General features: G+C 43.1%; 52 protein-coding genes (2 of these 52 cut by a window edge). 7 read left to right on the top strand and 45 right to left on the bottom strand.

Going from position 1 to position 57,671, the window contains the following annotated elements; translation table 11 throughout:
• The 11 genes from galE to lepA form a co-directional block, all read right to left on the bottom strand.
• On the bottom strand, nucleotides 1-690 hold the 5' portion of the coding sequence (gene galE / locus BACPLE_RS09905) for a UDP-glucose 4-epimerase GalE (protein ID WP_007561426.1). It extends 345 nt beyond the left edge of the window; 690 of the gene's 1,035 nt are visible here — the first part of the coding sequence; it begins with the start codon at nucleotides 688-690; its stop codon lies beyond the left edge, outside the window.
• 175 nt (nucleotides 691-865) lie between these two features.
• Entirely contained in the window at nucleotides 866-1,468 is a 603-nt protein-coding gene (gene rsxA, locus BACPLE_RS09900; RefSeq protein ID WP_007561423.1) for an electron transport complex subunit RsxA, read from the bottom strand.
• A 19-nt stretch (nucleotides 1,469-1,487) separates the two neighbouring features.
• Nucleotides 1,488-2,072, bottom strand: coding sequence for an electron transport complex subunit RsxE (gene rsxE, locus BACPLE_RS09895; protein ID WP_007561420.1), 585 nt, complete (start codon nucleotides 2,070-2,072; stop codon nucleotides 1,488-1,490).
• A 12-nt stretch (nucleotides 2,073-2,084) separates the two neighbouring features.
• A complete protein-coding gene (locus BACPLE_RS09890; RefSeq protein ID WP_007561417.1) occupies nucleotides 2,085-2,741 on the bottom strand; it encodes an RnfABCDGE type electron transport complex subunit G in 657 nt (218 codons plus the stop codon).
• The gene (locus BACPLE_RS09885) at nucleotides 2,738-3,727 is read right to left on the bottom strand and encodes an RnfABCDGE type electron transport complex subunit D (RefSeq protein ID WP_007561416.1); all 990 of its coding nucleotides are present in this window, start codon (nucleotides 3,725-3,727) and stop codon (nucleotides 2,738-2,740) included. Before BACPLE_RS09885 ends, BACPLE_RS09890 begins: the two co-directional genes overlap by 4 nt.
• A 12-nt stretch (nucleotides 3,728-3,739) precedes the next feature.
• Nucleotides 3,740-5,077 (bottom strand): electron transport complex subunit RsxC, encoded by a 1,338-nt coding sequence (gene rsxC, locus BACPLE_RS09880; RefSeq protein ID WP_007561414.1) that lies wholly within the window; start codon nucleotides 5,075-5,077, stop codon nucleotides 3,740-3,742.
• Nucleotides 5,078-5,110: 33 nt separating this feature from the next.
• Nucleotides 5,111-6,076: a Fe-S cluster domain-containing protein gene (locus BACPLE_RS09875; RefSeq protein WP_007561412.1), complete on the bottom strand. Its 966-nt coding sequence runs from the start codon at nucleotides 6,074-6,076 to the stop codon at nucleotides 5,111-5,113.
• 17 nt (nucleotides 6,077-6,093) lie between these two features.
• A complete protein-coding gene (locus BACPLE_RS09870) occupies nucleotides 6,094-6,519 on the bottom strand; it encodes a SoxR reducing system RseC family protein (protein WP_007561410.1) in 426 nt (141 codons plus the stop codon).
• A 143-nt stretch (nucleotides 6,520-6,662) separates the two neighbouring features.
• The gene (ilvA, locus tag BACPLE_RS09865; RefSeq protein ID WP_007561408.1) at nucleotides 6,663-7,859 is read right to left on the bottom strand and encodes a threonine ammonia-lyase; all 1,197 of its coding nucleotides are present in this window, start codon (nucleotides 7,857-7,859) and stop codon (nucleotides 6,663-6,665) included.
• A gap of 115 nt (nucleotides 7,860-7,974) precedes the next feature.
• Nucleotides 7,975-8,577 (bottom strand): sigma-70 family RNA polymerase sigma factor, encoded by a 603-nt coding sequence (locus BACPLE_RS09860; protein WP_007561406.1) that lies wholly within the window; start codon nucleotides 8,575-8,577, stop codon nucleotides 7,975-7,977.
• 284 nt (nucleotides 8,578-8,861) lie between these two features.
• Nucleotides 8,862-10,643 carry a translation elongation factor 4 gene (gene lepA / locus BACPLE_RS09855; RefSeq protein WP_007561405.1) on the bottom strand — a complete coding sequence of 594 codons (1,782 nt, stop codon included), beginning with the start codon at nucleotides 10,641-10,643 and terminating at the stop codon, nucleotides 8,862-8,864.
• A gap of 105 nt (nucleotides 10,644-10,748) precedes the next feature.
• Here lepA and BACPLE_RS09850 point away from each other — a divergent pair, with 105 nt between their 5' ends.
• Genes BACPLE_RS09850 through BACPLE_RS09835 form a run of 4 tightly spaced genes read left to right on the top strand, consistent with a single transcriptional unit; the run spans nucleotide 10,749 to nucleotide 14,738 of the window.
• Nucleotides 10,749-11,330 (top strand): LemA family protein, encoded by a 582-nt coding sequence (locus tag BACPLE_RS09850; protein ID WP_007561404.1) that lies wholly within the window; start codon nucleotides 10,749-10,751, stop codon nucleotides 11,328-11,330.
• A 15-nt stretch (nucleotides 11,331-11,345) separates the two neighbouring features.
• Nucleotides 11,346-12,266 carry a TPM domain-containing protein gene (locus tag BACPLE_RS09845; RefSeq protein ID WP_007561403.1) on the top strand — a complete coding sequence of 307 codons (921 nt, stop codon included), beginning with the start codon at nucleotides 11,346-11,348 and terminating at the stop codon, nucleotides 12,264-12,266.
• A 25-nt stretch (nucleotides 12,267-12,291) separates the two neighbouring features.
• Nucleotides 12,292-13,371 (top strand): chorismate synthase, encoded by a 1,080-nt coding sequence (aroC, locus tag BACPLE_RS09840; protein WP_007561401.1) that lies wholly within the window; start codon nucleotides 12,292-12,294, stop codon nucleotides 13,369-13,371.
• An 11-nt stretch (nucleotides 13,372-13,382) separates the two neighbouring features.
• Nucleotides 13,383-14,738, top strand: a complete 1,356-nt coding sequence (locus tag BACPLE_RS09835; RefSeq protein WP_007561399.1) for a dipeptidase — start codon at nucleotides 13,383-13,385, stop codon at nucleotides 14,736-14,738.
• A gap of 95 nt (nucleotides 14,739-14,833) precedes the next feature.
• On the opposite strand, the gene BACPLE_RS09830 is transcribed toward BACPLE_RS09835, so the two are convergent.
• The 3 genes from BACPLE_RS09830 to BACPLE_RS09815 all read right to left on the bottom strand — a co-directional run bounded on the left by BACPLE_RS09830 (nucleotide 14,834) and on the right by BACPLE_RS09815 (nucleotide 18,749).
• Nucleotides 14,834-15,811 carry a hypothetical protein gene (locus tag BACPLE_RS09830; protein WP_148374583.1) on the bottom strand — a complete coding sequence of 326 codons (978 nt, stop codon included), beginning with the start codon at nucleotides 15,809-15,811 and terminating at the stop codon, nucleotides 14,834-14,836.
• Between the two features lie 464 nt (nucleotides 15,812-16,275).
• Nucleotides 16,276-17,295: an endonuclease/exonuclease/phosphatase family protein gene (locus tag BACPLE_RS09820; RefSeq protein ID WP_007561392.1), complete on the bottom strand. Its 1,020-nt coding sequence runs from the start codon at nucleotides 17,293-17,295 to the stop codon at nucleotides 16,276-16,278.
• The gene (locus BACPLE_RS09815; RefSeq protein WP_007561390.1) at nucleotides 17,292-18,749 is read right to left on the bottom strand and encodes an aminoacyl-histidine dipeptidase; all 1,458 of its coding nucleotides are present in this window, start codon (nucleotides 18,747-18,749) and stop codon (nucleotides 17,292-17,294) included. The genes BACPLE_RS09820 and BACPLE_RS09815 overlap by 4 nt, the downstream gene beginning before the upstream one ends.
• 144 nt (nucleotides 18,750-18,893) lie before the next feature.
• Between BACPLE_RS09815 and BACPLE_RS09810 the strand changes: the two genes are divergently transcribed.
• Nucleotides 18,894-19,121 (top strand): hypothetical protein, encoded by a 228-nt coding sequence (locus BACPLE_RS09810; protein WP_007561388.1) that lies wholly within the window; start codon nucleotides 18,894-18,896, stop codon nucleotides 19,119-19,121.
• Between the two features lie 37 nt (nucleotides 19,122-19,158).
• Nucleotides 19,159-19,755, top strand: a complete 597-nt coding sequence (locus BACPLE_RS09805) for an OmpH/Skp family outer membrane protein (RefSeq protein ID WP_007561387.1) — start codon at nucleotides 19,159-19,161, stop codon at nucleotides 19,753-19,755.
• A gap of 77 nt (nucleotides 19,756-19,832) precedes the next feature.
• Here the strand turns inward: BACPLE_RS09805 and BACPLE_RS09800 are convergent, their stop codons facing one another.
• The 3 genes from BACPLE_RS09800 to BACPLE_RS09790 all read right to left on the bottom strand — a co-directional run bounded on the left by BACPLE_RS09800 (nucleotide 19,833) and on the right by BACPLE_RS09790 (nucleotide 23,730).
• A complete protein-coding gene (locus BACPLE_RS09800) occupies nucleotides 19,833-21,611 on the bottom strand; it encodes a DUF4091 domain-containing protein (protein ID WP_007561385.1) in 1,779 nt (592 codons plus the stop codon).
• Between the two features lie 109 nt (nucleotides 21,612-21,720).
• On the bottom strand, nucleotides 21,721-22,836 hold the full coding sequence (locus BACPLE_RS09795) for a Fic family protein (RefSeq protein WP_007561383.1): 1,116 nt from the start codon (nucleotides 22,834-22,836) through the stop codon (nucleotides 21,721-21,723).
• 129 nt (nucleotides 22,837-22,965) lie between these two features.
• Entirely contained in the window at nucleotides 22,966-23,730 is a 765-nt protein-coding gene (locus BACPLE_RS09790; protein WP_040312956.1) for a response regulator transcription factor, read from the bottom strand.
• Between the two features lie 120 nt (nucleotides 23,731-23,850).
• Between BACPLE_RS09790 and BACPLE_RS09785 the strand changes: the two genes are divergently transcribed.
• Complete coding sequence (locus tag BACPLE_RS09785; RefSeq protein ID WP_007561379.1) at nucleotides 23,851-24,504, top strand: DUF1349 domain-containing protein; 654 nt, start codon at nucleotides 23,851-23,853, stop codon at nucleotides 24,502-24,504.
• 193 nt (nucleotides 24,505-24,697) lie between these two features.
• Here the strand turns inward: BACPLE_RS09785 and BACPLE_RS09780 are convergent, their stop codons facing one another.
• From BACPLE_RS09780 to BACPLE_RS09650, 28 genes are all read right to left on the bottom strand, one after another.
• A complete protein-coding gene (locus BACPLE_RS09780; RefSeq protein WP_007561377.1) occupies nucleotides 24,698-25,762 on the bottom strand; it encodes an OmpA family protein in 1,065 nt (354 codons plus the stop codon).
• 27 nt (nucleotides 25,763-25,789) lie between these two features.
• On the bottom strand, nucleotides 25,790-27,139 hold the full coding sequence (locus BACPLE_RS09775) for a GldM family protein (protein ID WP_007561375.1): 1,350 nt from the start codon (nucleotides 27,137-27,139) through the stop codon (nucleotides 25,790-25,792).
• 7 nt (nucleotides 27,140-27,146) lie between these two features.
• Nucleotides 27,147-27,653, bottom strand: a complete 507-nt coding sequence (porL, locus tag BACPLE_RS09770; protein WP_007561373.1) for a type IX secretion system motor protein PorL/GldL — start codon at nucleotides 27,651-27,653, stop codon at nucleotides 27,147-27,149.
• Nucleotides 27,654-27,714: 61 nt separating this feature from the next.
• Nucleotides 27,715-28,791: an OmpA family protein gene (locus BACPLE_RS09765; protein ID WP_007561370.1), complete on the bottom strand. Its 1,077-nt coding sequence runs from the start codon at nucleotides 28,789-28,791 to the stop codon at nucleotides 27,715-27,717.
• Nucleotides 28,792-28,902: 111 nt separating this feature from the next.
• The gene (locus BACPLE_RS09760) at nucleotides 28,903-30,174 is read right to left on the bottom strand and encodes a hypothetical protein (RefSeq protein ID WP_148374582.1); all 1,272 of its coding nucleotides are present in this window, start codon (nucleotides 30,172-30,174) and stop codon (nucleotides 28,903-28,905) included.
• Between the two features lie 38 nt (nucleotides 30,175-30,212).
• On the bottom strand, nucleotides 30,213-31,442 hold the full coding sequence (locus tag BACPLE_RS09755; protein WP_040312954.1) for a YjbH domain-containing protein: 1,230 nt from the start codon (nucleotides 31,440-31,442) through the stop codon (nucleotides 30,213-30,215).
• Between the two features lie 14 nt (nucleotides 31,443-31,456).
• Nucleotides 31,457-32,140, bottom strand: a complete 684-nt coding sequence (locus tag BACPLE_RS09750; protein ID WP_050792078.1) for a YjbH domain-containing protein — start codon at nucleotides 32,138-32,140, stop codon at nucleotides 31,457-31,459.
• A gap of 75 nt (nucleotides 32,141-32,215) precedes the next feature.
• On the bottom strand, nucleotides 32,216-33,625 hold the full coding sequence (locus BACPLE_RS09745; RefSeq protein WP_007561361.1) for an undecaprenyl-phosphate glucose phosphotransferase: 1,410 nt from the start codon (nucleotides 33,623-33,625) through the stop codon (nucleotides 32,216-32,218).
• Between the two features lie 43 nt (nucleotides 33,626-33,668).
• The gene (locus BACPLE_RS09740) at nucleotides 33,669-34,784 is read right to left on the bottom strand and encodes a glycosyltransferase (RefSeq protein WP_007561359.1); all 1,116 of its coding nucleotides are present in this window, start codon (nucleotides 34,782-34,784) and stop codon (nucleotides 33,669-33,671) included.
• A 21-nt stretch (nucleotides 34,785-34,805) separates the two neighbouring features.
• Nucleotides 34,806-35,939 carry a glycosyltransferase gene (locus BACPLE_RS09735; RefSeq protein WP_007561358.1) on the bottom strand — a complete coding sequence of 378 codons (1,134 nt, stop codon included), beginning with the start codon at nucleotides 35,937-35,939 and terminating at the stop codon, nucleotides 34,806-34,808.
• A gap of 137 nt (nucleotides 35,940-36,076) precedes the next feature.
• Nucleotides 36,077-37,183: a glycosyltransferase family 2 protein gene (locus BACPLE_RS09730; RefSeq protein WP_007561355.1), complete on the bottom strand. Its 1,107-nt coding sequence runs from the start codon at nucleotides 37,181-37,183 to the stop codon at nucleotides 36,077-36,079.
• 27 nt (nucleotides 37,184-37,210) lie between these two features.
• A complete protein-coding gene (locus BACPLE_RS09725) occupies nucleotides 37,211-38,335 on the bottom strand; it encodes a hypothetical protein (RefSeq protein ID WP_007561352.1) in 1,125 nt (374 codons plus the stop codon).
• A 32-nt stretch (nucleotides 38,336-38,367) separates the two neighbouring features.
• On the bottom strand, nucleotides 38,368-39,528 hold the full coding sequence (locus BACPLE_RS09720) for a polysaccharide pyruvyl transferase family protein (RefSeq protein WP_007561351.1): 1,161 nt from the start codon (nucleotides 39,526-39,528) through the stop codon (nucleotides 38,368-38,370).
• Nucleotides 39,525-40,742: a glycosyltransferase gene (locus tag BACPLE_RS18605; RefSeq protein WP_007561349.1), complete on the bottom strand. Its 1,218-nt coding sequence runs from the start codon at nucleotides 40,740-40,742 to the stop codon at nucleotides 39,525-39,527. The genes BACPLE_RS09720 and BACPLE_RS18605 overlap by 4 nt, the downstream gene beginning before the upstream one ends.
• Nucleotides 40,739-41,539 (bottom strand): glycosyltransferase family 32 protein, encoded by an 801-nt coding sequence (locus tag BACPLE_RS09710; protein ID WP_007561347.1) that lies wholly within the window; start codon nucleotides 41,537-41,539, stop codon nucleotides 40,739-40,741. The genes BACPLE_RS18605 and BACPLE_RS09710 overlap by 4 nt, the downstream gene beginning before the upstream one ends.
• 2 nt (nucleotides 41,540-41,541) lie before the next feature.
• Nucleotides 41,542-42,651 (bottom strand): glycosyltransferase family 2 protein, encoded by a 1,110-nt coding sequence (locus BACPLE_RS09705; protein WP_007561345.1) that lies wholly within the window; start codon nucleotides 42,649-42,651, stop codon nucleotides 41,542-41,544.
• Between the two features lie 567 nt (nucleotides 42,652-43,218).
• Nucleotides 43,219-43,344: a glycosyltransferase gene (locus BACPLE_RS19720; protein ID WP_235777925.1), complete on the bottom strand. Its 126-nt coding sequence runs from the start codon at nucleotides 43,342-43,344 to the stop codon at nucleotides 43,219-43,221.
• A gap of 153 nt (nucleotides 43,345-43,497) precedes the next feature.
• Entirely contained in the window at nucleotides 43,498-44,799 is a 1,302-nt protein-coding gene (locus tag BACPLE_RS09700) for an MATE family efflux transporter (protein ID WP_235777920.1), read from the bottom strand.
• A gap of 277 nt (nucleotides 44,800-45,076) precedes the next feature.
• Nucleotides 45,077-45,799, bottom strand: coding sequence for a tyrosine-protein phosphatase (locus BACPLE_RS09695; protein ID WP_007561338.1), 723 nt, complete (start codon nucleotides 45,797-45,799; stop codon nucleotides 45,077-45,079).
• Nucleotides 45,800-48,220, bottom strand: coding sequence for a GumC family protein (locus BACPLE_RS09690; RefSeq protein WP_007561336.1), 2,421 nt, complete (start codon nucleotides 48,218-48,220; stop codon nucleotides 45,800-45,802). It lies immediately after the preceding gene.
• A 17-nt stretch (nucleotides 48,221-48,237) separates the two neighbouring features.
• Nucleotides 48,238-49,053 carry a polysaccharide biosynthesis/export family protein gene (locus BACPLE_RS09685; RefSeq protein WP_007561334.1) on the bottom strand — a complete coding sequence of 272 codons (816 nt, stop codon included), beginning with the start codon at nucleotides 49,051-49,053 and terminating at the stop codon, nucleotides 48,238-48,240.
• A 66-nt stretch (nucleotides 49,054-49,119) separates the two neighbouring features.
• On the bottom strand, nucleotides 49,120-49,647 hold the full coding sequence (locus BACPLE_RS09680; protein ID WP_007561332.1) for a UpxY family transcription antiterminator: 528 nt from the start codon (nucleotides 49,645-49,647) through the stop codon (nucleotides 49,120-49,122).
• A gap of 523 nt (nucleotides 49,648-50,170) precedes the next feature.
• Nucleotides 50,171-51,382, bottom strand: a complete 1,212-nt coding sequence (locus BACPLE_RS09675; RefSeq protein WP_007561328.1) for a site-specific integrase — start codon at nucleotides 51,380-51,382, stop codon at nucleotides 50,171-50,173.
• Between the two features lie 738 nt (nucleotides 51,383-52,120).
• The gene (locus BACPLE_RS09670) at nucleotides 52,121-53,491 is read right to left on the bottom strand and encodes a vWA domain-containing protein (protein WP_040312945.1); all 1,371 of its coding nucleotides are present in this window, start codon (nucleotides 53,489-53,491) and stop codon (nucleotides 52,121-52,123) included.
• Complete coding sequence (locus BACPLE_RS09665; RefSeq protein WP_007561320.1) at nucleotides 53,418-55,046, bottom strand: AAA family ATPase; 1,629 nt, start codon at nucleotides 55,044-55,046, stop codon at nucleotides 53,418-53,420. Before BACPLE_RS09665 ends, BACPLE_RS09670 begins: the two co-directional genes overlap by 74 nt.
• Complete coding sequence (locus BACPLE_RS09660; RefSeq protein WP_007561318.1) at nucleotides 55,034-55,939, bottom strand: DMT family transporter; 906 nt, start codon at nucleotides 55,937-55,939, stop codon at nucleotides 55,034-55,036. The genes BACPLE_RS09665 and BACPLE_RS09660 overlap by 13 nt, the downstream gene beginning before the upstream one ends.
• Nucleotides 55,940-56,049: 110 nt before the next feature.
• On the bottom strand, nucleotides 56,050-57,582 hold the full coding sequence (locus BACPLE_RS09655; RefSeq protein WP_007561317.1) for an acyl-CoA carboxylase subunit beta: 1,533 nt from the start codon (nucleotides 57,580-57,582) through the stop codon (nucleotides 56,050-56,052).
• On the bottom strand, nucleotides 57,579-57,671 hold the end of the coding sequence (locus BACPLE_RS09650; protein WP_007561315.1) for a biotin/lipoyl-containing protein. The gene runs 429 nt beyond the window's last position; the window shows 93 of its 522 coding nt (coding positions 430-522); the start codon falls outside the window, past its right edge; it ends in the stop codon at nucleotides 57,579-57,581. The genes BACPLE_RS09655 and BACPLE_RS09650 overlap by 4 nt, the downstream gene beginning before the upstream one ends.

Raw genomic sequence — 57,671 nt, 5'->3', positions numbered from 1 at the left:
ACCGTCAGGAGTATCATAATCATCACCGAATACGCTCAGTTTTTCACGGATGCCCATTGCAGTCTGAGTAAGATAAGGAATCAAGTTCTGTGGAACACCATTCGGAAGTTCACCGATTAAAGCTGTAGGATGTGCACCAATCGGATTGAAATAACGCAACATCACTGCATGAATAGGAGAACCAGAAGCAATGGTATCACGGATAATTTCTTCATTAATCTGCTTGGTATTACCGTAAGGAGACTCAGCCTTCTTAATAGGAGCTGCTTCTGTTACAGGCAACACATCCGGCTGACCGTATACCGTACAAGAAGAAGAGAAAATAATGCCTTTTACTCCGTGTTTCGGCATCAGTTCCAACAAGTTAATCAATGAAACCAAGTTGTTACGATAATACAGCAACGGTTTCTGTACAGATTCACCTACAGCCTTGCTTGCTGCAAAATGAATGATACCCTGAATACCTGGATATTTAGCAAAAACATTATCCAAGCCTTCATAATCAAGACAATCTACTTTTTCAAAAGCCGGACGTACACCTGAAATCTGTTCGATGCTGTCTACTACATCAGCGCGCGAATTGGAAAGATTGTCCACAATTACCACTTCGTAACCGCTATTCTGCAACTCAACTACAGTATGAGAACCGATATATCCAGTTCCACCTGTCACGAGAATTCTTTTTTTCATAACACTAAGGTTTTTCTTATATTTAACTCCTTTATTAAAGTCATTTACTATATCTCTACAAAAGTAGAAAAAAGGATTGAAATGTCCATGTACCTCCCATTAAAAAATTAAAAAAGTGTTATTCGGAATATACCAAATAACACTTTTCCAATATGTTACTGTCAAAAAGACAGAATTAATTCAAACCAAACAGCACTGCCAGTCCTTTATCTACGCCTGAGAAGCCCATAAATGCCATAGCCAGCAATCCGGCTGTGACAAGTGCAATACTCATTCCACGCATACCTTTCGGAATGTTTACCAGGCTCAACTGTTCGCGAATTCCAGCAAACACAATCAGCGCCAAAGCAAATCCTAAAGCTGTAGAGAATGCATATACTACTCCAGTCAACAAATCATAGTTTTTCTGGATTACCAGAATAGTCACACCTAAGATACAGCAGTTTGTTGTAATCAGAGGCAAGAACACTCCCAGCGCCTGATATAAGGAAGGAGAAACCTTTTTCAGAATAATTTCTACCATCTGAACCAATGCGGCAATGACCAGGATAAAGGCAATAGTCTGCAAATATCCCAATCCAAAAGCATCCAATACAAACTTCTGAATGACATACGTCACGATGGTGGCCAGCGTCAACACGAAAGCTACCGCTGCTCCCATACCCATGGCAGTTTCTACTTTCTTGGAAACACCCAGGAACGGACAGATACCCAAGAATTGTGACAACACCACGTTGTTCACAAAGATTGCGGTAATAAATATCAATATATATTCCATATCTTTCTATTTTTAAGGGTTATGCTTTTTTCAAGCGGTTTACAATCGCAATAAGGTATCCCAATACGATGAATGCACCAGGAGCCAATACGAAAATCAGCATTCCGTAATCTTCCGGCATGATGGCAATGTTAAACAATTTGCCAGTTCCCAGGAATTCACGTACACCACCCAGTAAAGTCAAGGCAATGGTAAATCCAAGTCCCATACCCAAGCCATCAAAGAAAGAAGACAAAGGGTTATTCTTAGCCGCAAACGCTTCAGCACGCCCCAGCAAAATACAGTTCACCACAATCAACGGAATGAACAATCCCAATGTAGCGTACAATGCCGGTACGTATGCCTGCATCACCATCTGAAGCAAGGTTACGAACGAAGCAATTACCACCACAAAAATAGGAATACGTACCATGTCGGGCACCAGATTCTTAATCAGAGAAATCACCACGTTTGAGCAAATCAGCACAAACATAGTGGCCAATCCCATTCCCATACCGTTGATGGCCGAAGAAGTTGTACCCAGTGTCGGACACATACCTAAAAGGAGTACAAACGTAGGATTCTCTTTTACAATCCCATTCATTAACACTTTAAAATTATTCATAGCCTGTCCTCCTTATTTAACGGGTTCCACATTCGTTGTATCACTGACTGCTTCTTCAGCCGGCTGTTCCTGCTGAGTAGCTCCGCTGGCTCCATCTACATGCTGATTCTTATAAGCTGCATATGCATTGTTTACAGCCAGCAAGAAAGCACGTGATGTAATAGTAGAGGCCGTAATAGCATCAATCTCTCCTCCATCCTTGCTGACAGTCAAAGGAGCTTCACCCGGATTTTTTCCGGTAATATCACCTTTGGCTCCCTTCTTGAACCAGTCGGCAGCCTTTGAACCAAGGCCCGGAGTTTCCGCATGACTCAAAAGAGAATAATCAATGATCTTACCTTCATTGTCAAAACCGACCAACACGGTCAGCGCTCCACCAAAACCGTTGGCAGCTGATTCTACTGCTGCTCCGATAGGCTGTCCGTTTTTAGTCGCTTTGTAAATCTTATAAGTGGCACCATTGACTTCTACGGTTTCAGGAGCTTCAGCCGGATTGTTATCAAAACCGGGAACTACTACTGCAATGGCATCACTCAAAGTCTTGGCATTCGCCTGAGCAATAGGTTCAGCAGTCACATCGTTCACCCAGCCCAGCAAACCTCCGGCCACTACGGAAAATCCGGTCAGTGCCAGAGCCATATTCTTTAAAGATGATTCTAGTTTTTTCATTTCTTCACTACCTCCCCGAAACGTTTTGGTTTACAATATGTATTAATCAACGGAGTGAATGCGTTCATGATGAAAATAGCGAACGACATACCTTCCGGATAGGCACCGAAAGTACGGATCACCACTGTCAGGAAGCCGATAGCTACACCATAAATCAACATTCCTTTGTGAGTCATAGGTGAAGTCACATAATCTGTAGCCATGAAAATCGCACCCAACATCAAACCTCCAGTAAACAGATGTGCCAATGGGGAAGCATACACTGTAGGATTAGCCAAGTGCATCAGACCTGAGAATACGAATACGGTTGCCAGAATGGAAACCGGAATATGCCAGGAGATAATCTTTTTCCACAACATATAGACGAGTCCCAGTAACAAAGCTAAAGCACTTACCTCACCGATACAGCCCGGATTGTTACCCAGGAACAAAGACATGGTATCAGGCAACTGGCTCAATGCATTTGCATCACCATGTACTGCCATCTTCATCAATGCCAACGGAGTAGCAGTAGTTTCCGCATCCGTATAACTAGTCAGCTGACCGACTACCGGCCATGAAGTCATCTGTACAGGGAAAGAAATCAGCAGGAAGATACGTCCCACCAAAGCCGGGTTGAACGGGTTACATCCCAATCCACCAAAAGTCATCTTTCCGATACCGATAGCTACCAGTGCACCGATAATGATAATCCACAACGGCAGGTTAGAAGGCAGGTTAAATGCCAGCAACACACCGGTCAGGGCAGCCGAACCGTCCATGATAGTAGTACGTTCGCGCTTCAATATGAATTTGGTGATAGCCCATTCAAAGAACAAGCATGCAATGACAGAAGTCAGTGTCACCACCACTGCTCCTAAACCAAACATGTAGAAAGATACAAGCAAGGCCGGTATCAGCGCAATCAATACGCCGTACATGTTTTTCTGTACACTGTCGCCACTATGTACATGCGGCGATAAGGATACTATTAATTTGTTTGCCATAAGATTCTCAAATTATTTTTTTGCATTACGTGCACGGATGATACCGCCCACCTTACCTTTACCTAAACGGATGTAATCCAACATCGGACGATGAGAAGGACATGTAAACTGGCATGAACCGCATTCGATGCACGACATAATCATTTCGTGTTCCACACGTTCCCAGTCGCCATGAGCCGAACAAGTAGCCAACAAGTAAGGTTCCAGTCCCATCGGACAAACGCTTACACACTTCGCACAACGGATACATGGCTGAGGTTCTGCACGGCGCGCTTCCTTATCGTTCATAATCAGTACACCAGAGCTACCTTTACAGATAGGTACTTCGGTATTTACCAAAGCCTTACCCATCATCGGACCACCACCGATTACCTTTCCGGTATCTTCCGGCAGACCTCCGGCAGCTTCAATCAACTGGCTCATCGGAGTACCCATACGAGTCAGGAAGTTAGAAGGATTCTTCAATGACTTACCGGTTACCGTTACCACACGTTCAAACAAAGGTTTATTCTTCTGTACAGCTTCGTATACTGCATACGCAGTACCTACATTCTGTACCACTGCACCTACGTTGATAGGTATAGCAGGAGGAGCCGGTACCTGACGACCGATTACTGCATCAATCAACTGTTTTTCACCTCCCTGAGGGTATTTCACTTTCAAAGGTACAATTTCAATACCCGGGTAAGCGGCTGCCTTTTCTGTCATCAGCTTAATGGCATCCGGTTTATTGTTCTCAATACCGATATAGGCTTTGTTTACCTTCGCTCCCTTCATCAGAATCTGTACGCCTACCAGAATTTCATCTGCTTTTTCCAGCATCAGACGATGGTCGGCAGTCAGATAAGGTTCACATTCTACGGCATTGATAATTACACATTCTGCCTTACATCCGGGAGGAGGAGTCAGTTTCACATGAGTCGGGAAACAAGCACCACCCATACCTACGATACCGGCATTCTTGATTTTTGCGACAATTTCTTCCGGAGTCAGGTTGCATTCCTTTACCAAATCCTTGCTACGGTCGATTGTTTCTTCCCATTCATCACCTTCTACGTCAATGAAGATGGCAGGCTTGCGATAGCCACTTGCATCAATTACGCTATCTACCTTGTTTACCTTTCCAGACACGGAAGAGAAGATAGCTGCCGAAACAAAGCCTCCCGCTTCGGCAATCTTGGTACCCACCTTTACCACATCGCCTTTCTTTACAATGGCAGTGGCAGGCGCACCAATATGCTGAGACAACGGGAACACCGCCTGCTTAGGAAGTGCAAGCGTTTCAATAGCTTTCCCGGCTGACAATTTATTTTCTGCTGGATGAACTCCACCAATTCTAAACGTCTTCACTTTTATGTTATTTAGTATTATACAATTATAAGATTAAGCCTCTGTATTCTTTGGAGCTTCGGCAGCCGGAGCTGTAGCCGAAGTTACCGTTTCATTCTTTACGGCTTCAGTTTTCGGACTGGCTGCTACAGTTTTCTCTACAGCCGTTTTTTCTGCTGCAGGAGCTTCTGCCTTCGGTTTACGAGGAGGGAAGTTCACTGCAACAATAGCCTGCTGTGGACATTCCATCTCACACTTACGACATGACTTACATTTAGCCGGGTCGATATAGGCCAGGTTGTTCTCCAATGTAATAGCTTCAAATGGACAAACCTTTACGCACTTACCACAGCCGATACAAGCTGCTGCACATGCTTTACGAGCTACAGCACCCTTGTCCTTGTTAACACACTGTACGTACACTCTGCGGTTGTTCTTTCCTTTCGGACGAATCTCAATGATGTTACGCGGACAAGCCTTGCTACAAGCACCACAAGCCGTACATTTTGATTCGTCTACTTCAGGAAGTCCTGTTTCCGGATTCATGTGAATGGCATCAAACTGACAAGCTGATACGCAATCGCCACATCCCAAACAGCCAAAGGTACAACCGGTTTCACCTCCGAAAGTAGAATTAGCTACCACACAAGAACGTACTCCGTCGTACTGAGTCTGTTTCGGACGGTTGGCACATGTTCCATTACATCTCACTACCGCAACCTTCGGTTCTGAAGCAGCTGCTTCCAGTCCCAAAATACTTGCGACCTTCTCCATAGTAGGCTGACCACCTACCGGACACATTTTCCCTTCCAGAGAACCAGCTTTCACACAAGCAGCTGCAAAACCGGAACATCCCGGGAAACCACATCCACCGCAATTGGCCTGAGGAAGCACTTCTGCCACCTGAGCAATTCGAGGATCTTCATACACAGCAAATTTCTTAGAAGCCACGTACAAGATAACAGCTGAAATCAAGCCAATGGCACCCAGTGAAATCACTGCAACCAAAATTAAACTCATAATATAAAGTTAGTTTATTAATTATTAATTGATTCCAAAACAAACACAAAAGTACGTCTGAATTTCTCCCGGCAAAAGAAAAGTATCAGATAATAAGGTATAAGCATACATAAAGAAGCAATAGAAGAAACGGCCTCATCCCCTCCCGTAAAATACATAGTGATAAAAAGCGAAACGAGCAACACCACAAAAGGAAAAACAAAAGCCCACATTACAGCTTTCATTCCCAGGGATGTCGCTCCGCTTATCATGACTTGGCTCCCGACCTGACAGGCGAGACCAGACTTATTGTATACATCTATCAGTTTCTCCTTCGATTCAGCTGCACTGCAATGCCCTTTTATACTGCACGCAGAACAAGCCGACGTCTGTACAATCCTCACCTTCAAGTAAGAACCGTTAATGCTTTCCACAATACCTAGATGTTTTATTTTATCAGTCATTTTTGCAAACCACACATTACAAATGTGTGGCAAATGTACGATAAATATTGTATTGTTGGTAACGTTAACGAGGAAAATCTGCTTAAAAAAATTAAATTCACCAAGACCTGTTCAGAAATCCGGCAAATTACTACTCCTCTAACTTAATTCACAATTGTATATCCAGCCTCTAACAGTGCATTACGAATAAGTGAAATATGCTCTGCGTTACGAGTTTCCATTACAAGCCTTAGGAAACAGGCAGTCACATTACTATTATTATTATTTCGCTCATGAAGTACGGAAATAATATTTCCCCCCAAACGAGCCACAATAGTAGCCACTCCCATCAGTTCTCCAGGTTTATCATGCAAATCAAGCGTTACAGTATAAGAGCGGCCGGACATATCCAACCCACGTCCAATCACACGACTCAAGATAGTCACATCAATATTTCCTCCCGACACTACGCAGATTGTTTTCTTTCCTGTCACCGGAACCTTATTGAACATAGCAGCCGCTACCGCCACAGCCCCAGCCCCTTCAGCAATAAGTTTCTGCTGTTCCATCAATGCTAAAATAGCGGCACAGATTTCATCTTCTGTTACAGTCACAATACCATCCACATACTTACTGCACAAATCAAATGTATGCTCTCCCGGTTCCTTTACTGCAATACCATCTGCAATCGTAGACACTGAAGATAAACATTCGCGACGTTCATGTTCAATAGACCGCAACATACTCGGAGCACCCTGCGCCTGCACACCATACACCTTTACATCAGGCTTTAAAGATTTCAACGCATAAGCCACACCAGATATAAGTCCTCCTCCACCAATAGGCACTATCACGACTTCCACATCTGGAAGCTGATTTAACAATTCCAATCCAATTGTACCCTGCCCTGCAATAACGTATTCATCATCAAAAGGATGAATAAACGTATAACCTTTTTCTTCCTTTAACTGCAAGGCTTTTTGATAAGCATCATCATATACTCCCGGAACCAGACAAACATCGGCTCCATAACGCTTAGTAGCTTCCACTTTAGAAATAGGAGCACCTTCCGGAAGACAAATCAACGATTTTATACCATGTTTCGTTGCACCAAGCGCAACCCCTTGTGCATGATTCCCTGCAGAACAAGCAATTACTCCACGAGACTTTTCCTCCTCTGTCAGGCAGGAAATTTTATAACACGCACCACGCAATTTAAATGAACCTGTATACTGCAGATTTTCCGGTTTCAAATAGATCTGACTCTCATTGTTTATCTGAGGAGCATATATCAAATCCGTTCTTCTTATCACATTTTTCAAGGCAAATGACGCCCTATAAATACAATCCAACGTTAACATAAAGATAGATTCTTATTATTTTTCCGCGCAAAAGTACAAAAAAAGTCGAATTTCAAAAGAAATAAAAAAGAAAAAGGCATTCAAATGCAAACTTCATTCGAATGCCTTTTTCTAATTATTCATCGTCCTTTAAAAAAGTTATATCAATTCCTCTTTCTTTCAATAGTCTCTGAAGCTTCTCTAACAGCTTCTTGCAAAGTTTGAAACAAGTCGATTTACTGATATTCCTCTTTTCAGCCGCTTTTCTAAAACTTAAGTTATGAAAAAAAAGATCCTCTATCAACTCTCTTTCAAAAGGAGTAAACGATTGAAGTATATTCATTATTTCTATATATATACGTTCACATTTCAATAATTGCTTCTCCTTTCTATAAAAAGTCTTTTCCGACACAAACACCTGTGCTACATTATCTTCAAGAGCAACTAGTACAGGAGCATTCTTTTTTCTCCGATAGTAATCATTTACCATATTAACAGCTATCGTCATTACCCATTGAAAGAAATGCCCTTGCTCATAATATGATTTATCCAATCCCTCCAATACTTTCAACAATACTTCCTGACGTAGATTATACACATCCTCTATATTATGAACATGCATCTTAATATACTTCTCTACCATCAATGAGCATCTATGATAAAGAATATACTCTTCACTATCGGACTCCTCATTACGATAGGCGAATTTAGGCCTATCAGTCAAACGGATTTTACCCATTTTGAAATTTTTTTAAATCTTGCTTATCCCCATACATAGAGATAAGCAAGAGAGTTAATACATATTTTTATAATCTCAAAATGAAAAATTGTCACACTTTCAAAGAATTTGCAAGCTCCTTAGTCTTTAAAATTTCATTTACATAACAAAAGTATATATTTTTGTCTAATTAAACAACATTTTTACATAAAAAAATTGCCATCAATCACAATTTGAAAGATATAAAAAAGGCGTCAAAAAGAGATTTTTTGTCTTTTTGACGCCTTTTTTACTATCTTAAAAGCTTAATCAAGCTTAAGAACCGCTAAAAATGCCTTCTGAGGAACTTCTACCGTACCAATTTGCTTCATACGTTTTTTTCCTTTTTTCTGCTTTTCCAAAAGCTTACGCTTACGGCTTACGTCACCTCCATAACATTTAGCCGTCACATCCTTACGAACTGCCTTGATGGTTTCACGCGCAATGATTTTTGCACCGATAGCCGCCTGAATCGCAATCTCAAACTGCTGACGAGGTATCAATTCCTTCAGTTTTTCGCACATCCGACGTCCTAAATCATACGCATTATCAAAATGGGTCAACGTAGACAAGGCATCAACCGATTCTCCGTTCAACAGAATATCCAGCTTCACCAACTTAGAAGGGCGGAAACCTGACTGATGATAGTCAAAAGAAGCATATCCCTTGGAAATACTTTTCAACTTATCATAGAAATCTATCACAATCTCACCCAAAGGCATCTTGTAATGCAATTCCACACGATTACCAGAGATATAATCCTGTTTCACCAGTTCTCCACGCTTACCCAGACACAACGTCATAATCGGACCGATATAATCTGTTGCCGTAATAATGGAAGCATCAATATAAGGTTCTTCAATATGATCAATCAACGTTGGGTCGGGCATTCCTCCCGGGTTATGTACTTCCTGCACTCCTCCCTGCTTATCGTAAATCATATACGATACGTTAGGAACAGTGGTAATCACATTCATATCAAACTCACGGTCCAGTCGTTCCTGTACAATTTCCATGTGAAGCAGTCCCAAGAAGCCGCAGCGGAATCCAAAGCCCAGTGCTAAAGAAGATTCCGGCTGGAAGGTCAGAGAGGCATCGTTCAACTGAAGTTTCTCCAAAGAAGCACGCAGATTCTCGTAATCTTCCGCCTCAATCGGGTAAACTCCGGCAAAGACCATCGGTTTTACTTCCTCAAATCCATCAATTGCCTTATCACACGGACGACTGATATGTGTAATGGTATCTCCTACCTTCACCTCTTTAGAAGTCTTGATACCGGAAATAATGTATCCTACATCTCCCGTACGCAACTCTTTTCGAGGAACCATATCCATTTTCAATACACCAACTTCGTCGGCATCGTATTCTTTTCCTGTATTGAAGAATTTCACTTTATCGCCTGTACGAATCACTCCGTTAACAACCTTAAAATATGCAATGATACCACGGAATGAATTGAAGACAGAATCGAAAATCAAAGCCTGCAGCGGTGCATTCTCATCACCGACTGGAGCAGGGATACGTTCTACTACCGCCTGAAGAATATCCTCCACACCCATACCAGTTTTTCCCGATGCACGAATAATATCTTCACGCTTGCAACCCAACAAATCGATAATTTCATCTTCCACCTCTTCCGGCATCGCACTAGCCATGTCGCACTTGTTCATCACCGGAATAATTTCCAGATCATGTTCCAAAGCCATGTACAAGTTCGAGATAGTCTGCGCCTGCACACCTTGAGATGCGTCGACAACTAACAATGCTCCTTCACAAGCTGCAATGGAACGAGACACTTCATATGAAAAGTCCACATGTCCCGGAGTGTCTATTAAGTTCAGAATGTATTTTTCACCTTTATAAGTATACTCCATCTGAATGGCATGGCTCTTGATTGTGATTCCACGTTCACGTTCCAGGTCCATATCGTCCAACATCTGTCCCTCTGTGACCTTAATTGTCTGCGTATATTCCAGCAAGCGGTCAGCCAGTGTAGACTTACCGTGGTCAATGTGTGCAATGATGCAAAAATTTCGGATATTCTTCATATATAATATTACAACTTATCAAAATTATTGGGCAAAGATACGCAAAAAATGAGATTTTTATGTATGTTTGCCATTGAAACTAATCATAAAACATAAATAACACGTATGAAAAAAACATGGATTATTGTTATCGCAGTAGTAGCTGTTCTTGTGATTTACTGCGTCAGTTCGTATAATTCTTTAGTCACTCAAGAAGAAACCGTAGGCACTGCATGGAGCAACGTAGAAAACCAATATCAGAGACGCTCAGACCTGATTCCTAATCTGGTCAACACCGTCAAGGGATATGCTGCACACGAAAAAGAAACATTCGATGCAGTGGTATCTGCCAGAGCAAAAGCTACTCAGATGACCATCGACATCGAAGACCTGACTCCTGAAAAAATTGAAGCTTATCAGAAAGCACAAGGAGCTGTGGGCAGTGCATTGAGCCGACTGCTAGCTGTGACGGAAAACTATCCGGAACTGAAAGCCAATGAAAACTTTAAGGAACTGCAGGCACAGTTGGAAGGAACTGAGAACCGTATCAGCGTAGAACGTCGTAAATTCAACGAAACTGCACGCGAATACAATACCAACATTCGCCGTTTCCCGAAAAATATCGTCGCAAGCATGTTCGGTTTTGAAAAGCGTCCTTATTTCGAAGCTGAAGAAGGCAGTGAAAAGGCACCTGAAGTGAAGTTCTAACCCACCCTCTTCACAATGAAACGAATATCTTTATTCGGGATACTCTTTTTACTGACAACTGTCTTCAGCACTTTACGAGCTGAAGGATACAAGGTAGAAGAGATTCCCATGGTACACCTGCAAGACCGGACACGGTATGTCAGCAATCCTGACGGGATTCTTAGTGCTGCCGCTGTAACCGCAATGGATACTACCCTCTTTGCTTTGGAACAGAAAACCGGTATCCAGACCGTAGTCGTAGCCGTACGAAAGATAGAAGGCAATGACTGCTTTGACTTTGCCTACCAACTGGGAGAGAAAAACGGAGTAGGCCAAAAAGGAAAAGACAACGGACTAGTCATTCTGCTGGTCACAGAAGAAAGATGTATCCAATTTGCTACTGGGTATGGGCTGGAAGGTATTCTTCCCGATGCCATCTGCAAACGCATCCAAACCCGTTACATGAATCCTTATTTAAGTAAAGGTGACTGGGATTCCGGTATGGTAGCCGGTATTCAGGCCGTACGACAAGTACTGGATAAAAGTTCCGGGGCTCCCACTCCTCCCGAAGGTGAATCAGACGGACTGCTGATTTTCATCATCCTGGGATGCTGCTTTATCCTTGTACCTGCCTTATTATGGTATTCTGCACGCCAACGAAATAAATGTCCGAATTGCCATAAGCATACCCTGCAACAGGTTTCGGTTCGTACCATTTCACGCATAGGCAGCGTACGTACCGAAGAAATTACCTATCTGTGCAGCAACTGCGGACATGTACGTCACATTCACCGAAAAATAGATGATGACGATTTTCATCACCGGGGAGGTAACGGAGGTCCCTTCCTTGGAGGTCCGTTCTTTGGAGGTGGTTTCGGAAGAGGCGGAGGCGGCTTCAGCGGCGGCAGTTTTGGAGGAGGAAGCTTCGGAGGCGGTGGCGCCGGAAGCAGATTCTAATCACAATCAATTATACTATACAACAATGTACAATAACACTTTTGGAAATATCTTCCGTCTCACCAGTTTCGGTGAATCACACGGAAAAGCTATAGGCGGAGTTATCGACGGATTTCCGGCAGGTATCGCCATCGACATGGATTTTATTCAACAAGAACTGGACCGGCGTCGTCCCGGTCAATCGGCCATTACCACAGCACGAAAAGAAGCCGACCAGGTAGAATTTCTTTCCGGAATATATGAAGGAGTATCTACCGGATGTTCCATCGGATTTGTGGTATGGAATACCAACCAGCACTCCAACGATTATGACAACATGAAAGACGTATTCCGTCCTTCTCATGCCGACTTTACCTATACACAAAAATACGGTATACGCGACCACCGGGGAGGCGGACGTTCTTCAGCCCGTGAAACTATTGCCCGTGTAGTGGCCGGTGCCCTCGCTAAACTGGCATTGCGACAGCTCGGCGTTCGCATCACGGCTTTCACTTCGCAGGTAGGAGAATTCAAGTTAGATAAAGACTATACTGCATACGATTTGAGTACCATCGAAAACAATCCGGTACGCTGTCCGGATCAGGAACTTGCCAAGCAGATGGCTGACTACATTTACCAGACAAAAGGAGAAGGCGACACCATCGGTGGTGTTATCAGCTGTGTCATACAAGGATGCCCTATCGGATTGGGACAACCGGTTTTCGGCAAGCTTCATGCCGCCTTGGGTAATGCCATGCTGAGCATCAACGCTGTCAAAGGCTTTGAATACGGACAAGGTTTCAGTCACATGGAGATGAAAGGCAGCCAGCAAAACGATATATTCTATCGTGACGAAGACAAAATAGCCTTCCGCACCAACCGCTCGGGAGGTATTCAGGGAGGTATCAGCAACGGACAGGATATTTATTTCCGCGTAGCCTTCAAGCCGGTAGCTACGGTATTGATGGAACAGCCTACAGTCGACATCCATGGCAACGAAACCATTCTGAAAGCCCGTGGACGTCACGACCCTTGCGTATTACCCCGTGCAGTCCCCATTGTGGAAGCTATGGCAGCCATGACAATACTCGATTATTATCTGCTCAATAAAACTACGCACTTATAAATAAAACTACCATGGAAATCAAACAATACATCCAAGAAAATGAAGAACGGTTCCTGAACGAACTGTTCAGCCTTATCCGCATACCCAGCATCAGTGCGCTTCCTGCGCATAAGGATGACATGCTGGCCTGTGCGGAACGCTGGCGTCAGCTACTGCTCGAAGCAGGAGCCGATGAAGCAATGGTCATGCCCTCAGAAGGACATCCGTTAGTCTATGCCGAAAAGCGCGTCAGCCCCGACGCTCCTACCGTACTGGTCTATGCGCATTATGACGTCATGCCGGCCGAGCCGTTGGAATTATGGAAAAGCCAGCCTTTTGAACCGGAAGTTCGTGACGGTCGCATTTGGGCACGCGGTGCCGACGATGATAAAGGACAGTCCATGATTCAAGTCAAGGCATTTGAATACCTCGTACGTGAAGGACTGCTCCGTCACAATGTAAAATTCATTTTTGAAGGAGAAGAAGAAATTGGCTCACCCAGCCTGAATGCTTTCCTAAAAGCACACAAGGAACTGTTGAAAGCCGATGTGATCTTAGTGTCCGACACCAGCATGTTAGGAGCCGACCTGCCGTCTCTCACTACCGGACTAAGAGGACTGGCTTACTGGGAAGTTGAAGTAACTGGCCCGAACCGTGACCTTCATTCCGGGCATTTCGGTGGTGCAGTGGCCAACCCTATCAACGTACTTTGCGATTTACTTTCAAAAGTCATCGATGCGGACGGACGTATTACCATTCCTCATTTCTACGATGACGTAGAAGAAGTACCGGCTGCCGAGCGCGAAATGATTGCCCAGATTCCGTTCGACGAGAAAAAATACATGGAAGCCATCGGGGTGAAAGCCCTGAAAGGCGAAAAAGGCTATTCCACACTGGAGCGCAACAGTTGCCGCCCGTCATTTGATGTCTGCGGTATCTGGGGAGGATATACCGGCGAAGGTTCCAAGACTGTATTGCCTTCTAAAGCCTATGCCAAGGTTTCCAGCCGTCTGGTCCCTCACCAACAGCATGAAAAAATCTCCCAGTTGTTTGTAGACTACCTCACTCAGCAGGCACCCGACTATGTACAAGTGAAAGTCACTCCTCTGCATGGAGGTGAAGGCTATGTGTGCCCGATTGACCATCCGGCTTATCAAGCTGCAGAAAAAGGATTTGAAAAAGCCTTCGGTAAGAAACCACTGGCCGTACGTCGTGGAGGAAGTATTCCTATCATCAGCGATTTTGAACAGATTCTGGGCATCAAAACCATCCTGATGGGATTCGGACTGGAAAGTGACGCCATCCACTCCCCGAATGAGAATTTCTCACTTGATATTTTCAGAAAAGGAATAGAAGCCGTAGTGGAATTCCACCAGCAATATAAATAACACTGCACAAAGCACATTCCTAAAGGGCACTGCACAAGGAGAAACAGATACACTCACTCCTTGTACAGTGCTTTCATTCTTAATGCTTTCGATGCTTATCTCTTTTCGGTACGCAGCAAATAAAGCCACGTGTTATCTTCCCACGCACCGTCTTCCTGAATAATCTGGAAAAATAGTTCCATTTCTTCTACCTCTTCCTCCGGAAGCCCTTCTGCTCCCTTAGATCTGATATAGCGCGAGACAGCTCTTTGACGATACGGACTGGCAATATTCAGATACAATGAGCCGGAGTTATCCCCCCTTGCAAAATACATAGGCAGGAAGTCTCTTCCGTCATTAAAGAAATCGGTGAAAAAAATTGAACATGGCAGCGGCTCCCCAATCAGTTCCGTTTCCACATAACGAGACTGTTCCTGCGTAAAAATCCAATTCATACGGTTCGGTATCATACTGGAAATATCATATTGCAGCGTAGCAATCTGCACAAAGTTCTCTTCTCCCACTTCTCTCACAAACACATCCAGCGTAGCGTCCGCATGAAATATCACCCGCATCATCTCCGTACGTTGAGCCACCCTCTGCCCCATTTTGCGCAGCACATCTTTCACCAAATCCGTTTTTTCCCATACCTGTCCGTTCCATTCCACTTCTCCCGGACCACCAACGATTAACGACAGACAGTCCTCTCCAAAATGAAAATCATAAGGCGTGTCCAGTTCGATACAAGATTCGTTCATCTGATACCGGCAGGTGATGGACAATTTTTTCTCCTCTTCCTGTGGCATGAAATACCCTTCCACCTCCAGATCATAAGGCTTTCCGGAAGACTTTCCGGAAAAAACAATTTCAGACACTCCAGGAACTACATCCACCGCCAGTTTAATGTCATCCGGAAGTAAGGATGAAATCGTCAGCTGTAGTTTGGTCGTATCCGATTCTATCGCATCAAATTCCACTACGGGATATGCCCATGCATCTTTCACTCCCAATGCTTTCCCGTTCCATTGGAAATCAAAAGCCGAGCCAGAAAAACGAATCTCACACATTTCACTCTCCGGGTTCAGTAGCGGCAATGCCTCTTCATTTTTACAGGAAAAGAAAAGTAATAGTATCCCAACGGACAAACATTTCAAAACCGTTCTCATATTCTTTCAATTAAAAGTTAACAAAATCAGTTCTCAATGGGAACAAATGGATATACATTGTAATACCAGTCACCAGAATTATAATAATCCCATCGGAACCTAGGGACAAAAGTATGGCTTGACACAATCGTATTTTCCCTACCATCATTTTCCACTTTCATTTCAATAGTTACCACTAATATATAACGTAACATAAAAGTCAAATGATTGATTTCGCAATAAATATACTTTTTTTTATTCATAAAAGCAACTCTAGGGCAAGAAAACATTATTCATTTAGCCAATACTATACGGCTCTTTCATAAGCCAGTACTACCGGAGAAGTACTAATTTAGCTGAAATGAAAGAGCCATGGCCAATATATCAACTTTCAATACGTGCAAGAAACGGCTCTATTCTTCCACTATCAGTTCCAGCAGCACCGGAAGATGATCGCTATATCCTCCGTGATACCGCATTCCTTTATAGGTGCGGAAAGGCGTATCCCCTCCATACACATTATCTTCTTCCAACAAAAAAGGAAAACGCAAGATAGAAGCTTTTTCTTTTGAAGTCCTTGTACGGGCATCCGGCTGCAACAGACCACCGTTCACCACCATCTGATCCAGTACCCCCCACTCTCCTTTATAACGATAGGTCCCTCCCTGCTGGTTATCCATCAGATTATACAAGACACGTGATTCCGGCTGTCCAGCCAAGGCAGACACCCGAATCCCTTCCTGTAAGGACTTTCCATCAGGATAATCATTAAAGTCCCCCATAATAATAAGACGGGGATTCTGCCGTTCAGCCATGACCGAATCAGCAGCCTGACGGATTCTGCGGGCCACCCACAAACGATAGGGATCTGTTTTCTTTGCCTCTCCCACACGCGAGGGAAGATGACAGACAAAGACATCTAACGTATCTCCGCTTACCACACGTCCCGATACATACAGCACATCCCGCGTAGGACGCATACCCAATGAATCTGACGGAATACGAATTTTCTGTGAAGCGAGCAACCGGAACGAGACTGGCTGATACAACAGAGCCACATCGATGCCACGCTCATCGGGCGAGCTGGTCATGACATATTTATAACCCACTTCACGAAGCGGAGAATAACGGGTCAAACTTTTCAGGCAATAGTCATTTTCCACTTCACACAAGCCCACCAAATCGGGCACCTGCTCCTTTCCTGCTGCCAGTATGACCTTTCCAATCTTATTCACCTTATCCTGAAAGCGACTATACGTCCAGTTCCGTACACTCCCCGGCAAAAATTCCGTATCCTGCTTTAAGGAATCGTGACGGCAGTCAAACAAGTTTTCCACGTTGTACTCCATCACCCGGAACGCATGCTGTGCCTGAGCCGGTGCGGCACTCATGCCGCACACAGCCCATAGCAAGCTATAAATTAATTTTCTCATGAACGAGCCGGAATATTTACCAGCACATCCAGCAGATGACGCCAGAACTTGTCCACCGTAGGAATCAGCATGCGTTCATCCGGTGAGTGCACGCCACGCAGCGTCGGTCCGAAAGAAACCATATCCAATGACGGATATTTCTCCAGGAACAATCCACATTCCAGTCCGGCATGAATCGCTTTCACTTTCGGTTCCACTCCAAACAGACGTTTGTAGCTTTCTACAGCCACCTTCAGAATAGCAGACGACGGATTCGGTTTCCAGCCCGGATAACCGTCACCGGTCACACAAGTAGCTCCACCCAACTCGAATGTTGAACGTACCATCTGCGACATATCCTTACGAGAAGAAAGGATAGAACTACGCTGACTTGTCACTACCACAATCTTGCCGTCGCGCATCTTCACCGAAGCCAAGTTAGAAGAAGTCTCCACCAAACCTTCAATGTCCTGACTCATGGCATACACTCCATGATGTACGGCATACAGTGAATGCAGGAAGCGTGTCATGGCTTCTTTCTCCATCACCTCCGCACAAGGAGTTTCCGACTCCAGTTCCATGGTCAGATTCGGTTCTGTCACTGCAAATTCATTCTCTACCTCAGCCAGGAATATATTCAATGCCACCCGTACATTTTCTTTATCAGCCATCGGTACGGCACAAACGGCATGGGCTTCTCTCGGAATGGCATTGTGCAAGTTACCTCCGTCAATGTGGCTCAGACGCAAATCATACTGCTTCATCAAGATTACCAGGAAACGGTCGAGCAACTTGTTGGCATTGGCACGGTTCTTATTGATGTCGTCACCAGAATGTCCGCCGGTCAATCCTTTAACCGCCACACGGAAGAAGAAATAACCTTCGGGAGCTGCCGTCATCGGACAAGGGAATTCAGCTGTGGTACCAGCACCTCCGGCACAACCAATAAACAATTCTCCTTCATCTTCCGAATCCAGGTTTATCAGAATATCTCCGCTCATGAAACCTTCTTTCAAGGCAAATGCTCCGGTCAGTCCCGTTTCCTCATCTACGGTGAACAAACATTCCAGCGGTCCGTGCTGAATATCATCTGCAGCCAGCACAGCCAGCTCAGTCGCCATACCGATACCGTTGTCAGCACCCAGTGTGGTACCTTTCGCCTTCAGCCATTCCCCATCAATGTAAGTTTCAATCGGGTCTGTCTCAAAATTATGCACCGTCTGGTTATTTTTCTCGCATACCATGTCCATGTGCGACTGCAACACCACTTTTTTCAGATTTTCCATACCAGCGGTAGCCGGTTTGCAAATCAAGACATTTCCAGCCTCATCCACTTTATATTCCAGCGCATGGGCTTTTGCAAAGTCCACCAGATAATTTCTGATTTTTTCTTCCTTCTTGGAAGGACGCGGCACACGGCAGATTTCTTCAAAATAATGAAAAACCGATGCCGGCTTCAAATCTTTCTTTTCCATAAAAGTATTTCAATAAACGATTAAAAATTAGATGCAAACAAAAGTTAAATACAGCGTTTTTCCTCACATAAAAGGCTTTTTTAAAGACAAAACCCTGAGGAATCGTGACAAAAACTATATCTTTGCACCACAAAATTAATAGAAATGCTCAAGACTCTCCTGATAACTTTGTTAATAGTTGCTATCTGCATAGCGCTATTATCGGTGAAAATACTTTTCAAGAAGAATGGACGCTTCCCTAACACACACGTCAGCGGAAGCAAGGCCATGCGGAAAAGAGGTATCGGATGCGTGCAATCGCAGGACCGTGAAGCCCAGCGCATCAATCCTCACGCCATTCCGGAAAGGCAGTCGGCAGCAACAGAACAATGAAGCTAATAATTAACTAAAAAACGATATCAATATCATTATGAAAAAAATGAATGTTTTGAAAGGACTCCTGGCTCTTGCCGTAGTATTCCTGTTTGCACAATGCACAGACAACAAGGGAACTTCTACTGAAGCTTCTGCTCCGGCAGTAGCAGGTACAAATATGAAGATTGCCTACGTAGAAGTTGATTCGCTGCTCACTAAATATCGCTATTGGAACGACCTGAACGAACTGATGATTCAGAAGGAAGAAAACATCCGTACGACATTGAATGAAAAAGCAAAAGAACTGGACGGCGAAATGAGAGAATTCCAGCGTAAGTTGGAAAACAACGGTTTTGCCAGCCGCGAACGTGCAGAACAGGAAAACGCACGTCTGTTGCAGAAACAGCGCGACTTGCAGCAGTTGCAGGAAAAGCTTTATGCTGACCTTCAGGCTGAAAACCAGAAGAACAGCTTGCAGCTTCGCGATTCTATCAACTCATTCTTGAAAGTATACAACCAGAAAAAAGGCTACAGCCTGATCATCAGCAACACACAGTTGGACAACCTGTTGTTTGCAGACAAGTCACTGGATATCACACAGGAAATCGTTGACGGCTTGAACGCACGTTACACTCCTAGCACAAAGAAATAAATACTCATTTGATTTTATCATACTAAAAAGTCCGGCCATTGCGACCGGACTTTTTTTATTTCCTGCAGATGCATCTTTTACATCTCATTGAGCAATGCATTCATTTCACTTACCATTTTAGCAGGAGACTTCTTATTCGTCTTTATCCAACCTTCCGGTGTAAATTCCGACAGTTTGGCATTCAGCTTCTTCAACTTTCCGTTTGCTCCCTTGGCTGCCAGTTCTTCCCGAAGGATATGGATTTTCTCACAATCCTGCAAACCTTCCACCAAACGTTCGAAACGGATACTGCTACGCGGACCAGGATAGATACTATACGTATCACCGGCTGCCCACGTACGGAAACGTGAATCACGCAGCGGATCCATCGGCCAGCTGTTTACTGCCCAGCGAAGGTAACCGTCATATCCTCCAGCCACCGCATGAAGTACCGTCCAGGCCGCTTCGGCAGGTTCAGAGAAAGTAAATGTATTGGGGAAAGCTTCCGTACAGCAAGTATACACCGTACTGATTTGTCCTTTCCGTTCACGTTCTGCCTTTACCTCTTCCGGGAACTGATTGCCATAAGGGATACTCAGATAATACAAATCTCCCTGAATCTCCTCATGATAATTGCCGGCCAGCGTAATCTTGAATTCCGGATCGGCCGCCTTAATCACCTTAATAGCTTCACGCATGGCCTCCATCGGGCGTTCGTCCATAGAAATGGCCGTTTTTTCGAACCACCCCTTCTCACGTAAGTGACGGGAAAAATCTTTCAAGAACGTACCCCAGTATTCAGCGTAGGCCTCCTCGCCCGGAGCAGCCTTGATAAACTGCACGCGGTTAGTAGCCTGATCAAAATAATCAAAGCTCAACGCCCATGGAATCATCGTATAGCAGCTAATCAAATCCTTGATACCCACTTCGTTCATCATGAATTCCACCCACTTGTCGAACACCGTATAATCGTACACCCACGTACCATCCAGCTTCTTCATCCGGAAAATCATACTGTCGTAATGGTCCTCCGTCTGTCCGGCCCAAGGCTTGTGCATAATGCTGGCGGTAATGGCCCGCTGCCCCGCATTGGCCAGCATTTTCATGATAGGACGCATGGCGTCAAAGTGCTCCTTGCTCCACAACGGCACCTGATAGTAACGCGCCACGGCATACGGATTCTGCCACAAGTCCAGGTGAAACGCCCATTTCTGCGGCTCCGGCAACGTACGGTTCACCACTTCGATTTCAAACGGCAATTTCATGGCTTCAAAATTCTTTCCAGACACCGTCAGCGTACCTTTATACTTTCCGGGGCGTGCATCAGCAGGCACCCATACATTCAGCCACACGGGCTGCGTACTGCGCGCCTGAACTTCACGTACCCGCACAATATCGAGCACATCGGCCACCATGGAAGAATCCCATTCCGCCTTGTTCTCACGAGGACCACAACCTCCGCTTCCATCCTTATTCAATTCATCCGTCATTACATAACGTACAAAATACGTATTCACGGCCGAGGCGGGAATTACCGAAGAACCGTTCTTCAATTCACTGACAGCAATTTCCGCTCCTTCCAGTTCTTTCTGCGTCCAAAGCACTGCCTGTGCATTCACACGCTCTCCCTTCCAGGCCTTCAACCGGAGCGTACCGGTAGCTTTCACGTCGGGCACATTCAGTTTCTTGTAACGCACATCCGTCGTTCCCCAACAAAACCGAACCGGAGCAGTCATCTTACTCCACACCTCTTCCCCGTCGTGCGGCTTCGTATCGGTCAGTTCTACATAATCTCCCAGTGGAAACTTTTCTGCCTGCTGAGAAAAACAGGCCGGCCCGCATGCAAGCAGCGCCGATAAAAACAACATTTTTTTCATGGTTTATTATTTAGGTTTAGTGCTAACTTGAAAATCTTTCTGCAAATTTCTGATAATTCAAATCTACAAAATTACTCCATTTTTTATATCATCCAATCATACATTCTTGTTACTTCTTCCTTTCATCTATACAATGTAGCTTTGCTAAAGAATAATTTGTACTTCTACCTCCCTCATTATTCTTCACCAACACACCTTTGGCAATCAAATCGTTTATATCATTCAAAGCCGTATCCGACGAACATTTAGCAATTTTAGCCCATTTACCAGAAGTAAGTTTACCCAAGAAACCATCAAACAGCATATTAATCAGTTTACGTTGCCGCACATTAAACTCTATATCCCTAAAATACTCCCAAAACTTGGCTTTTTCCAGCACAGTAGCCAATGTATCTCGTGTTGAATCCAATGCTTTTTCAAGACACTTCAGGAACCAGAGAAGCCATTCCGTAATGTCTCCATCGCCTTTCTGAGTTCTTTCCAATATCTCATAATACTCTTTTTGCATTAACTTGATTTCAGCGGACATGCTATAAAACCTTTTACCAGTATTCTCTGAACGTGCCAGCATCATATCAGTCAAGGCCCTGGTAATTCGTCCATTACCATCATCAAAAGGATGTATAGACACAAACCATAAATGAACAATTGCTGCCTTAATTACTTCGTCTATATCTTCTTCAGTATTAACCCACTGAATAAAACGCTTCATCTCTTCGGGTACTTTTTCTGGCGAGGGAGCCTGATAATGAACCTTTTCACGCCCCATTGCTCCCGAAACGACCTGCATTTCACCTGTGCGATACTTCCCAACTTCAATTCTGTACAATCCACTTATTCCAGACGGAAACAATACATTATGCCATCCGAAAAGACGGTCGTCAGATAAAGGCTTTTTATAATTTTGCGTAGCATCCAATAGCATCTCCACTATTCCTTCCACATATCGGGAAGCTGGAACAATACCAGCCGTTTCAATACCTAAACGACGAGCAATAGAAGAACGCACTTCCTGCAAATTCAACATTTCACCCTCAATTTCCGAAGAACGAACCAGTTCGACAGACATGGTAGAAAGCATAGCCTCATCCTGAAATTCAAATCCAAGAGTAGAAAGACTACCTAACACCATTCCTTGTTTCACCCTGATTCGCCCTAAAAGCTTAAGTACTTTACTACTATCGTAGGTAAACTGCCACCAGTTTTCTCTTTCATGTAAATACATATAGTAACTTTTAGCAATAAAGATAATGATTTTTCGGTGAATAAAACATCTATTCACCGAAAAAAATCGGAGAATAAAACATCTATTCACCGAAAAACAGTACATTTCCTGATAAAAATCACAAACACATTACAAAATCCCCAACTCCTTTGCAACCCTACATGCTTCAATGGAGCTTTTCACCTGAAGCTTACCCAAAATCTCCTGACGGTGCCGACTGACCGTATGCACACTGATAGAAAGCTGACTGGCAATCTCCTTGCTCATCAGCCCCTTATCTATCAACCGGAGAATTTGTTTCTCTCTGTCCGACAAGATTTGTGCATCCTCCTGACCACCTAATTCCATCATTTCTCCGGTAACCGAATGAATCACCCTGCTCTTGCCGGAAAAGCCGAATAACCATGGAGTATACACGCATAATGCCAGCCACAAACTATTCCCTATAGGAGAAGGAACATAAAACAACCGGTGCAGCACAAACTGATAGTTTCCCTGCGCATCCTTTATACGCAACTTATTGGCCAGATAAAAATCAGTCCGCTTTGTCTTGGGCTGACGTCGCACAAAGTGAAAGAAACGAAGCTCCTGCAAATACTTGTCATGCAAATCATCGGGATGAATCTGCTTCAAAATCTTTTCCTCCCAAATAGAATCTATTTTCTCTTCCGTGCCATTCTCACAATTCCAGCCAAACACCTGGGAAAAGCGCCCATAGTACACGTAACTCACATTCGTATGCATATCACTCAGCACAGATACCGCATTTTCCATTTCCGCATACCCCATGGCAATTTGCTTGTATTTTTCCAGTTCTGCCACAGGCTGTTGCCCTACCTTGTAAAGCGATTTCTGTTTCGAAAACTCATTGTTCAGTTCATCGACTATATTCATACGAAAATGGTTATTAATAATCATTGCAGATTCTTTTCCGGCATCTTACATTTGCAAAGATAATTTCCCTACGGATTTTATCAACAAATAAATCAAAGAATCGTAACCAAATTATCAGATATGAAAAAACAACTTATATTAGGAATGGCTCTTGGAGCATCCCTGCAATGCGGAATGGCCCAGTCACTGGAAAAAATGCAATGGTTCAACGAACCCGAACAATGGAAAATAGAAAACCAGACACTGACCATGTACGTCACCCCGCAGAGTGACTACTGGCGTATTTCACACTATGGTTTTACCGTAGATGACGCCCCGTTTTATTACGCAACTTACGGAGGCGAATTTGAGGTCAAAGTAAAAGTGACCGGAGACTATAAAACCCGTTTCGACCAAGCCGGCCTGATGCTGCGCATTGACCACGAGAACTACATCAAGACAGGCATTGAGTTTGTAGACGGGAAATTCAACCTGAGCACCGTAGTCACCCACAAAACCTCAGACTGGAGCGTCATCACACTGGACAAGCCGGTTCCTTACGTATGGATTAAAGCGGTAAGACGACTGGATGCCGTGGAAATATTCTATTCGTTCGATGACAAGGAATACGTCATGATGCGAAATGCCTGGCTTCAGGACAACACTCCCGTACACGTAGGACTCATGGCAGCCAGCCCTGACGGAAACGGCTTCAATGCTACTTTTGAGCATTTCAAAGTGAAACACCTTCCTGACCTTCGCCGACAGGAATGGTTGAAAAAGAATGCGGAATAAGAAACGAACAAGAGGTCGTCTTCCCAGTTCTTCTTACAGTGGAAGGCAACCTTTTCCTTTTTAAAAATTGATTTTTTGTGCCCATAAATAAAAAAGGACTACCATATAGGTAGTCCCTCATCAGCTTCTTTTATTGTGCAATATAAAAGCCTATAGCTTACAAGTACACTTTATGCCATCAACGAAATATTTATCATTCCGGCATAAAGAAAATCAAGGCTTCTTGACCTGTTTTGTTTACATATCCCATTTTTTCAGGAGTAGAAATCAGAATACGTTTACTATCGATACCAAATTCTTCTGTAAGTATTTTGCGAATGGCATCGGTACGTGCGATTTTAACACGTTGTGCAGCATCATCCTTAGCTTGAGAATCAGCAAAGGCTACAATGGTGATACTATTGGAATGATCCTGCATCCAGATTCCAATGTCTTCCAGTTTCTCCAGTTCAGATGCATTTAGAAAACTACCCATAGTGTCAAACAGAATCGTTACAGACGGAGATTGCCGTATGGGTTCAAGTATAACTTCGCGATTAGTCTTTATTATTTGGGCATTATTCAGTTCTTCCTGCAAGTTACAGATTTGCTTTCTCATAAGATTTATCTGGTCGTTCATACGATTGAGTTCACTAACCGAAATCTTCTGAGTATTAGATTTGACTTTCTTACTCCACCTACTGAACATATTTTTGAATGTATAGCTCACCCCTGCACTCAAATAAAATGAAGGTAAAACCTTACTTTTATCATTTACATCATAATACTTAGGCTGTATTAGCAAGCCCGGTTCCAGATAGATATTCCATTTGGGAGTAAGGTTATAAGCAGCCTGTATACCCAGATTACCGGTCAATACATTCATATATGAATAATATTTCAAAGCATCACCAAACCTGTGATGATAAAAACCGATTCCCAGCGTACCATTCAAATTGAAAGCACGATAGTGATTTCCACCATACAAATGAGCCATATAAGTCAGCTGACCTCCAAAAATCTGGCCGCGACTGTCTTTCAGCAAGCGAGTATTCCCGAATGCACCCTCCAGTTTTATTCCGGCCCATTGGTTCATCCAAATTCCTCCTCCAACTTTTCCCGTTGCCTCCACGTAACCATTAGTGTTCATCAGCGCTTCAGTATATACACTTCCTGTAACAAACCAGTTATATTTTTGGAATTCATCCTTTAACTGTGCCGTCACATTTGTTGACAGCATAATTGCCCCGGCTGCTAGTACTAAGTTTAATATTCTCATATTGGTCAATAGAATTATGCGTTAAGTTTACATCGGAATCACATTCACAGAGACGGTTTGTCTCACTGGAGTATGCTTACCTTTCACAGAAATATTGGTAAAAATTAATTTATCACCTTTCATCGTTTTGGTTAGAATCTGCTTCATTTCCGGAGTCAGTTCCGCGCCGTTGGAATGCGCCATTCTCACCGTCTGATTCTGTCCCTTAATAAGCATCAGGTCGAACCCAGTCACTGTTTCCTGCGTATTTACACCACCCTCCATATTCAGTTTAATCCGACTGATAGACTGAATCTCTTTTTGACTTAATGGCACATTACTTCTGTACTCCCGTTGTCTGCCGCTAGACGCTATATACATAAGTGAAGGAACAGGAGTAGGCAGCGGCATGACTTTATATTCGTATCGAGCCAGCACTTTCCCCCCGCTTTTTACAGTCAGCACAGCAGTCTGCTCTTTCCCGTCTGGAACAGCTATGTAATTACTTCCTTCTTTCCGGATACTTCCATTACTAAGGCTTACCTCCAGGTTAGTCGGGCTTTCCGATAAAGCAGTTACACTGATAAGATTCTCATAATTCGCAAAAAGAGGAGCTTGATTCTCAGTCATCACCAGCATTTTCATGTGCCCATCTTTGTTCTTCACAGTCTGTCCGTGCATATTCCGGTTTTCCAGATGAGCCACAAGCGCTTCCAGCAAATTATTATCAAGTACCGGCCTCACTTCCTGCCGTGGCATAAGCGAATCATTACCTTTTACCCGTTCGTTTACACAACGCAGAGTCTCGTTGAAAGCAAGCCACAGATCCTTTTGAATTTTACTCATCATCATTTTGCATCCAATGACCGGCAGATTGGCAAAATGCCTTTCTTCCCAGCTTTTCCCTTTTTCATCAGCATCGGTATTCAGCAGGCTCCCAATCATTTTTCTACTAGTCTCATCAAAAGTAAGTTGCAGACATTTCTTTCGGAATGCCTCGACAGCCACTTTCAGTTCCGATGCATTCTGCTGATGCAGCATGATTGCCTCCACGGCATTTAAGTCATCGTCCACGTTCATACCTTTGGTAAAACTCCCTTCCTGTGCAACAACCTGTATGGTATCCTCCAGATGCATAATATTTTCATCGATAACCAGCAACTCTTTTTTCAGCTGAGCAGCCTTCTGCACTGCATCCATATTCCCACATGCCGCAAGTTGTTTTTCCAGCCCCCCGTTGTAAACCTTCAGTGTCTCTACATTTTTCTTCATGTCCTGGTTAGCAGTGGCAAATCCATCCAAAACCTCCCCAGAAATATTAATGGCCAACATGGCAATCAGAATAACATACAATAGATTAATCATTTTTTGCCGTGGCGGCAATTTATAATTACTCATATCTTGTTCAGTTCATTGTATCCAACATCTTTCTGTACTTCTCATTTAAAGCAGCAATTTCGTCAGCAAGTTTTCGGGCAGATTCTTGTATTACTTCATTGCTACCACCATTCTTGAGTTGTTTGATTTGTGCCTCGTACATTTCGTTCAGCTTGTTGATATACAACTCATTTAATGTTTCCACATTTTTATTGAGTTGCAGCAGAGCCTTGCTGTCAAGATTCCTCACATGTTTTACATTGCTTTGGGTTATTGCAGGATCCGTATTTGCATTTTTATCATTCAGGATAGGATACACACGCTCCCATTTGTACTCGCGAGCCGGTTCATCAAAACCAGAAATAAAAAAGATAAACACTTCCGTACACAAGCCAATCATCAGGAACAAGTCATCGTATGGCGCATGCATGATTTTCAGTACGGCTCCTAAAATTACCAGACAGGCCCCCCAGCAATAACAGATATTATAGAAATTTTTACCTGTGCGGCTACCTAAAAAAGATTTGAGTGACATAATAATACATTTTAAAAGCCGCAATGGTCTACTCCATTACGGCTTTATATTAAGATGAGATTTATTTTACCATTTTGATGATAGCTGCCCGGCTTAAGCGCGGATTATCCTGGAACATGGTGTCTACACCGCCTCTATACTCCATAGTAAGTTGATTCTTGTCTACACCATATTTGTCTACCAGCGTATTATACACGGCTTCAGCTCTTAATTTACTTAAACGCTCGTTGAACTCAGCAGTACCAGTCTGTTTGTCTGCATACCCAGTAATCACGAATTTATTTTCAGGATATTTCTTTATCAGATTTGCATACGCTTCCAGATTCACAGCCTCTTTATCGCTCAGGTAAGCCTTGTTGATATCGAAGAAAGCCACATACTCAACAGCATCTGCCAGCCTGTTTTCATTCTCAGGTGCAGCAGCAGTTACCACAGGACGGTTATTTTTTTCCTCTTCCAGTGTATTTACCTGTTTTCTCAGGTTCGCATTTTCCTCATGCATGCTCTTTAGCTGGCTCTGCACCAATTCCATTTCCGCAGCAGAAATGTTCTTGCTGGCCCCCTTGAACTGTTCTTTAAAGGTATATGTAATACCAGCAGTCAGGTAGCCCGACAAAGCTGCATCCTTTTTCTTCTCCGGATTATAATACTGAGGTTGTACCGTCAGTCCCGGTTCTGCATAAATACTCCATTGCGGAGTAATGTTATATACAGCCTGGATACCCAGATTACCATTAATCGTATTCATGTAGGAATATTTTTCCAGTGCATCACCTGTATTGTAGCGGTAAAATCCAGCTCCCAGCGCCAGATTCAGGTTAAAGGGCTTGTAAGTCTTGGCTCCATATAAACGTGCCATATAAGTCAGGTGCCCCCCGTAGACCTGTCCGCTGTAGTTATTTTGCAGATGTAATCCTCCGGCAATCCCTTCCAGCTTTAACCCGAGCCAGGGATTTACCCAAAGACCAACCCCCAGTTTTCCAGCTGCAGTAATATATCCATCGGTATTCATAAATCCTTCCGTAGAAACTCCTCCGGTCACAAACCAGTTATTTTTCTGGAAAGAGTTCTCATTTTGTGCAATGCTGCTTGTGGGTAACAATAAAGTCACCATAGCCCACATAATAGTTTTTTTCATTCTTAATTTTAGTTTTTGGGATTACTTTTTTCCGTGTTGTATGAAGACCACCTTCTTGTTCTATACAAGAAAGCAGTCTTTTCTTTTTACGTCAGTCTAGCAAGTAAAAGATTATTGAGCATTTCCACTCGTACTTGTACCTCCAGAATGCTGGTCGGCCGAAGCATTGATATAGCTAAATGTAACGCCGGTATACTTCTTCAAGGTAGCAGTTATCGTGCTATTGTCCGACAGAGGGAAGCTATAAGTGATTGTATCATATTTCCCTTCTGCTTTCCAATACATGATACTGTTTCCACTTACATTCGTAGTTTCTTCGTAGTTTACGCTGTAAGTACCTTCTGCACCTTCCTGAGCAACGATGGCATTTTTCACTAGTTCAGCCAGTTCACCGCTAGGTGCAGTAACGTATGTCCATCCCATTGAAGCAGTATAGGAAATCTTCACATCAGTTTGTGCCTCAAAGTTTCCACTGTTATCCACTTTACCTTCTTTAATCAGCGAATTAGTAGTAGTCTGTGAAGTTCTGGTAGAAGATATACGGAATTCATAATTTCCATCAAGTTCTCCCGAACTCATAGTAAAGTTATAACTGTTGGTATTTACGTCATACACAGCTTCTCCCAACACTTCATCTGCTCTTGATTTGCTGCTCTTAAGCACAGTTACATTTTGGAAAGCCGTACCAGCTTCAGCCGGATTGTTTACAGACAAAATAACAGGATTCTCCTCTGATGCCACAATGCTTCCCTCCTGGGTTTCTATATAAACAGCCATAATTGGAGTAGAAACCTGTTGGCCAACCTGTGTAGAAGCAACTTCCGGTATATATTCCGTCATAGAAACTTTTGTACCCTCTTCTACCACTTCTTTCGGAACATAAGCACCTACACTGCTGACATTCTTCAAGGCACTTTCATCCGATACATTTGAAACTTCCGTTTCACCTGTATTACCATTAGATTCAATCAACACATTTTGGCTGACATCAGCAATAGTCGCATCCTTTGCCTTTTTCGTCATCAATACAGATACGGCCACACTTGAACGGTTCGTCAATCCAGCCAGTTTTATGCTGGTAGAAGCCTGCAAGTATTCATCCTTTACAAAATCCACCACATACTCTTTTTGCTCATTAACGGTCAGAGTAAATTGTCCGTTTTCATCTGTAGTTACCGCATCCAGTCCAGAAGTTGAAACAGTAACCCCACTCAGCGCATTATCACCCTCTTTTACTTGTCCTACGATATAATATTCCGTTATATCTTTAATCGGATCTTCCACTTGTTCCGGACTCTTTTCATTGTCACTCACAGAACAAGAACTCATGCAGGCACCTGCAATCAGCAAAAGTGCCATTGCCACTAATTTAGTTGTTTTCATTTTTTCAATTGTTTTTGGTTTGTTGGTTTTTAAATATGTCATTTTCCAAATTCCTCATAGTCTTTCATCAGAAAATACCGTATATATTCCGGCTGATAAAAGCCACGTGTCCGGTTTTCTCCGGTAATAGTGGTGTATAATATTCCAGGTTTATCGTTCACAGAACTTACCCCTTTTGTTATAGCCCTGTATTCATACGTAAAATAATCAGCCGGTTTAAGTCGCACACCTTTCCAGCGTTTATATTTTCGTCCAGGCAATGGAAGAGCAAAGTTAAAGCCACCGTCTACCTGGCCTTCCGCATACAACGCATACAACCCCACAGTACATTCACCAAAATGTCTTATCATGCTGCCTTTTACTCCATAGTCCCCATATACGAAGCGCACAGCCTCTCCGGTCAGTTCCGTATTCCATCCAGGAACATATACCCTTCCATACAACCGGGCATCCAACCGTGGTTTTCTGGTCAGTGACCATTCCTGGTCTACAAACATAGAAAACACTGTCAGTCCCGTTTTTACACCAGCCTCCCACCGTCCGTTATCATTTCTCCATCTCAAGTCGGCCATACCTCCCAAGCGGTGATTGGTGAACTGCCCCGCAGTGACGGTCAGTGTCCAGTTCTTCTTCAGATAAAATCCCTGTCTCACTGCCACAATCCCCGGCCGCACCTGTTTTAACTCACCTTTCTGGTTCCCAACGATTGGCAATATCACCTGTGCCGCCAGTTCCGCTCCCTTCCAAAGCGGCATTTCAATGGCCGGAGCCAGTGCAATGGCATATCTGTACAATTTGTCAAGGCTTGAGTTTTCCAAAAACAAATGAGGGTAGACCACAATATCCGGCCGCCAGGCACTTTTATGTTCCGTCTTCGTCCCTTCCAGCAATGACAGTGTATAGTCAGTTTCACAGCTCAATTTCATTTGTCCGAACACCTCGCACAAATTCACCTCCTGACGGCGATAAGCATTTACCAGTTCTTTATCCAGACATATTTCCAGCTGCGGCAGTCCGTTGGCATCCATTACCACCATTCGCAGTTCCTTATCCTCCGTCATACCCTCCAGGGCCGATTTTATGGCATGTCCCACCCCTTCGTATGAACTTCTAAACGCCCGGTCCTCAAAAGCTACGGCAATCCCCTTGTCCGATTGTGCCATGCGGATGTTCTCCATACCCAGTTCTGCCAGTTGCATGTCCACCTGTGCAGACAAGTTTATCACCGCAGAAAAAGATACGCACATAATCATCAGCTTCCTTCTCATATTCAGCCCCTCCCCTAATGAAACAATGTACATTCATATCGCAGTCCGCCGGCAATACATTCAAATCCCCCCGTAAACGCACATAACGATACACGGTTCCACAGTCTCGCCGTAATACCCAGATTAAACTCGCGTGTATCATATTCCGCAATCAGACACAACTGCGGACAGAACGACGGCCTGTATGTAATACCTCCGAATACTCCATTTCTCAGCATATTCCATTTGCTGGTCCATCCTTGATAACCAGCCGTCACACCCAGTTCGTGTCCGGCGAACAAGAAATGCTTGGTAACAGCCCCGTAAATACTGCGATAATAATTGTTACCCAAATCTCTTGCCGGGTCGTTGACCCCAACCGCCACCGCCGGCCACCACTTCCCCTCTTTGAGAGGTTGCAGTTTAATGGACACCGACCGGTCTTGCTGATTGTATTTAGGTTTAGCTGTCATGTACGATCTTTTTAATAATGTTTCGCGGTACGTCAGTTCCAGAAAAGAGAAGAACGTTATGTTTACAAAGTAATTTCCTGTATGATAGTCAAATGGATTAAGATGTTCAGGCAAGAAATTACCCCCTATCATGAATCTTCCCGTTTCGTTCATTTCCGCCGAAGGTGCATTAAGCAGACCAGTTACTCCTATCGTGTATTGTGCCTGCACCTTTTGAGGTGTAAAAACAGACAAGGCAACTCCCATAATGAGTAAAAAGCCCAATGACTTTATCGTACGTCGTGCCATATATAAATTTTGCAGTTTTAACCTGTATATAAGCTAGTACGCATTCTTTTCACCGTGCAGGGCATTGGCCACAGTCTTGTAGATAATGAACAAGTCTAGTCCGAAAGTCCAGTGTTCAATGTACCAGATATCTCCGCGCACGCGACCTTCCATGTCTTTCAGTTCCTTGGTCTCCCCACGAAAACCCGTCACCTGACTCCAGCCCGTAATGCCCGGCTTCACGAAATGCCGCACCATGTACTTGTTAATCAGCTTTGAATACTCCTCCGTATGCTTCAGCATGTGCGGACGCGGCCCCACGATACTCATGTCACCCAGCAGCACGTTGATAAACTGCGGCAGCTCATCGATGTTCGTCTTACGCATGATGTTTCCCCAGCGTGTCTTGCGCGGGTCATCCTTGGTAGCCTGCAGCGTGTCGGCCTGTGCGTTCACCTTCATGCTACGGAACTTGTAACAGTAAAATTCTTTGTCGTTCAGTCCGTTTCGTTTCTGCTTGAAGAACACAGGGCCCGGCATGGTTATCTTCGTCACGATGGTCACGATTATCAGGATGAAGGGAAATAGCGTACACAGAAACAACAGTGAGAACACAATGTCGAACGTCCGTTTCAGTATCTGGTTACTGATTTTGCTCAGCGGGTCCGGTCGCAGACTCAGGAAAGGCACATTACCCATCATGTTGAAGTACACCCGGTTGTGCAGGTAATTATAAATGTTCGGCACACTGTAAAAATGCACCAGATGATTCTCACAATAATTAATCAGCGAGCGGATAATCACATGCTCCTTTGAAGGCAGACAGCAATACAGATAATGCGTATTCCCGTGCTTCTCCAGATACTCCTCCACATCCTGAGGCTGTCCCAGATACCGGCATTCTTGCGGAAATGCAGAGTTAGGCAGAAAGTCAAAATACCCAACTACCTTATACCCAGCTCCGCTTTGCGATGTCAGTTCGTAATACAGTTCCCGGTTGTTTTCCGAACTACCCACCAGCACCACATAGCGCACATTTCCCCCTCTGGAGCGATACCTTTTCACCGCCCACCTCATGGTGATACGGAACACAGACAGACAGATAAACAACAAAAATAAGAACGTCAGATAGAATGTTGAAAATGAGTTCATGAACCCTCCCAGTTCCAACAGAATTCCAGCAAAAACTCCGAAAAACAATGTAGCCCGAAACACTTTAGCCAAAATCTGATAGGAATACACATTACGACGATAAAGCACCACCCCAATCTGCATAGCCGACACAAAATAACACAACATGACAGTTAATATAACCTGCATGTGAGGTGCTGTTAAAGTATTGTGCCAAGGTGTATCTTCTGTCGCCAGAAAAAGAATATAGAACAATCCTCCGGTAATCAGCGTTTCGCAAATAACGATAAACAGGATTAACCAGCTGTTATATCCATTATATCTCGGTTTCATATTTATGTAATAGAAAAAGGCCTACGTAATATTCAATAGCGTTTTATGACAAAGCCACGTTTCTGTAAATACTAAACAGCTTGTCAATCTGAGAGTCAATACAGAAATCGGCCAGAAAAATCCTTCTGGATTCAGAACCAAATTCTTTTCGCTTGTTTTCATTTTTCCATAACGACACTATTTTTTCAGCAAAAAGTTTCGTATCCAATGGCAGCAGATAGCCATTTATATTATCACATACACAATCTTTATTCCCCACCTTATCACTTGCAATGATAGGCTTACCTAAGCTCATGGCTTCAATCACACTAAGAGGAAGCCCTTCATATCTGGAGGTAGTAATATAAAACATAGAGCCCCTCATTATATTCAGGCATTCTTCATGCGAAATCCATGGCTTGAGCAGAATTGTATCCTTCAAATTTTCTTCCTTAATCTTTTCTTGCAGCTGGGTAAGTTCAGAAGAATAATATCCCACCCCGAGAAGCTTCAGTTTCAGCGGACAACCCAGTTCTTTTACCTGTTTCATCACTTCAGCCAGAAAAAGAGGATTCTTTTGATAACACGGACGCCCTACGTAGCAGATATAAGGTGTTTCCGCTGCATTTTTTTCTTCAGCAGGCTGTGCAAGCACATTTGCATCCGGAACAGAGTTATGCCATACAAGCGCATGATCCTGACGGTACTTCACGTCTTTCACCCCCATTTCCTTTTCACTTTCAGAACAAGCCAGCAGATAAGTATTCATTTTAGTAAACCTCTCAATCATCAAGTATACATTTCTTTTGAGGCGCGATGGAGTACACAAGAAACTGAATGCATGCGCAGTATAAAATGTCTTCACCCCAGTCATCCAGCCGGCCAGTCTGCCAAAAATGCCCCCTTTGGCACTATGGCAGTGAATAATATCCGGCTTTTCAGTCAAGATACATTGCAGCACCTGAATAAATCCGATAAAATCATGTATAGGGTTTAAGTTACGATACAATGCGACTTTGCGTTCCCGTACCACCTTTCCGTTTCTTATCACCGGCGGATGTTCATCCTTTTTACCGCAAACTATCACAAAATCAATGGAGTTATCTTTACAATTCGATATTGAATTACGGACATAAATATCCAATCCACCAATCATTTGGCCGATATACATTATTTTCATAAAAACAGGGATTATAATTAGTTAGTTGTTTTGCGATTCTGTATAAAGCTGATATAAGCTATCGATCATGCCGTTTATTTCAAAACCTGAATTTCTGATTTCCAGGCTCATGTCCATTCTTTCTACGGCACCTCTTTTCACGACTTCTTTAGCCCACTCTTGAGCATTCTGTTTTAACGATAAAAACTTGATATAAGGAGAATAGCTTACTTCAGTAGTTGTGCTGTCTGATACAAAAACAGGCATTCCGCTGGCCTGCGCCTCGATGAGCACCACGCTCAGTCCCTCATAAAGCGAAGGAAACACAAAAGAGTCCATGCCCTGCATGATTCTTTCCCTATCGCTCCGGAATCCCAGAAAAATCACCTTTTCAGTCAGTCCCAAAGCCTTCACTTTAGCTTTCATCGCCTCCATCAGGCTTCCTATCCCCACCAGCACCAGTCGTGCTTCAGGCTTCATTTTCACCACCTCCACAAAGATGTCCAGCAGAAAGCTGTGGTTCTTCTGGTTCTCAAATCGTCCCACGTGACCTATCACGAAATTGTCTTCCAGGCCAAGTTCCTTTCTTACCTCCTTTCGTACGGTTTCATCGTAAATGAACTGCTTGCAGTCAATGGCATTCAATATCACACGTGCTTTCCCTTTTTCCACACATCCTTTACCAAAAAGCCATTCACAAGCCAGCTTTGAGCATCCCACCAGATGAGTCGCATTTTTTTTCATCGGGGTTTTCAGGAAGTTCCCCAATAAGATTGACACCGGGTTTTTCGACTGAAATCCTGTGTTGTGCGAGTGTGCCACTCTTACGGGTATCCCCCATTTTTTAGCAGCTTTCAATATGTAATAGTTCTTTGACCCGGAGTGCACGTGCACCACATCGTAGTCATGATGATTTTTAAAGAATTCGTCCACCGCCTTCCAATAGCTGAAAAAGTCCAGCGGTGTCCTCAGCCAGATATTCTTTAATTGATATACGGTGATTCCCATATCCGTGAGTTCCTTTTTCAGCGGATACTCTATCCCGTCGTCCAGATTCAGCATATCAATGACCATTCTGTTTCGGTCATTGTGTGCCAGAATGTCCTTGGCCAGTGCCTGTATACCTCCCAGGCGAAGCCGGTCAATGAAGAATAAAACTCTTAATGGTTTGTGCATAAAGATATTCTGTTAGTCGTTTTTACCTAGAAATAGCAATTTTGTCCAATAATTCTTTTGAAGGACTAATGTGCACCCATAGCATATAGATAAAAAGGCTCTTATAGAAATACTTAAAAAAACTCAAAGAGAATATTTTATAACAAAGTTGCCTGAAGTTGATATAATGAAAAATTTCCCTCAATGAAAGATTGAATAAATTCATCCTGCACTGTGATACCAGGAAAGTATTGCCGGATTAAGGCACTTTGCTGAATAAATACGGCTTTGTCAACATCTTCACGTTTTAATGAAGATATCCGGTTGGAATTAAGCCGGAACTGACGTACAATCCCATGAAGAAATTTTTCATCCATAGGCAAACCTAATTTAGCTCTGTCTGCCAATAATTGTTCACAGATATAATACGAATCCAGGCATTTCGGTTTTCCTCTGAAAGTACGGCTAATCCCCTTAAAGTTAGTCCGGTAGCAATACACGCAATGACTCGTGGTACTGATTTTCTTAGCCAACGGATGCAGAATAAGAGCACATAATGTATCCTCAAACCAATATCCTTCCGGAAACTGGATATGAGCAAATAAATCTGCTTTATAAACTTTACCCCATGCAAAACCATATAAATTGTTTGCTGAAGCTCGTTTCTCATCTGAATGAGTGTACCTTTTAGTCACAACAGCACCACAGAACTTCAAGGAAGCTCCTTCCACAATGTCCGCATCGGTTTCCTGCGCCATTGTCATCAATGCTTCTATAGCACCGGGAGCCAGTCTGTCATCCGAATCCAGAAACATAAGATAGCGGGCATTTATTTCTTGCAAACCTGTGTTTCTTGCCCCGGATAAACCTTTATTTTTCTGATGGATGATTTCAATACGATTATTTTTCTGATAAAATCCCAATATCTTGGGAGTACCGTCAGTAGAACCATCGTTGATAACTTTCACTATGTAGCTGAATGACGTGTCTTGCGAAAGTACTGAATCCAGACACTCCTTGATGTACTTTTCCACATTATAAGCTGGCACTATAATTTGCAGGTCATATTGCGGAGTTGCGGCTACCAGGTTTTGACAGATACAGGAATGGTGAGGATCCGCATGTAGTGTGTTCAGTAAGATTTGTGCCTTTTCCACTTCTTTAAAGCCAATAGGAATTTGTTCGCGTGACTTAGCCTTGCATAAACGATACAGCCCTTTGTTAAGTTTCGTCTTTTTCAAAAAAAGATAAAGCAGATGATTCATAAAATATTTACTATATTTTTATTGTAATCAAATGAGTAACAGGATTACCGGAAAGGCCACTCCCTGATGCCGTACCCAGCTTCCAAAGTCCGGCTCAAAGGCAGCAGAACATAGCAAGAAAGCAATGTATAAATACATAGCTATTGTGCGGGTAGGATTCAACGTTTTGTCCCGATTCATAAAAGTTCTTACAAGAAAAGTAAGTAACAGCCACTGATAAACCAACAGAAACAAATAAGTAACCTTCAGCTTTATCAGCAGTTCAATAGGTATCATCAGACGTAGAATCTTAATAAAATAATCTACCGCAAGCAAGGCCGGATTACTATTGGGGAATAAAGGTGTAATTTCTGAAGCTGCCGGAGTTTTGTCTCTACTATTAGCCGCCACCATCTCGTCGTATGTATCCGCATTGTTTGTCATCAGATAAGACATAAAGAAATAATGCAACACGCCAAATAATACAACTAACAGAAACAATTTGCCGTATAACTTCTTCTTGTTAGTTGATGTTTCCACATTTGTACCTTGCTTTTCACCGAACAATTTCCCTACCATATAGTTTAATAGCAGGAAATACATCAATACCAAACCAAAATATTTGCGTGAATAAAGAATGGTCAGTATCAAAGCGATAATAAGAGCTATACTTTTAGCCTGGTAGGTTTTAGGCAAAGCAATAGCTAATGCCATCAGAAAGAAAAACACCATTTGATAAGGTTCTTTGGCTAAATTCAAGCAAAAGATATTCAATATAGCCACATTCAAATAAATAAAGAAATTTTCTTTCCATCCGGCAAACGGATTTCGTTCATAAAAACTTTTTACACAAAAGAATATCAGAATGTTATATAAAATAGTAAGGAAAACTTCCCATGATTGATAGGATGTAAATCCCAAATCAAATAGCTGAAAATACGAGATAGTATTATCTCCCACATTAGTGGCACTATTACTTGCCCCCCAAAAATCAGCAGCCTGGAATCCCTGAAAAGGAACCGATTGGATTTTAGGAACATATCCCCATCCTATACTCATATTCACTAACTGACGGCGCATGACAGTCCATCTCACTATCTTGGCTACAACAATCAAAGGTATAATCCAAGTATAATAATTTCTTATATTCTGTTCGGTAGTGGAAATATTCATACGAATAAATTCATAAAGGCATATAACGACTTTTACAAAGCTTCAAGTAACATCTTTGTAGATTTTTGTCTTAACGAATCAATGTTCTTGTGCACTTTCTCAAAATCAATTTCCATTTGCAGGCAAGAACTTATTTCTTCCTTCCCGCTAAGCAGTCGTTGGGGAATACCAAATGTATCTAAAAGCGAATAGATGCGTGAATTGGTAGAAACCTGGCTGTCATTGTTATATCTTCTGAATGAGAAGAACGGTTTTTCAAACAACGTAGAGAATACCGTACAATGAAACGAGTCGGTTAATACAAACCGTGCATCACGTATCAGGGCGATAAAGTCCAAAGGAGATACATCATACAATGGATAATCTGCAAACCCTTCATCTCCTTTGATATATTCATCCAAGTGTGGCAGCTGCACAATTTTACATTTTAACTCTTTTGCCAGCCGTTGCGCAAAGTCGCGCTGTATGGGATTATTCCCTAAAAAATAGCAGAGAATATATTCTTCCTTGATTCTCCGCTTGGCTGGTGCCTGCTGATTCCACTCCTCTGCCGTGAATAGCAAGGTAGGATCACACACCAGAGGAACCTCTTTCCCGGTCAGTTGCTTAATCAGTTTTTGTCCGCTGGTTTCCCTTACAAAAATGGCATCCAGTCTGTTCAGGAAAAGTTTGGCCATTTCAGCCTGCTTATGCGGCAGCTGGCTCACCCCAAAACTGGTGGCATAGGCTATCTTCTTTACGTCCTCAGGCACGAAATTCAGCGTATAATAATCAGCAGAAATATTGGAAGGTAACCAGAGTTGGTCACTCCCCACCACAAACGCTCCGTAAGAATGAGCATTCCTACCTAGTTCTGCCTTCGAAGTATATACGCCCGACAACTCAAATTGGGTTTCGGCAAAATGAGAGAAGATGCGGTCGCGTGCAGCCAGGTTACGGGCATATTCCGGATTGGTTCTTTTGGCAATCTGCTTCCGCACGGTAGCCATCTTGTCGCGTATTGTATTGATGTCAAAAATCTTGCTTAAAAAATACCGATATTTCGCTTTATTGATTTCAGCTTTCAAGCCGTCTATGCAGATGGTTTCATTTTTCAGTCCCAGCTTGTCGAATATCATTTGTGTGGCCAGAGCCTGCAACTGGCTGCCGTAGTTATGCTGGAAGTAGCAGGTAACTAATGCTATTTTTTTCATGATTCCAATTCGTTAAAAAGTTTATTCCAATATCTTCCAATATTTTCTTGTGAATATTTTTGACAGTCATCCAGAGCGTTTTCTGCCAGCATATGAAGGGAAGTCGGATTATTCATTAATTCAAGCATAGATGTAAAAAATTTCTCATTGTCACCATAATTCACTATTATGCCATTTCGCTGAGAAGTTATAATATCCGTGACAGATAAAAATGAATTCATAACAATAGGTACGCACCCGTTTTGTTGTGCCTCAACCAGTGTCATGGGAAATCCTTCTGTAGCACTAGTCATTAAAAAAAGTGCACTTTCTTTGTAATAAGAGATTGGATTCTGCAATCCTTCAAAACTGCATTTCTTTAAATGAAGATTTTCTGCTTGCTTTTTATAATCATGAAGTGAAATGCCGTCTCCTACAATTTTCAGTATCCAGTCCGATTGGGGATATTCCTTTTCAAATCTCCCCCAAATAGAAAGAATGGTAGATATTCTTTTTTCATATTCAGAAAGTCTTCCCACTACCAAAGCTATATGTCGTTTTCGTTCCAACTCTTTCTTGGAAAAGTCTGTACTGAACGACAAGGGATTAGGAATTGCAATGAGTTTATTGTCCTTGTTGCTGATACCAGCAAACTGACAGAAAGCATTTTTATAAGTTTCAGACAAGAGACAAACCCTATCTGAATAAGTATAAGCATTACGGTAACAGTATTTAGTCAGGCGAATAATCTGCGGATTATAAACAGGAGAAAGAATAGCTTTGAGAAATATTTTTAAAGACTTCTTTGTAAAGCCCTGGCATCTTTTTATATCCTTTAATTCAGTTAAAAAGATGTCTTTTCCTGGAGCAAAATGAAGGCAAGTAATAATTTTTACGTTATATCCTATTTTGTTTGTTGCAAGCCTTAGTCGTTTAGCTACATCCATTGAAGTCTGGATAACGACTATATCTATCTGGTTTTGTTTTAAGAATAAAGCCACTTCCTGCGTATTGTCTCTTATTCCCTTTCTCAGATTCCAGCGGTCATGTAATCTTCTCTGTATAAAACCATCTACCGGAGTTTTATCAAATGAATCGGGAACAGACTCTGCATAGATAGAATAAACCTTCCATCCAAATTCATGACGGAATAAATTGGTCAAGATAGAGGTAACTCTTCCTATTCCGCCTGTATAAGGCGTTATTGTTTGCTGAGTATAGAATGCAACATTCATTTTAAGAATAATATTTTGTGTATAAGGCCAAACTTTTTGCGAGATACCAGTTGCAGTATAAGATAAATCTTAGGAAAATTATTTCTCAAAATCTGTTTAAGGCTAAAGGCTTGCCCCACCCAGCTTTTGTAGTATAAATGCCATGCGTATGAATCATTGCTAAGTGCTGTCATATTGGAAAATACGGTGGGTTGAGCGATTCTTATATTATAAATAGGAAAATATTGATTTTCTGTTGTGTACCGATACCCATATTTCTCCATGAATTTGGCCAGTATTTTGACCACCACAATATCCATCAGATTTTCAGGTAAATGCAGTTGGTTATAAAAGTCCATGCAATCCTTTAAATAAGGAATTCCTTTTTCAGCCATCATCACTCCACTTTGTATACCGAGTCCTGGTACATATTGCTGATCCACAATACGCTTTCCGTTTTCATCTATGTATTGTTTCCGCACAGGCTCTAACATCAATGGCTGGTATTCCTGACTTGAACAAAACGAATATTGCAAGAATTCATCAAAACTTTTCAATACCATAATGTCTGTATCCATGTAAATACCACCTTCTGTGTATAAAGCATATATGCGACAATAGTCTGCCACAAAAGCCCATTTCTTTGCAGCGTATGCTTCTTTACATAATGGAGCCATGTTAAAGTCGAAGTTGGTTTCATCCCAGCGTTTTATTTGGTAGTCTGGCAGGTATTTCTTCCAGGAAGCAATGCAAAGTTGCAATAGTGCCGGCATTTCTTTTCCGCCAAACCAGCAGTAGTGTATTATTTTAGGTATCATAATTAAATCATTGCATCTAAATATTTCCCGTAGTTTTTTGTAATAAGTGCTTTTTCCAACAATTTCATATCTTCATCTGTAGTGGTGAGACCTTTAAAATATTCATTTTTCAACCGACAAGATTCAAGAAACATAGGAAGTTGCACTTTCTTTAAAAAAATTGTTCGATAAAAATTTGTACGCAATTGGTAAAGAAATTTTTCGTACATATTCTGTGAAAAAGGCAAGCCTAATGCTTTTCTGTCTTTCAACAATTGTTCTGTAAGATAAAATGTATCTAAGGATTTTGATTGCCCTTTACTTTTACTAGTAATTCCTTGTTGATTATATCTATAGTAATAGACTACATCTTTTATTTGTGCCATATTTTGTGCCATATCAAAAAGGAGAAAGAAAAATATTGTATCTTCAAACCAATAATCTTCAGGGAAATGTACCTTCTTCATTAGTTCTGAATTTATAACTTTACCCCAAGGAAATCCTGTTAATAACTGGAGATGCTCTTCTGGAGTATGAGATACCCTTCTTATAATTTTTTGGTTGTTAAAATAAATTGCTCCTCCTTCAACAATGTCAGCATTCATGGTAGTTGCAGCATTGAGTAATGCTTCAATTGCTCCGTCAGCAAGTTTGTCATCACTGTCTACAAACATAAGATATTTACCATAAATATTTTCTAATGCTCTATTTCGGGCTCCAGAAAACCCTCTATTTTCTTGATCAATTATAATCACGTTGTCTAATGATTCATATTGCTTTAAAATATTACGTGAATTATCAGGACTACCATCATTAATTATTGTGACAATGTAACTATAATGTGTCGTTTGATTAAGTATAGAATCAATACATTCCTGAATGTATTGTTCTACGTTATAGACTGGAACAATAATTTGTAAATCAAACTTTGGATTTATTTCATTATGACATAAACTGCTATTCTTTGGATCAGGACAAATTATTGTAAGTGCTTTTTGTGAGTCTATTTGTTTATTTGAGAAATGTTCGATTAGATATAAAAGTAGTTGTGTGATGGGACGTAGCCTAAATAATTTGCATATTTTCAATATAACTAAATAAATAGGACGTTTACCTAAAAAATAGTATTTCATTTTTCTTCCGTGTTAAAATGATATAGTTTATTTGGAAATGTGTTGCTTTGTGAGTGAGCTTGTTATTGCTACTTTTATTTCTAAGATCGAGAGAAATATAATTTTATTGACTTCTTGCTCAAAATTAATACAACGAAAATAAAATATTCCGCAATATTATTATATGCCTATATATCATCTGCATATGATACAAATATTCGCTTTCAGATAGCGTCCGTTTATATATAATGCCAATTTCTGTAATATAATTATAGGTTGTTCCATGTCTTAAAATTATTGTATTACAATATAACCAATAAGTATGTAAAAATATGGAATCTTTTTATTGACGAATCCGTAGAAAAATAGATTGCAAGTTAATTTATAATTTCCAACTTAAATAATTTAAATGATGGAACCCCAAAAAGTAATTGATTTAATGTTTAGATAAGCAATTTGCAATATCCTTTATGATAAAAAAGGATGACATCCTGATAAGTATAATGCATTTATTTTTGCTAAGAATTTTACAATCTGTAACTACTTAATCCACAACAGAACTCATTAAAGTAGATATGAAATCCGGACCTAATAATCATCAATGAAGCTAAAATATTCTCCTTGAACATTATCTATTCCTAAATTCCTCGCTGAACTTACGCCACCATTCTCTTTATGAAAGACTTTTATCCGCTCTTTTTTTAGAATACTCATCACAGATAGAGTCTGAATTATCTTTACATCCGCCATCAATAAGTTCAAAATTTGTAAAATCTTGCACTAAAAACACTGTCAAAGCGTTGAATAAGGCATTATTCCGTATTGTATACAGATATAAGGGAAATTCTTTCATGAATATAAAACAATTTATTTTTTTATGATTTTATGAGAAAATACTTTTACCTTCTCCAATAAGAATTTACGTTCAGACACCGTACAACCTAGCTTAAAAATAACAGAGGAAGTACTCAATACACATATTATACAGACTCCTAAAAATGCTCCCCAACCTCCATAACCAATATAATGATAGACAACAAAAGGAATCAGAGGAGATAATATCACTACTACTAGAATTGGAAAAATGACTTGTTTAATATAAACAGAAAGTTTTAATCCAATCATAGGGAGCACGATTCGTAGACGGGCATATTGAGTAATTAATTCCACCGTAATATGAACCATAAAAACCCCTTCAGGTGGAATATGAAAAAATTTAAGCAATACATAAGCAATAGGAACAATAAATAAAAGCATGGTTCCCTCTATTAACTGAAATTTTTTCAGTTTTCCAGTAGCGTGCACCGATACGATGATAGGATTGGAAAGGGTATAAAATAATCCGGTTACCAAAATAAGCCGGAGAAAATTTATTGTATGTTCCGGTACAATGCCCAACCAGATATGCAACACAAATTTTGCTTCAAATAGTAAGGGCATGATGACGAAAAATAAAATATAAAAGGAAAATTTAGAGCTTTTAATCAGCAGTTTATGCATATAGTCCAAATCTCCTTGTGCATAACTTTTGGTAAGTTGGGGATTAAGTGCCATCTGGAAGTTATTACAAAACTGCTGACAGGCACTTTGCACTTGAATGGCAATTCCACGGGCCGCATTGACTGCCGGACCAAAGAAAATGTTCAAAAGGATATTCAGACCCTGAGTAAATCCCATTGCCGCAAGATTACCATTCAATGTCCACCCGGCAAATGCAAAAATTTCCTTGAACAATGTCGGAGTATAGACCATACGTGCACGGGTTTCTTCAAAATGCCGGGTGCAATAGATGCCATACACTATACGGTTTAAAAGTTGGATACAAAAGAAAAGAAAGGAATAGACAATAAGACGATCATATGGAATAAGAGGAAGTACACAGGCTATTCCCAGTTTTAAAACCACATCCATGATAGAAATATAGGCAAAAGCAGACATTTTTTCATGGGCAATGACAGCAGAGTTATAAGGTACTGCAATCAGACCTATCACAGAGGATAAAACGGCAAACTGGTAAACCCACATGGCAGCATACTGACGTTCCGTGGGAAGATTCAACTGAGTAGATACAAACCATAAACCAATAGTTTCAGCAACGAGCAGGACAATACCTGCCATGATAAAATGAATACTCAGGATATTTCCGAAAGTATTCTTCATCAGTTGCATATCCCCTTTCCCTAAATCGTAGGTGATGTAACGTGAGGAAGCTGCACTCAAAGAACCTGTAAGATAACCCAACATGGCAATGACACCAGCCACCACATTATAAATGCCGAAATCTTCCACTCCTAAAGTCCGTAAGATGACTCTAGAAGTGTAAAGACTGATTATCAGTACAAAAAATGTACGGATGTAAAGAAGCAGAGAATTTTTTGCAATACGTTTGCTTCGATTCAAATCATTCATGAATTATTTTGCATTTAAATAATGACAAGCTTTTCTTTCAAACAAAATCAGCCCATTCAATCCGGTCTAATTCTATCAAAACGGATTTATGAAAGGATTTCCGGGTGATATTCCTTTGTAAAAAAGCTGAACCATGCACATCGCTGCCTGCCAAATCATACAAGTGATTTTTCAATAACAACAAGGCTTTTTCTTTTGCAGCTTTACCATACACGGCGTTCAATGAAAACAGGTTTAACTGGAAAAGCACTCCCAGCTGTTTCAATGCCTGATAGTCTGAAAAATCCATATACGCGTATCTTTCCGGATGGGCAAGAATCGGATAATATCCCTTTGACTTGATACGTAACAATGTTTCTCGAAAACCTACCGGCGGATGCATATAGGATGTTTCCACCAGCAATGCATTCTTCTTTTCTCCAAATGGAAGTAAATCGCCGGATGCCAGTCTTTCTTCAAACAGATTATCCAGCATATTCTCCGCAGAAAGGCGTAAGATGACGGGGCCTGTGTAAGCCTTTTGCAGTTTGTCAAAACAGCTTCGCAGATGTTCCGTGGAGTTCGGCAAATCTTCCATGATATGGGGAGTGAGCCAGACTTTCTTCACTCCCTTCTTTTCATAAAAATGCAATATCTTCAGGGCTTCATCTATAGTTTGAATACCATCGTCTACCCCGGGAAGGAGGTGACTGTGACAATCCGTAAACCCCGAAAAATAGCCAATATCATCTAATGAGTATTTTTTGCCGAAAAACCACATTTACTCCTGATCGCTATAGTTTTTATAACCATACTTATAGCCATATTTATAGCCATACTGTCCCGTACTTTCTGTTCCATTGAGCAGCACAGCCATTTCCTTAAATCGCTTTTCTCTGTATATAGTTTCCAGTTCGGACAACATGCTGCGTTCCAACAAACCAGCACGGACAATGAACAAGGTACGGTCGGCCATTTTTTCAATAATCTGGGTGTCGGCCATGATATCAATAGGCGGACAGTCAATGAATATGTAGTCATACTGACTGCGCAAATCTGCAATCAATGCTTCAAAACGTCCGTCAAACAACAATTCCGTGGGATTGGGTGGAATGGTTCCTACCGGCAGAAATGTCAAGTTGGAGTACAATTCATTGTCTGTGTCAGGGGTGATTACGGTCAGTTGAGTTCCTGAAACCAGCAGGTCTTGCAGGCGACTGGCTTTTCCCGCCAGATAATCACTTAATCCACACTTGGGGGTTCCAAAGTAGGAAGAAGCGGATGCCCTACGCAAATCACCGTCTATCACCAAGACTTTTTTCCCTTTAATGGCAAAACTGACGGCGGTATTCATTGTAATGAAAGTCTTTCCGCTGCCCGGATTAAACGAAGTAAACACATACACGTTCTTTTCCGGATTTTTATTGGAGATGAATTCCAGGTTCGTACGCAACACACGGAAGGCTTCATTAATCATATTCCGGCTGCCGGCTTTTACGGCAATGACACCTCCTTCGTCTGCCCCCTTATTCCGTCCTGGCATTCTATTGCGCTTTTTGGTGCCCGGCTTTACCAGCAAAGGTATCTCACCCAGGAAGGGCAGACTGAGGCTGGCCAAATCCTTACGCCCTCTGATGGTAGTGTTGGCGCCTTCCTTCAATACAATCACAACGACAGGAAGGAGCAAACCTATCACAAAGGCCATCAAAAGGATATTTTTCTTTTTGGGGGCTACCGGAATAAAGTTGCCGTTGGGAGGAGTAATGAGCCGGGTATTATAGGCCGTGAAGGCTTGAGACAGTTCGTTTTCCTCTCTCTTCTGAAGCAAGAACAGGTAAAGTTCTTCTTTCACTTTTTGCTGTCGGCCTACAGCCTGCAAATACTTGGTTTGATCGGGGGCTTCGGCAATCTGTGTGTTCGTGCGTTCTTCACTGTGGCGCAAACTGGCAATTTGAGTCTGAACGGAACTGATGAAATTATCAATAGAAGAAAGAATGGCACGACGCATGGATTCAAGAGACTGGTCCATATCCAACACCAAGGGGTTCTGGTCACTACTGTTGGATACCAGATTATTTCGCTGTAACTGGGTGGCATTGTATTCGGCTATCTGCTGCTCGATACCGGCACTTCCTATACCTGAGTTGACCGGCAGAAGCTGATTCTTTCCGGTACTTGAGGCCACGTGGCTGCGTATCTGTCTTGCCATGGAAAGTTGGGTATTCAGTGCCAGCAACTGATTGCTGTTGGCCTGCGACTGACTCAGATAAAGACCCGAAACGGCATTTATATCGGGCAGCAGGTGGGCGCTCTTGAAGGTAGAAATATCTTCATCCACATCTCCCAACTCGCGTTCGATTACCCCCAAACGTTCATTGATAAACTGAGAAGTGCTGACCGTTACCTGATTTTTATCTTTGAGCCAGTTTTCATTGTATATTGTTATAATGGTATTCAACACGTCTTCTGCCCGTTGGGTAGACACATCATTATAGAACAAATCAACTACGGTAGTTCCTTCGGAATTCAATATAGCCGAGAAATTGCTTTTACATTTTTCCTGGGCTTCCAGGATGCTGGAACGCCGGATACAGAATACCGGATAGGCTGTTTCCTTGTTGTAATAGATAGTGGGAGTTACAACCATTTTTCCAATGCCGATAGAGAGGGTATCGTTCAACTGGCCGCTAAAATTTTTTCCCTCTAATTCCGGGTTGTCAAAGGTGGAAAGCCGTATGCGATTATTTTCCTCCAATTCAAGTTCCATAGAAAAGGTCATGTCATCATTCAGCCCGATAAAGGAAACCTTTACCGGAAGCTCCGTGCCATATACGGTCCGGTTATGAAACCATCCTTTCACCGAATAGTCTACATCAAGATTCAGTCTTTTTACGGTTTCATTCAGAATGGTGGGCGACTGGATGGTAATCAGTTCATTGTTTACATCGGTGTTTACACTGTTTAATCCCATATCCGCAAACATGGACGATATGCTGCCGGCGCCCGACTGTCCGTTGGCGTTTTCCTTTACCAGCAAGGATGCCGTACGCAAATAAACGGACGGGGTACACAAAAGATAGAGCACTGCCGCGCCCATTACGACCACAAGGGAAAAGATGAACCACCTCCATTTGTCAAGGCAAATGGACAGGATTACCTTAGGATTCAATGCGTTATTGGATGGATTATTGACTGTTTCCATGTTGCTTTGTTTTCTAATCAGTTAAAAATAAGAATACCTATTGACGTTAGGAAGGAGGCCAGCGACAACCAGAAAGAGGTGCTGCGCACATTATTTCCATTCACTGTAGACTGACGTGCCCTCATGTTGTTAGGCTCTACATAAACCACGTCATTTTGCCGGAGATAATATACCGGAGAAGTGTAAAGTTGCTCTCCTGAACAGAGATTAACTCCGTATACACGCTGCACACCGCCTTCTTCACGCATCACTAATACGTTCTCTCTCTTTCCATAAATGGTCAGGTCGCCCGCCATGCCGAGGGCATCCAGTAATGTTACCCGATCTTTGTCTATGCTATATCTTCCCGGACTGTTCACTTCACCCATGACCGTAACGGTAAGATTCATAAATTCCACTGTCACAACAGGGTCTTTGACCAGATTATTCTGTATCAACTGTTCCTTTATTGCAGAAGCTATTTCCTTACGGGTCTTTCCGCCTACGTGCACGGTGCCCAATACAGGAAAATCAATATTGCCTTCTGCATCCACGGTATAGCCTGATACACCTTGCGATGTTCCACTACCCTGACCTATTTGCCCGACAGTTCGCGTCATCACAGGCAAATTGAACAAATTAGCCAGTTGCGGATCGCGGCTGTTTACCACAATGGTAATTTTGTCTTCCGGCTGCACGGTAATGGCCTGCGCTTCGGGTAAAGTGATTTCGCTTTTTCCCGGCTGCAAATCTTGAAAATACACGATTTCCCTGGAGGAACCACAAGAACTCAAAAGCCCTACGCCTACGAGGCATAGGAACTGCACACATGTAAATAAAATATATTTCTTCATCGCATCAATTTTTCTCTGACTTTGTAGCGAGCAATATGAATTTGTATATCTCAACTATTCCGCGAATTATAATAACTGTATATATTCTGGTTCAACTTCTACGGCAGCTGTTATCAGCATAGGCAATTCCACCAGCAAACGTTTGCGCTTTGACCCGCGCACCGTGAGCAAATAGCCTTCACATCCGTCAAGCCGACCTCCGATAATGCGTATTTTACGTTTAAACATACAAGGCGTAATGTCCTGAGGAGAATAATATTGAGGAAACCTGGAGGACTCTACGGCCTGCTTAAAGCTTGCCATATCTTTATCTCTCACAATCATCGGTTCCCTCCCTTTCAAGAAACGGTATTGAAAGGTATGAACCCTCTCTACAATAGGGTCGATAACCGTACGGCTGCTATGAACAAATATCAAATCATGGATAAAGGGCAGTTCCTTGCGTTCACGTTTCCCGTTTCGTGTGACAATCTTTGTCACCTTAGGCGTGAAATTTTCGATTCCCATATCATCCAACATCTGATAAGCTGGTATTTTGGCATTGCTACGGGTCAAATCCCTCATCACAAACCATTTTGCTTTATCCCCTACCATAACAGTCTGTTTTCATCAGAGAAAAGGTTCTATTCCTGCCTGCATTTACATCATACTGAAATACAAGCAGTTACGAATATTTTCCCTAAAAGTTCGGGATTTATGACCCCTTTCCTCATTTTTCATGTAATGCCTTTGTGCGGCCCTTTTTATCCCCGCTCCCAAAAGTGTTATCTCCCCCTTGTAGCGGTACATCTCTCCGTAAGAGATGTTTGTCTTATATAAATTTCGAAACATATTGATTATCAAGTATGTAGACTCAGTAACAGATGTAACTTGTAGAACATTTGTTCGACAAACATCTTTTATAGAAGCTATCAATCTCATTTTCACTTAAACATTTCTGTTTTTATCGTTGTATTTTTGATAATTATGTGTAATTTTGTGCCGCAAAACATCTCTTACGGAGAGATATGTTTTTTTGTCAAACAATAAAAATCCCCTTGAACAGGGGCTTGCTCAAGGGGAATCCAACTCCGGCAAGGCTGTTTCCACTGTTTATTCCTCACCGTTTCCATATTCCTTAACCGATGGACTGGATGACCATGCTGTTTGCTTTGTCTACCACAGATGAATCAAGCAATGCCAGATAAATGCGGGTAGTACCCTCCGAATCATGACCCAACGCTTCGCTGATAACAGGAAGCGGCACATTCCGGCTTTTGGCTATGCTGGCCCATGAATGCCGACTGACATAAAATGTGAGTTTGATGGGACAACCTACCATCATACCGATTTTCTTTAACCGCTTGTTCATCAAATGGGAAGCATTCAGGTATTGCCGCCTTTCTTCCTTTCCGGGCACCTTGATGACGGGCAACAGATAAGGTGAGTCAGGATCTGTATGTTTACGCACAATGTCCTGCATAGGCTGCTCCCATTTGATACAGAGTTGCTGCCCCGTCTTATGACGCCGATAAACCAGTACCCCATTCTGCAAGTCTTTCTTTCTTAGAAAGGCCAGATCGACGAACGACATGCCACGAAGATAGAAGCATAGCAGAAACAAATCGCGGGCAAGACTTAACGCGGGACTGTAATCCAGGTCGAGGGCCTTGATTTTTCCAATCACTTCTGACGAAACCGCACGCTTGACGGTCTTCTCTACACTTGTATTGACATGACGGAACGGGTTCCGGTTTTCAACCAGCCCTTCTTCTGAGGCCCTATTATACAAGGCACGCAAACTACGCATGTAAAATGAAATGGTGTTCGGACATTTTCCGTTTTGCTTTAAATATGCCTCGTATTCCATCATCATAAGAGAATCCATTTCTTCGAAAGTGACCTCACCGGCTGTAGCACGGAAGCGGATGAAACTATTCAGCGAACTGGCATAAATTTCTGAAGTCCGTTCTTTTCCCATACGTTGGGTTTGACCGATAATCTTACGGGCATAAGCAAAGAATCCATTGTCTTGATTTTCTGAAGAACGGAAAGCCTGGACTACTTGTTCTGAAGTGAATTTTCTTTCTTTTTCCAACTTCCTGATGATGCTTTTTAAACGTTTTAAGTCTTCTTCCGTACGATATCTTAAGGTTTCAAGATAACGGTTTCGTTCAGGATTCTCATCTAACCGCTGAATTTTACCCGATTCTTTGTCCCACTCGGAAATGTACAATTTATAACCAGTACTTATCAGGCGTGTCTGTCTCTCGTGTATTACCTGATAACACAATGTTCCCTCTTTGCCAATAACTGAAGAGGGCCTGAATTTAATTTTTATCGTTGCCATAACAATATTGTATTTTAATAATATAAAAACGATATACCCCAATCATGACAGGCTTGCTTGTAAGAAAACTACAGCAAACCCCAGACATATTCTGATATAACAAAATGTCAAAGCAAACTTCCCTATACTGAAATCCTCAATTTTAGCAATGCAGGATCATGCGATTCTATTTTTTGCACACAGAATTTTTATTTCAGATTCAAGAACAAAGCTATTTCCATAATATTAAGACATTATTACAGCAACAAAGCAATAATCAGTCACACAATTTATAAAAACAGGAAATATACGAGCAAAACGCAATTTCTACCTTATCACACATTTCGCTTCTTCCAGCAGCGAAAGTCTTCAAAAGTCTTCACTTACCAACCTAGCTCAGAACGCCCAGAAACGGCTTTTCCAAAACGCAAGTGTATTTGGACTCAAACGCACTTGTGTTTTTCTTCAAACGTAAAAAAGTTTTCTCAAAAACGCTTCGGCGTTTTCTTCCAAACACCTCGGTATTTTCACCCGAAATCTCGCTTTTCATACAGATTTTCTCGTGTTTGATTACCTAAATCCGCCCAAACCTTCGTTTTTATACAAAAGACACCCCTTCCAGAAGGCTTCTGAGAGGGGTAATAAAATCTACGGCAAAAAAAATGCGAAATTCCGACATTCAGAAAGAAAGCAGAATTCCGCATTTTAAATCTTTTATCCGGGAATAAGCGGAAAATAAAATCAAGATAACGTTTCAACTTAATACATATCCCAGTACTTTTCGCACTCGTGAAGGTAGTCCGTTTCCGGATGAGAGCCGAACACCAGCGCATAGAAGGAAGTACCCCGCAAACGGGCACGATGAATCTCGGCCAGCAGGTCGTCCGCAGGGGGCGGCATCTCGAAATCGGAAATCAGCACCACGTCGGACCGATGCCAGCCGTGGGTGCGCAGCATCATCAGGGCTTCGGAAAAAGCCGGACGCACATCGGTACCTCCGTCGAAACGACGTTGCAGGAAGTCCACCAGCATCGGAAAATCAGTTTTCAGGTCACGAATCAGCAAGGTTTGTATATCTTCTGAAAAGTTGATGACGTAACACTTTCGTGAGGTGGCCTCCGTCAGGCGGGCAATGGCCAGCACGGCCGATTTGGCCAGGCGTTCGCGGCCTTCGCGCATGGAGCCGGAGGTATCTATACATATAATATAAGGCCCCTGCGAACTGACTTTCTTTTTCTCCGGTGAGGGAGTGGAGGTGTCTTCATGCGAATAGGAATCAAACTGTTGCAGGCGTTTTTCTACATAACGCTGCATGAAGAAGGGATGCAGCACCTCATCGGTGAGGTAGCAGTACTCCACAGGCAGCAGGCTGTTGAGGTCGTCGCCCAGGGTCACGCCTTCCACATCACTCTGTGAGGCATGACGAATGAGGCTGTCGGCTCGCAAGCCCGACAGGGAGTCAAAGCTTTCTTTCCGTCCGCCAGCGTTCTTTCCCAGGCAGCGCACCAGCTCGCGTATCTGGCGGTTCTGCTCCATAGCTTTTTCGTAGGGGACTACTTTCTGGTAGAGTTCCGGATGGTTCCGCAACAGCCATTTCACGCGCGAGCCCCGAAGATTGCCTTCCGTTTTCAGGCCGAACGATTTATCCAGAATCTGAAATCCTTCGCACAGGCGGAAGAGGTGCTGGTACTGGTAGTCGTATTCCTTGACCGTGAGCAGATGGTGCCACTTGTCGAGGAAGAGTTCCTGCAAGGCTGCCCGTTCTTCGCTCCGTTCGGGAAGCCGGGACAGGCGACCGATGTAATAGGATACGTCGAGTTCGGCCAGGGTGTAGCGTTTGCGGAAGGCGGTTTCCATCCGTTGCAGGAATATCAGGAAATCGGTCGGCGGCAGGGTTTCGTGCTCATAGAAGACTTCCCATTCGGGGGTATAGCGGGAATAGAATTCCTGCAAGGAAGGGGCTGTCTGGCGATAATAATCCCAGATGCACTCTTCCAGTTCGCTTTCCAGCACGGTGTGGTGCTGAAGGTATTCTTCCATCCGCGCCCGGCTTCGCTCACGAAGTTGCTCCAAATAGGCTGTCTTCAGGTCTTTCAGACGGATATTCCTCGTTCTCTTTCCGGTATGCATGTTTCATTTCCTCCAACTCGTTCCGATAGCGGAACAGGGCTTTCGACGGTTCGCCCAGTATCCGGCTCATGGCTTCTTTCTCTCTTTTCCCGACAAACAGGTGGTTTGCGCAGTAGTCGGCTTCTTCTTTCACCCAGTCGCCGCAATGGGCTTCTGCATGGCTGAGCCGTTGCTCCAGCTGACTGAAGCGTGCGGGGATGTCTTCCTGTACCTGTACTTCCATGGCGGGCAGGGCCGTACAGTCGGGAGTACACAGCAAGGGGTATTCATAGTCGTTGATAAATACTGAACGACGGCCACGGCGCAGGGTATAGACTTTGGATGGGGATACCTTGTTGCGCATGGAGGGGTCGTACTTCTTCAGTACATAGCAATCGGTCTTGTACTTGTCTTTATGCAGATAGAACTGTTTGCCGGTGTCATCCAGCTGCTGGTAGTCGGATGCAAAGAGGAGCAGTCGTCCGGCCAGGCGTACGCGCTCCACCTGATAGTAGTATGCATCGACCAGTTGCAGTCCGGCATCGGCCCGTTCGCGCAAGGCTCCTGCCGAGTCGAGTTCTTTCTTCAAGGCCTGCAAATCGGTTTCAATGCCCGACAGGTTCAGCACGTAGCCACGCACGCTCTCGCCTACTGCCGTCAGCACGGCATCGCGTGCCCAGTCTATCTGGCTGGTCTCGTTCCACAGACAGTGTACCATCAGCAGGCAGTCGGACAGGCGTACCTCGGTGTTTCCTTGCAAAAAGGCAGCGGCCCGCAGCAGACGGACGATTTTCTTCCAGCGACGGTCGGACACGTAGAGTGCTACATCGGAAGGTGAATCGGCATTCTCCAGCTGGCGGTTATAATCTTCCAGTTTGTCTTTAAGGGAATGGATGACTTCCAGCACAGAATAGTGCAGGCCGACGGATTTCATCTGTTCCTGCCACTGGCGGTATTCTTCGTCGCTCACTGCCAGGCTTTCGTCCATTTCCGGTTCGCTTTCGTCGGCTGTGGAAATCATCCGGTCAAAATCGGACAGGTCTTCAATACCGCCCACTAACTTACGCACCAGGAAGCGGTCGTACAGTGCTTCCAGGCCTTGTCCTGAAGCCGGAAGTTCGTTCGATGCAGCAATCAGTCCTTTCATGGGAACCCGTACCGAGAACTGTCCGTTCCGGAAGATTTTCTCATTGATGACAGTCAGAAGAGCATTCTGTATGGCGGGACCGGCTTTCCAGATTTCATCCAGGAAGACGACGGTGGCGGTGGGCAGATAGCCTTCGGTCATGCGTTCGTAGGTGTCTTCGTTTTTCAGCCGGGCGATGGATACGGGACCGAATATTTCATCGGGGGTACTGAACCGCGACATGAGGTATTCGAAAGCTGTCCCTCCACGGAACATCAGTTTCAACCGGCGGGCTACCATACTCTTGGCCACTCCCGGAGGACCCAGCAGGAAGATGCTCTCTCCTGCCACAGCCGAAAGCAGCGCCAGGGCCATGACTTCTTCTTTGCCGTACACCCGCTCGTTCAGGGTGTCCAGCAGTTTCACGATACGGTTCTTCAACGTTTCCATTTTACATACAATGAAGGAATAAACTTATGGTGCTGCGACAACACGTTGAGGGTCTGGAGTACGACCGACAGGACAATCAGTCCCAGTCCTAAGTAGAAACTGAAGTTCAAGTCTTTGGCTTCCTGAAATATCAGCATGGCGCCGATGATGCTGTATATCGGCTCCAGGTTATAGCTCAAGTTGACCGTAAAGGCGGAAATCACTTTCAGTACCTGAATCTGAAGAATATAAAGTCCCACGGTGCATACCGAAGCCAGGCAAAGCAGGTAAATCAAATCCTGGGCGCCGGGAAGAATAGAGGGTACCGGAAAGTAATGCAAATAGGCCGGCAAGATGCAGGAGAGCCCTAAGAAACCACCCAGCATTTCGTAAAGCAGCATAGTGCTGGAGGTGTAGTTCACGGCTACCTTCTTGTTGACAATGGTAAACAGAGAAGCTAAAGCCGACGAAATGACTCCCATGCAGATACCCACCCGGTAGCGGGTGTCAAAATGGAATATCAGCACAATGCCCAGCACGGCTACCAGACTGAACAGAATCTCCCGCAAGGAAATGCGGTGACGATTGATGAGGGGCTCAAAGATGGCGGTAAAGATGCTCATCAGTGAAAGACAAACCACGCCGATAGATACATTGGAAGCTTTGATACTTCCATAGAAGAATATCCAGTGCAAGGCCAACAGCAATCCCACAGAGCCAATCTTGGTTACATCGCCCAAGGTCACTTTCCGCAGCTTTTTCAGAAACGAAAGCAGCAGGAAAAACATTACGGAGGCGAACATCATACGGTACCACACGAGCAGACCTTCATTCAGGGAAATCAGTTTTCCGAAAATCCCCGTTCCTCCGGCAATAAGAATGGAAAGATGCAGTTTTATGAATGCTTCCTTCATATAAAAAGAATCTAATGTGAACACGATACAAGAAAGCGAAGAACTCCTCACGTATGACCGGCGGAATTCTTCGCTTCTTCTTATTTATTATCTATACAATTGCTACCTGATTACAGCGGCATGTTACCGTGTTTCTTCGGCGGATTGCTCTGGCTCTTGTTCTGAGTCATTTCCAATGCCTGAATCAGTTTATAGCGAGTATCCTTCGGAAGGATGATTTCATCGATGTAACCCTGTTCGGCTGCACGGTAAGGATTAGAGAATTTTTCCTTGTATTCTTCTACTGCCTTCGCCTTTTCTTCCGGAGTAGCCTTGCGGTACAGGATATTTACGGCACCGTCGGCACCCATTACGGCGATTTCGGCTGTCGGGTAAGAGAAGTTTACATCGGCACCGATAGGCTTACTGTTCATTACGATGTAAGCACCACCGTAAGCCTTACGGGTAATTACGGTAATCTTAGGCACTGTAGCTTCTGCGTACGCATACACAATCTTCGCTCCGTGACGGATGATACCGTTGTGTTCCTGTGTGCATCCCGGCAAGAAGCCCGGTACGTCTTCGAAAGTAACGATAGGAATATTGAAGCAGTCGCAGAAACGGATAAAGCGAGAAGCCTTGTCAGAAGCATCGATGTCGAGCACACCGGCCAGGTAAGCAGGCTGGTTGGCTACGATACCTACAGAACGTCCGCCCAGGCGAGCGAATCCTACCACGATGTTCTTGGCAAAGTGAGGCATCACTTCAAAGAAGTAGTGGTTGTCGACTACCGGTTCGATAATGTTCTTGATGTCGTACGGCATATTCGGGTCATCCGGAATGACTGTCATCAGTGATTCTTCTGCACGGCGGATGTCGTCTGTGCAAGGAATCATCGGCGCATCTTCCATGTTGTTAGACGGAAGGAAGCTCAACAGTTCACGGATGCTCATCAAAGTTTCTTCTTCAGTATCGCAAAGGAAGTGAGTTACACCGCTCTTGCTGCTGTGGGTATAAGCACCACCCAGTTCTTCCTTGTCCACCTCTTCGTGTGTCACGGCCTTCACTACGTCCGGACCTGTGATGAACATGTGGCTCTTTTCTTTCACCATGAAGATGAAGTCGGTCAGTGCCGGAGAGTAACAGGCACCACCTGCACAAGGACCTAAGATGGCTGAAATCTGCGGAATCACACCTGAAGCGATGGTATTCTGATAGAAGATAGAAGCGTAACCTGAGATACTGCCTACACCTTCCTGAATACGTGCACCACCTGAGTCGTTCAAAGCAATCACCGGAGCACCGTTCTTCAATGCCAGTTCCTGCACTTTCACAATCTTCTGTGCACCTGTTGCGCTCAGTGTACCGCCGTATACGGTGAAATCGTATGCATATACGTACACCAGACGTCCGTCAATCTTACCGTAACCACAAACGATACCGTCACCCGGAATGTGATTCTTATCCATTCCGAAGTCTGTACAGTGATGGATTACGAACTTGTCCATTTCATTGAACGTACCCTTATCGAGCAACATGTCGATACGTTCGCGGGCTGTCATGTGACCGTTGGCGTGCTGTCTTTCCACGCGTTCTACGCCACCCCCCTGAGAAGCAAGCTTATCCAGCTCCTCAAATTTCTTATATTGTTCTGCTGTTGTCATTGTTCGTCTTCTTTAATTACATCCAAAGTCATTATCACCTGATTGCTGTTGACAGAATCTCCTTCGTTCACCAGGATTTCCTTCACTAC

The organism is Phocaeicola plebeius DSM 17135 (assembly GCF_000187895.1).
Classification (GTDB): Bacteria; Bacteroidota; Bacteroidia; order Bacteroidales; family Bacteroidaceae; genus Phocaeicola; species Phocaeicola plebeius.
The sequence above is the reverse complement of the archived record's forward strand: the minus strand, read 5'-3'. Positions and strand labels throughout refer to the sequence as shown.

What these genes read in the sequence shown, in the direction of transcription:
- BACPLE_RS09785 (WP_007561379.1), top strand. Translation starts at nt 23,851, where the DNA reads ATGAAAAAACAACTTATATTAGGAATGGCTCTTGGAGCATCCCTGCAA.
- BACPLE_RS09670 (WP_040312945.1), bottom strand. Translation starts at nt 53,491, where the DNA reads ATGCATACCGGAAAGAGAACGAGGAATATCCGTCTGAAAGACCTGAAG.
- BACPLE_RS09740 (WP_007561359.1), bottom strand. Translation starts at nt 34,784, where the DNA reads ATGAAAATAATGTATATCGGCCAAATGATTGGTGGATTGGATATTTAT.
- BACPLE_RS09725 (WP_007561352.1), bottom strand. Translation starts at nt 38,335, where the DNA reads ATGAATATTTCCACTACCGAACAGAATATAAGAAATTATTATACTTGG.
- porL (WP_007561373.1), bottom strand. Translation starts at nt 27,653, where the DNA reads ATGTCACTCAAATCTTTTTTAGGTAGCCGCACAGGTAAAAATTTCTAT.
- BACPLE_RS09730 (WP_007561355.1), bottom strand. Translation starts at nt 37,183, where the DNA reads ATGAATCATCTGCTTTATCTTTTTTTGAAAAAGACGAAACTTAACAAA.
- BACPLE_RS09885 (WP_007561416.1), bottom strand. Translation starts at nt 3,727, where the DNA reads ATGGCAAACAAATTAATAGTATCCTTATCGCCGCATGTACATAGTGGC.
- BACPLE_RS09690 (WP_007561336.1), bottom strand. Translation starts at nt 48,220, where the DNA reads ATGGAAACAGTCAATAATCCATCCAATAACGCATTGAATCCTAAGGTA.
- BACPLE_RS09685 (WP_007561334.1), bottom strand. Translation starts at nt 49,053, where the DNA reads ATGAAGAAATATATTTTATTTACATGTGTGCAGTTCCTATGCCTCGTA.
- BACPLE_RS09655 (WP_007561317.1), bottom strand. Translation starts at nt 57,582, where the DNA reads ATGACAACAGCAGAACAATATAAGAAATTTGAGGAGCTGGATAAGCTT.
- lepA (WP_007561405.1), bottom strand. Translation starts at nt 10,643, where the DNA reads ATGAAGAATATCCGAAATTTTTGCATCATTGCACACATTGACCACGGT.
- BACPLE_RS09815 (WP_007561390.1), bottom strand. Translation starts at nt 18,749, where the DNA reads ATGGAAAAGAAAGATTTGAAGCCGGCATCGGTTTTTCATTATTTTGAA.
- BACPLE_RS09800 (WP_007561385.1), bottom strand. Translation starts at nt 21,611, where the DNA reads ATGAAAAAAATGTTGTTTTTATCGGCGCTGCTTGCATGCGGGCCGGCC.
- BACPLE_RS09875 (WP_007561412.1), bottom strand. Translation starts at nt 6,076, where the DNA reads ATGAGTTTAATTTTGGTTGCAGTGATTTCACTGGGTGCCATTGGCTTG.
- BACPLE_RS09750 (WP_050792078.1), bottom strand. Translation starts at nt 32,140, where the DNA reads ATGGGAGTTGCCTTGTCTGTTTTTACACCTCAAAAGGTGCAGGCACAA.
- BACPLE_RS09665 (WP_007561320.1), bottom strand. Translation starts at nt 55,046, where the DNA reads ATGGAAACGTTGAAGAACCGTATCGTGAAACTGCTGGACACCCTGAAC.
- BACPLE_RS09870 (WP_007561410.1), bottom strand. Translation starts at nt 6,519, where the DNA reads ATGACTGATAAAATAAAACATCTAGGTATTGTGGAAAGCATTAACGGT.
- BACPLE_RS09860 (WP_007561406.1), bottom strand. Translation starts at nt 8,577, where the DNA reads ATGGGTAAAATCCGTTTGACTGATAGGCCTAAATTCGCCTATCGTAAT.
- BACPLE_RS09835 (WP_007561399.1), top strand. Translation starts at nt 13,383, where the DNA reads ATGGAAATCAAACAATACATCCAAGAAAATGAAGAACGGTTCCTGAAC.
- BACPLE_RS09695 (WP_007561338.1), bottom strand. Translation starts at nt 45,799, where the DNA reads ATGTGGTTTTTCGGCAAAAAATACTCATTAGATGATATTGGCTATTTT.
- BACPLE_RS09760 (WP_148374582.1), bottom strand. Translation starts at nt 30,174, where the DNA reads ATGAAAACAACTAAATTAGTGGCAATGGCACTTTTGCTGATTGCAGGT.
- aroC (WP_007561401.1), top strand. Translation starts at nt 12,292, where the DNA reads ATGTACAATAACACTTTTGGAAATATCTTCCGTCTCACCAGTTTCGGT.
- BACPLE_RS09780 (WP_007561377.1), bottom strand. Translation starts at nt 25,762, where the DNA reads ATGAGAATATTAAACTTAGTACTAGCAGCCGGGGCAATTATGCTGTCA.
- BACPLE_RS09700 (WP_235777920.1), bottom strand. Translation starts at nt 44,799, where the DNA reads ATGCAACTGATGAAGAATACTTTCGGAAATATCCTGAGTATTCATTTT.
- ilvA (WP_007561408.1), bottom strand. Translation starts at nt 7,859, where the DNA reads ATGTTAACGTTGGATTGTATTTATAGGGCGTCATTTGCCTTGAAAAAT.
- BACPLE_RS09660 (WP_007561318.1), bottom strand. Translation starts at nt 55,939, where the DNA reads ATGAAGGAAGCATTCATAAAACTGCATCTTTCCATTCTTATTGCCGGA.
- BACPLE_RS09765 (WP_007561370.1), bottom strand. Translation starts at nt 28,791, where the DNA reads ATGAAAAAAACTATTATGTGGGCTATGGTGACTTTATTGTTACCCACA.
- BACPLE_RS09820 (WP_007561392.1), bottom strand. Translation starts at nt 17,295, where the DNA reads ATGAGAAAATTAATTTATAGCTTGCTATGGGCTGTGTGCGGCATGAGT.
- BACPLE_RS09735 (WP_007561358.1), bottom strand. Translation starts at nt 35,939, where the DNA reads ATGCACAAACCATTAAGAGTTTTATTCTTCATTGACCGGCTTCGCCTG.
- BACPLE_RS09680 (WP_007561332.1), bottom strand. Translation starts at nt 49,647, where the DNA reads ATGGTAGGGGATAAAGCAAAATGGTTTGTGATGAGGGATTTGACCCGT.
- BACPLE_RS09810 (WP_007561388.1), top strand. Translation starts at nt 18,894, where the DNA reads ATGCTCAAGACTCTCCTGATAACTTTGTTAATAGTTGCTATCTGCATA.
- BACPLE_RS09795 (WP_007561383.1), bottom strand. Translation starts at nt 22,836, where the DNA reads ATGTATTTACATGAAAGAGAAAACTGGTGGCAGTTTACCTACGATAGT.
- BACPLE_RS09710 (WP_007561347.1), bottom strand. Translation starts at nt 41,539, where the DNA reads ATGATACCTAAAATAATACACTACTGCTGGTTTGGCGGAAAAGAAATG.
- BACPLE_RS09790 (WP_040312956.1), bottom strand. Translation starts at nt 23,730, where the DNA reads ATGAATATAGTCGATGAACTGAACAATGAGTTTTCGAAACAGAAATCG.
- BACPLE_RS09805 (WP_007561387.1), top strand. Translation starts at nt 19,159, where the DNA reads ATGAAAAAAATGAATGTTTTGAAAGGACTCCTGGCTCTTGCCGTAGTA.
- BACPLE_RS09745 (WP_007561361.1), bottom strand. Translation starts at nt 33,625, where the DNA reads ATGAAACCGAGATATAATGGATATAACAGCTGGTTAATCCTGTTTATC.
- BACPLE_RS18605 (WP_007561349.1), bottom strand. Translation starts at nt 40,742, where the DNA reads ATGAATGTTGCATTCTATACTCAGCAAACAATAACGCCTTATACAGGC.
- rsxE (WP_007561420.1), bottom strand. Translation starts at nt 2,072, where the DNA reads ATGAATAATTTTAAAGTGTTAATGAATGGGATTGTAAAAGAGAATCCT.
- BACPLE_RS09755 (WP_040312954.1), bottom strand. Translation starts at nt 31,442, where the DNA reads ATGAGAAGGAAGCTGATGATTATGTGCGTATCTTTTTCTGCGGTGATA.
- BACPLE_RS09705 (WP_007561345.1), bottom strand. Translation starts at nt 42,651, where the DNA reads ATGAAATACTATTTTTTAGGTAAACGTCCTATTTATTTAGTTATATTG.
- BACPLE_RS09845 (WP_007561403.1), top strand. Translation starts at nt 11,346, where the DNA reads ATGAAACGAATATCTTTATTCGGGATACTCTTTTTACTGACAACTGTC.
- BACPLE_RS09675 (WP_007561328.1), bottom strand. Translation starts at nt 51,382, where the DNA reads ATGGCAACGATAAAAATTAAATTCAGGCCCTCTTCAGTTATTGGCAAA.
- rsxA (WP_007561423.1), bottom strand. Translation starts at nt 1,468, where the DNA reads ATGGAATATATATTGATATTTATTACCGCAATCTTTGTGAACAACGTG.
- BACPLE_RS09890 (WP_007561417.1), bottom strand. Translation starts at nt 2,741, where the DNA reads ATGAAAAAACTAGAATCATCTTTAAAGAATATGGCTCTGGCACTGACC.
- BACPLE_RS09775 (WP_007561375.1), bottom strand. Translation starts at nt 27,139, where the DNA reads ATGAGTAATTATAAATTGCCGCCACGGCAAAAAATGATTAATCTATTG.
- BACPLE_RS19720 (WP_235777925.1), bottom strand. Translation starts at nt 43,344, where the DNA reads ATGAGTATTCTAAAAAAAGAGCGGATAAAAGTCTTTCATAAAGAGAAT.
- BACPLE_RS09850 (WP_007561404.1), top strand. Translation starts at nt 10,749, where the DNA reads ATGAAAAAAACATGGATTATTGTTATCGCAGTAGTAGCTGTTCTTGTG.
- BACPLE_RS09720 (WP_007561351.1), bottom strand. Translation starts at nt 39,528, where the DNA reads ATGAAAAAAATAGCATTAGTTACCTGCTACTTCCAGCATAACTACGGC.